Raw genomic sequence first — 57671 nt, 5'->3', positions numbered from 1 at the left:
TGGACGGGTCGATCGACAGGACACGATTATAGGCCTGTCGCGCCAGGTCGTTGCGGCCTTTTGATTGCCAGTAGCGGGCCTGCTTGAGCAATGGCGCAACGCCCGGCACCTCGGCCTGGACGGTCATGGGTGCCATGGCGACCGCCAGCAGGGGCAGGCCGAAACAGAGTTGATGCTTCATCGTCATTTCACCGCTTCAAGGCGCTTGGCTTCCTGCCGTTTGAACAGCAGATAGACCGGAGCGGAGATCAGGAAGGCGACCAGAAGACCACCCAATGCGATCAGGATGGGCCTTTGGCTCATCCAGTAGGCGATCTTCATCCAGAACGGCAGCGATCCGACCCAATAGCCGTCGCCGACCGCAAAACTGGCCATGCCTTCGCCATCTACGACGGACAGATCACCCTGGACCTGTGCGTTGATCTTAGTGTCGCTCAGACCATTGACCAATGTCGGCAATGCTTCCGGATCGCTGGCGAGCAGCGCGACGACACTGCGATCGGTGTCGAAGGGCGACTGGAAGCCGACAATACCGCTGAAATTGTCCGATCCGTAGAGAAAGCCTTCGACAGAGGACGGGTCGCTGCGGTCATAAGGCGAGAAGAGGTCGAACACCCGCTCCACGGGCGTCCGTTCCGTCACCCGCAGATGGCCATTCTGATAGAAGACAGGCGCTCCGGAAAAGAGCGACTGTGACTGGGCGATCTGGAGCGGGCCGACGACCAATATGTCCTTGCCCTCCATACGCGACTGTTCGACCGATCGGGTGACGCTGAGGCGGATGGCCGGTGCCCCGGTCGCATCGCCGAACCGCCCCATGACGTTCAGAAACGCCTCGATCGCGCCCGGTGTCGGATCGCCGGGCAGCAGCACGATGGTTTCCGCCATGTCGGGACGCACGGTGAAGGGATAGCCACCGCCGGCGAACGTCGCGAGGTCGGGCATGTGCGCCGCATGATAGGCGTGGGTCAGGTCGATCGCGCTGTCGGGCAGGATCGCGACGCGGACATTGTCGGGCAGCATGCCCTCACACCGCTGCTTCGACTGGACCAGCAGGTTATAGTCGAACACCAGCGAGTTCTGACCGAACAGGTCATAGCGTGGTAGAACCACGTCGGCGCGTGACGTATAGGCCGTCGGCTTTCCGCCGCCGAACCATTTATCCCACCAATGTTCGCCGGTCAGCGGCAGCGTCGTCAAATACTGGCCGTTCATCGACAGGTCGAGCCGGGACTTGGACTTGTCCAGCCAGGGCGCGGAAGGATAGCGATAGCGCAGATCCAGATTCGGCCCCTGGCGCGGCCAGAAGAAGAGGTCCGGAGCGACATGGAAACCGGCGCTGAGCGGGCCGGGCGGCAGGCCGATGCCCTGCAATGAATAACGCTGCACGATCTCGCCCAGACGAACGGGCCGGTCGGTCCGCAGCCAGCGCGGCGCGGAATAGCGTGGATAGGCTGGCAGGCGCACGCCATCCAGTGTTGCGCTCGATCCGCCCAGCACACCGCGCCCGATGGCGAGCGCTGCGGCGGCCTGCTTTAATTCCTTTTCGTCGTTGCCGCTGATGACCAGCAACTGCCCCTCGCTGTCCGAAGGGTTGGCAACGATCGTGACGGCAGGCCCGGATGCCGGAATGGCGATGCCTGCGAACCTCCGACCCGGCGTCATGAACACCACCGCATTGCCGGTCGGGATCTGGCCATAGCTTGGGCGGAAGGAATAACCGCGATAGCTGGCCATAGCGCCGAACCAGCTTGCCGTGCCGGCGGCCGCCTCCAGTTCGCCGTTGGTCGGTTTGCCGGCAAAGACGAAGGGCAGCTTCAACGCGACATTGTCGTTTCGATCGAAGAAAGGCGCCGGCAGTCGGGCGAGATCGGGCCGCAACGGCAGGGACTGCGTCGTCAGGTTGAGCGCCGACCGCAAATTGCTGACATTGGCCCAGAGCGAACTGTGGAAGGGATCCTCGCAATCGCGGGTATAATGGCCGATGAATCGCAGGTTGAGTTGATTGTCCCCCGGCAGGAACAGGGCCGGGTTGATCGGGACATTGACCGTCTGCGTCGTGCCGTCGGACGTCCGCAGCGGCAGGGCAGACACGACCTCGCCATTCAGCAGCACGACGATCTGGCTGAGATCACCCAGAAGGGAAGGCGAAAAGTTGAAGGCCAGCGTCAGCGACGCATTGGTGACGACCTGGTTGCTGCGCAGACCGAAAGGAATGCCATATTCGCCGCGCGTGCCGGCAAGGCGGATCGGATCCTTGACCTGAAGATCCTTGAGCAGCAGGCGCTGCGCCTTGCCGCTCGACGCCGGGATGGTCGCCTGAGCAGTAGGTGCGGCCGCCGGAACGACGGGGGCGGCGGGCGCAGACGTGGAAGCGAGCGCCCCCGCAGCGGCCGCTGTGGCCACGGCTCGCATAGCCTTCTTGCGGCGGCGCGGCAGGCGCCAGATGTCGAGAATGGTAGCAATATCCACGGCGAAAATATCCTTGATGGATTTAAGCCCGGCGACAGGCTCCAAAGGCTTGTCGGGTTGCCAGGCGTCCGCACGCCCCATGACGGCTCGCACCAGATGGCGGGCGTGGACCATATCGAGCGGCTGGAAGCGCATCTTTGCCCGACCTTCGTCCATCCGCACGGTATCGACGGGGATGGTCAACGTTTCATCGCCCATGGGCAGCGATACGTCCGTCACGGCACGGCCGTTGAGGACGAAATTCTCCGGCATCTCGGCGGAAAGGCCGCCGAGGGAGATATCCACCGTCGTCCCATCGACCACATAGCCGTCGTCGAAATAGAGCGTGACGGGCATGCGTGCGGCAATGCGGATGTCCTTGCGAACCTGTCGGCTTTCGCGCGCTACCGAAATGACCGCGATGAGGATGAGCAGGCTGAAGGTCGCCCACGCCGTATTGAGCATCAGCGTATCGAGTTGCACCTCGAACAGATGCGGAAACAGCATCTTGGTGAAGCCGAACGCCACACCGAAGATCAGCAACAGTGCGGTGATGACGTGCGGCCGAACCGTCGTCGCGTCGAAATAGGTCTGGTCCAGCAACCCGCCCTTGTCGGTCACGTTGAACTTGCCCTTGCGCGGATTGAGTAACGTCAGGACTGTCGGCTTCACCAGATGGAAGGCGAGCAAAGTTTCGTAGATTTCACCCCAGAAGGGACGCCGGTCGCCGCCCTGTATACGCTCGCTCGACACGGTCGAAACGAACAGGTGCGGCAAAGCGTAGGCAAAGATCAGCGCGGCCGACGCGTGGATGATGTTCTGCCCCGCGATCAGATAGGCCAGCGGCGAGGTGAGAAACACGATGCGCGGCAGCGGAAACTGGAAATGCAGCATCGCATTCAGGTAACAGAGCCGCTGATGCCAATTGAGGCCGCGTCCGAATAGCGGATTGTCGATCCGCATGATCTGCGTCATGCCACGGGCCCAGCGAATGCGCTGGCCGACATGGAGAACCAGTCGCTCCGTCGCCAGGCCGGCGGACAGGCGGATGCCGATATAGGCGGTGTTCCAGCCCATCCGTTGAAGCTTGAGCGCGGTATGTGCGTCCTCCGTCACCGTCTCGCCGGCAAAGCCGTTGGTCTGCTCCAGCGCTGCGCGACGAATGACGGCGCAGGAACCGCAGAAGAAGGTCGCATTCCAGAGATCATTGCCCTTCTGCACGGCGCCGTAGAACAGGTCGCCTTCACCGGGCAGTTCCTTCACATTGCCCAGATTGCGCTGTACCGGATCGGGCGAATAGAAATGGTGCGGTGTCTGCATCAGCGCCAGCCTGGCGTCCTTCTGGAACCAGCCCACCGTCATTTGCAGGAAGGCGCGCGTGGGAACATGGTCGCAGTCGAAGATCGCGATCAGTTCGCCGTCGGTCCGCTTCATCGCAGCATTGAGATTACCTGCCTTGGCATGAAGATTGTCCGGCCGGGTCAGATAACCGCATCCGGCCTGACGCGCGAAAGCGCGAAATTCGGGCCGCCGGCCATCATCCAATATGTAAACGTGGAAGCGATCCTTGGGATAGTCCATGTCCATCGCCGCGAATACGGTGTTCTGGACGATCGCCATGCTTTCATTATAGGTGGGGATATAGACGTCGATGACTGGCCAGCTTTCCGGATCGCCTTCGATTTCCACGACCGGACGTTCCAGCGGCCAACTGGTCTGCAAAAGGCCCAGGATCAGGATGATCCAGGCATAAAGCTCTGCGAGGTACAGGCCACTGCCCAGCAGGGCCGCGGGGAAGCTGTCAAATTCCAGCGTGTGCGTGGTACGCCAGAACAGATATCGTGTGGAAACCAGCAGCGACAGCAGGCCGATGGCGACGGTTGCCCGCTGGCTGCGCGATCGATTGAACAGCATGACGCCGGCCATGGTGGTCAGCGCGAAGAGCCATTGCGATCCGAGGTCCAGTGGAACGGTGACGACGACGATTGCCACGGACAGCACGAAGAGACCCACCGCAAGGCTCAGCAGACCCTGCGGCGTGAGATATTTGCGGTCGGCCATTACACCTCTCCTATGCTCTTGGCTTCGACCGCTTCGGGAAGACGTGTCAGACCGATCCGCTCTTCCACCCTGGCGGCAAAGTGACGCAGATCCTGCAAGGCAGCGCTTGTCGACGCATATTTGGGAAGCGGTTCGAACCGCGCCAGCGCTTCGTTCACGGCCTCGTCGCGGCGGATGGTCGCCAGCAGCTGATCGCCGAACAGGTCACGGATGAAGCTGTGGCTGTGCCGGGACAGGCGCTGCCTGTCATCCAGTTGGTTGAGGACGAACACCGTCCGCTCCAGCTTCATCGTCGGCACGGTCGGATTCAGCTTGTTCAGCGTTGCCAGCGATGCGGCCGTCGGCAATAGCGGGCAGATATGCAGCGCGCAGTGCGGCATCAGCATATCGATCAAATGCCTGTCTTCCGACGCGACATCCACGATCCAGACATGCTCCCGGTCGAACAATTTTTCGAGCGCCCGTACGGCATCCGTCCGCGTGGCAAGAGCGCGCGTGAACGTATACCCCTGCAAAAGCTTGACTCCGAATCCGACCAGCGCTTCGTCATCTACAGAATTCACCTCCGGCACGGCCTGAGTTGGGGTAAAGCCGAAATGCATCTTGAGTGAATTCTGGTAAGTGCAATCGAGGGCGTTGACCTCATACCCCTTACTGGCGAGATGAAGGGAAAGCTGGGCGGCAAGAAATGTCGAGCCGACGCCGCCTTTTGGCGACTGGACCATGATAAGGGCCATCAGTCCTTCTCCGAAAAGCGTTTGAAGAAGGTACCCAGATCAACGTCCTTGGCCCGTGGCCGCCCAGGCGCACCATATTGCCCGAAGATATGATTCGAGACTGTCGGTGCCTCTGTGGTGACTGGCTGCGTAAGACCGTCTGTGGCGGCCAAACCGCCTTGCGAAGACGAAACAGCGACAGGAATTTCACCAACAATCGCAGAATCGCGTAGAACCGCTTCAAATATCGGCCATAATTCTGTCTCGGAAAACGAGTCATCGAACATCTTGTAGCTGAAATCGTTACGATTCAGCTTTTCCAACAACTTACGAGCATCACGACGCATAAGCCCCCCGGCGTTAGCGATAGATTCTCCTCTCCTTTTCGTCCGAATCACTAAATGATTTTTATAATAAGTACATAGAGATGCGATAAAGCGTTATTATTAACATAAATCAAATGCATGTAGGATGCGTCTCAACTGGCTGATTTTCGTGTTTTAATACAAATCGGGAGGAGAGTATTTTGCCGGTCCTTTCCATGGAACCGGAGCTCCGAGAAGATGGAAGCAGAGGCAGTCCAAGCCCGGTCGAGTCATCACGATATATTGGTGGAATGAAAAAAAATCTGAATATATTACAGAAAAAAGAGGTCTTATGAGCGTTGAAATTTCAGCTCGTTTGCCGTGGCAACCCTCATTGCGCCGGCCACGTTAACACGCTCGTTGGTTATGCCTTGGCTCAGGTGATCAACGTCCTTTACATCGATCCCCTTATACAGATATTCGGAACGGATCATGATCCGCACTTGCTGATAGCTTAGCTCACTATGGGATCCCTCGACGAACATCCGGCAGCCAATATTTGACGACCCGGCGAACAGCCGTCAGTCCAGGAACGATTTTATCGCTTCTGAAGCCTTCGGCCAAGCAGGCTCATGTTCAAGAAGAAGATGATTGCGACTTTCCAGTTGAACGAATCGCGCGTCGGGAATTGTCGCGGCCAATGTCCTGCCACAGGCGAACGGCACAACGGCGTCCAAGTTACTGTGAAGGACCAGTGTTGGTGCGCGCACCTGGTCCAGATAGCCCCGCACATCGACCATGCCAAAGGCTAGCTGGAGCCGGACGGCGTTCTCTGGTGAAGCCGAAACGCGTTGGAGTTCGTTGAACCATTCCACTTCGGCCGGCAGCGCATCGGGGAAGAACAAAGAAGAAAAGAGCTGACGAAAGGCGGGGTTATTTCGTCCCCATCCTGTTCGAGTCAGGGTGATCATGGCTTCGCGCGTTTCGATTTCCTCACTTGAACCCCGTATTTTCCAGCCGCTCGCGTAACCGCCATATAAGATCAGCTTGCGCACCCGTTGGGGATTGCGGACGGCATATGCGATGGCCACACTGCATCCCTGCGAAATGCCAAGAAGGTCGAAACGATCGAGATGGGCTGCGTCGACGACGCACGCCAGATCGTCGACAAAAGCCTCAAAACTGATTTCCGCTGTATCCCAGTCGGACAGGCCGTTTCCCCGTTCGTCATAGCGGATCAGCTTGCGATATGCGCCGAAATGCCTGATCCAATGGCGCCATACTGGGCTGTCCCAATCATGTTCGAGATGATTGAGCCAATTGGCGGTCTTTACCAATGGCGGCCCATCACCCAACACGGAATAGGCAAGGCCAGTGCCATCCCGAGCCGTGCAGAAGCGTATCTGCTGCAAGGGCAAGTCACACTCGCCCTCTGATAGCGCAAGCTGGCCTGCCTGTTTACGTTGGGGCAGGTCGAACACGGCCGGCGGATTTAATCCTTCCATCGTACGACGCGCGGCCGCACGCTGTTCGTCCGCCTCATTACGTCGACCGGCACGTTCTAGCCGGTCGATCAGACTCGTCCATGCAATGGGATCATAGGGATCGAGTTTGCACCAGCGGCGAGCGAATGCCAGCGCTCGCGGTTCGGCAAGGTCGCGCCCCACCAGTTCACGCAGCAGCACAACTTGCGACCGTCGCGAATCCTCGCGCATGGCGATCAGCCAGCCGTGAAAGGTTTCGCAATCGGGAAGGTCCAACCCTTCCATGAACTCGCCTTCTGCAAGGGCTTCGGTCATTGTCTCCACCGACTGGTTGGGTACATCGCTCGCCGCCAGGTCACGCAGGACAAACCAGTCGACCTGAAGTTCGGAGCAATTCAGACGGACGCTATCGCGGTCGGCCTCCAGCCGGCATCGACCCTGCTCATCGACCAGTGGGCGTAGTTTCGAGAGGCTCCAGCGCAATGCACCTCGCGGATCGTCGGGTACTTCCCAGAATAGACTGGTTAATTGCTCGCGTCGCACCGGCTTGTCCATTGCAGCGAGATAGCCAAGCAGCGCGCGCGTTTTGCGCGACGCTGGGAGCTGCACGACCGCCGCATCCCGCCTGAGCGTGATCGGCCCCAACAAGTTGAGGTTCAATTCCTGATGCTCTGACCTTGTCACCGGGGAAATTTACCATAAGCGAATTTCCACGCCAATTTCCACGCGCAGTTCCACCGCTGCTTCCACGATGAACCGTCAGAAGCAGTGCACCGGCCCAACGGGGGCCTTGCAATACAGGGAATGATAACATGAAGACCACGCATAAAGGAGCATTATGGGCACTCACCATCCTCGGCCTGACGCTAATGAGCAGTTCGCTGACCATCGCCTCGGCAGTCGCACCTTTCGCGCTCGCCTGACCAGCGTCAGCGGATTTTCGAAAGGAACAACATGCATACCTACTTCGGTGGCTTGAACATGTAAGCCATAGCCTCGGCCACATGGCTGTTCTTCAAGAGCTTCGACCGGTTCTCGCGCATCCATTTTTCAGACCGGCTACCAGCGGTGTGCTGAGTTCGACAGAAGGCAAAACACTCATGGACCCATCTGCCGTTGGTGGCGATGCCGGTATGAAAGCGTCACCAACGGCACCGATTGCGCCAGTAGCCGGCATTGTGCAGGGTGATGACGGTGATGATCGGACCGTCATGACCAACACATCGGAGAATATCGCGATATCGGTCACAGCCGCTCTGACCCACTGACTGTTCAGGGCAACGACGTTTGCGCACGAAATATTTGCCGCTCCATCGCTGCGCAATCGACAGTGGGAGGTGCGTTTTGTTCACCCTGATTGCGCTTTTTCGCAAGCCCGAGCGCGCTGCCGATCGATTTGCCGACGGCCTTGAGGATGGAGCCGGCGCCGACCTTGTTGCCCGGAGGATCGCCGGCGGCGCTCAGTGTTGGTGCAGAGAAACTGCCGCTTACCAAAATCGGATCGACAAGGCGAAGGCGGCTGGGATCCCTTGAACGACCTGTGATGGTGAGCGCGATGCGTTCTGTTGCGAGTGACATGCTCCCTTGGCCGATGCCCGATGATATCTGCGTATCCACCAAAAAAGGGGATGGGGTAAGGATGCCGCCCCTCGCCACGAAGTCGATGGCGAGGCAGCGCAACGGCACCTCAGCTTCCTTGTCGCGCAGCGCAGCGCCGATTGCCTTGCCAAGATCCTGCCCTAGTACGGCCGCCAATGTGCGTTTAACATGTCCGTTTCGCACCACCATTCCGGCGTGACCATCAGATTTGGCGAGTGCTTCCCTAATTGTGTCTCCTTCACCCGACAAGGCGACCCGGCCGCCAAGCGGCCCGGATGCCCCCTCGGTTCCGATAAGGGTTTCAAGACGACCATTTGTAAAGACAAGGTCCATCGCGAAATGCGGCTTGGCGATGCCGCCGCGCTGGTCGATACGGGCACTGCCAGTCATCCGTCCGCTCGCCATGTTCGCTCGGATGTTTTCAATAGTGAGCAGTTTACCTGTTAAGCGGATTGTGCCGGCCAGCGACCGGAACACCGAATTTGTAAGCAAGAGGCGATCCGCGCGAAAGTGGATTGTACCATCGGTCGGCCCTACCTTGGATATATTGATACGTGTGCCGGGGAGAATCCGCGGGCCGATCTTTGCTTCGATCGCATCGGCCTGGGCTTTGCCCTGTGCATCGGATAGGTCATCGAAATCGAACGCGCTGAAATGTACATCTGCATTGATCTTGGTGCGTCCTTCGCGTTTGCGTATATCGGCTTTCGCAATAAGCGGAGAGCGACCGATACGCCCTGTCATGCGCTCGACGAGCCAATTCTGCCCAGCATGGCGGACCTTGGCGCGCAAATCAATTGGTGCGGTACCGAACAGGCCTGCTTCGATGACATCGTCAAGATATTTGAGGTTTGGCGACCTTGCATGGATGTCGAGCGTCATTGACCGCAGGTTGAGCGGCCCGCGCGTTCTACCCGAAGCAGTGAGATCTAGCAGAGGCGAATGGAGGCTTAATGCTAGCGGATAGTCGGCATCAGGCTTGCTCCCCGCAATTCTCCCGCCTCTCACTACCAGATGGGCGGCCGCATCATGAAAGCGCCCGATTGCGTCGACGCGGAAGCCGTTTCGGTCCGAAATGAGGGTACCGGCGACCGCTAGGGCACGCTTTGAATCCCTTAGCGATATGTGGCCGTCGGGAACGAGCAGGGTCTTGAGGTCAGTGCCTTCCTTGTCGCTGCCTTGGCGATTTTTGTTTCCTTTCCAATTCGCCCGGCCGGATGCATCGCGCACCAGTGCAAGCGATAGCCCACGAACTAAGACGCTGTCCGGCCGTCCGCCGCTGCCGGTGATGAGCGACAGGATCGAGATACGGACTTCCACCGATCGGGCCTGAACCATATCACCGGTGCCTGCCCATCGCGGTTGCCGGATCTTCAGATCCCGGATCAGAATCGTTGGCGTGAATGAGAAAGCCTCGCGCCGTTCGATAGAGCCTATAGAAACATCGGTTGTGAGCCGAGAGCCGATGTGACGGGCTATCCTGTCCTTGAAGATCGCGACAGGAAATGTCGCAAGGACGACAAGGCACGTCAGTGCCGCCAGGCATAGCCCAATCAAGACTGCCGCGGTCGGCCGCGTGCGCGCCCCTCTCGTCATTATTACCATGGCGCGCCAACGCGCAGGCGGTCTGGCAGGTCCATGCTTCCAAAATTCGGCCATGGATATTGCTTCGTGGAGCCAGAGAAGCCCGTCACCCTACTCCCCGGACGAAGCTGGAGCACGCCATCGCAATTGGTTCAGGGCCGCCCGCTATAAGATGGTCCGGTATGTTCGGTCGCAACATTGTTGCCAGTAGCTTGGTCCTGCTCCAGTTCCTCGCCGTGCCAGACATTTCTGGCTACAAATATGACGATGAAGAGGGCGAGGACGATGCCGCAGATCAGTGCGGCGGCCGTTCCCAGCCGGCGCGGCGACGGCTTCTCGTCGGAAGCCATTATCGTGACCCATCCAACATAACTTTGCTTTCCTCCTCACTGTCCCAATACCGCTATCGTACGCCCTAACGCATGAATGAGAATTTGGGGTCACACTGCGGCAAAGTGCAGACGAGGTTGAGGGAGACCGTTCGGTGAAGGTTGACGCCGCAAGCGGCATCGCACTTGCGGCAGGATTCCATTAAACTCGGATAAAATTGCGAGAAGGGGCGCTTCCAGCATGTGAAGTATCATCGAAATTGGGAGCGATGGCGTGCATGAGCGAGTGCCGCCGACGCTGTGCTTTCATTAATGTTCGATCCCATCGCCGACACGGGCACCGCCGGCCGATGTCAACCAAGAAGAAGTGCGGTTGACGTATGAAATGATGAAGCTGCAATTGCGGTCGATAGGAGAGGGCAGCGCTGATCGAGGAAGATGTCAGGACCGTTCCTGAAATTTGCGCCACCAGGGCATTTCGCCGCGCAAATGGCCTTCATCGCCCGCGAAATGATCCATGATCTCCTGCATATGGTCGGCGCAAGCTCGCACCAAAATCCAGCTCGGATCGCCTATATTCTGGGTAGCAAGATCGCGAAGGAGCGAAATCTCGCCAGCCATAAGTGTCAGCACTTCGACGTTATCACGCATTTGTGATTCATGACCTTTCCTGGCTCCTCTCAGTCCATTCAACTCGACGGCACAGAGAAATATCCGTGATGGCTTTCAGAGCGGCGCGTGCAAAATGGGGATCATTTACCCCGTACATCCATTTTTCGGAAAAGGAGCTGTGGGATGCAGCAGATGCATTGACCGGGGAAATTGACGATCGTTCGGCATGGACAGAGAGAGCAATGTAGCGCGTGATGCCGCTATGGAGGCCAATGTCGATCGGATGGACTTGTCCCAAATAGATGCCGACGTGCGAAGTGGAAACCGATCCTTCAGCGGTTGCGCTCGACACGGCTTCTCGATGGAATGCAGTCGTTCTCAAGAGGGAGAATAGTTATCTGGCGCTGCCGCATGGAGGCTGCCTTGTCTACAACGGCGGTTGTGTCGAGCCGGGATCTGGCGGGTCTGACGACGTGTTAGCCGGAAACAGATACGTCGCCTTGCGGGCTCGCAAATCGGGCAGACAAGAGGTCGCTCCATACGGAAAATCCCACCAAGCGAAAATGTGGTGTGCGCAATGGAGTAATCATTCGATTTCATATCGCTAAAATAAACATTTATGAGCTTTTCTCTCCGGCCGAATATAAGAGGGCATGAGCAGTTTCTGCGACCTTTTGGATTTGGGCCGCCCAGCGATTCTGCCCGGCTCTATCGCTGATGAGGTCCTGCCTCACTTCGAGCTCAGCATATGGAAGATGAATCGGAAATGCATGGAAGGGAATTGTATAGTCGGTCGCATCCATCCGGTAGGGGAGGTTGTTACCCACACAGGGCGTTATGTCTTCTTCGAAAAGCCGCAGCATTGTTCTGGCGAAATCGGTTTGCCCCAGCCAATGTAAAATTCCCACGTCCCAAGGACGAGAATAGCCATCAAGGACGGGCGTAAAGCTGTGGAGCGCGAGGAGTATCGTGGCGCGCCCATCAGCCAGCCTGCGGTTGATCTCCGCGCTGATTACTTGATGATACGGGGAATGAATATAACGCAATCGAGCCTCATGAGCCTCGTCGTTCAAATCCTCATTCCCCGCTATTCGGCTGCCATCTGAAACGGCTGGCACGGCGTCCCCGCGCGTTGGATCGCGATTGCAGTCAATGACGAGACGCGAATAAGGTTGATGGATAAAAGGGGCATCGAGCAGGTGCGCCAGCGCTCGTCCCAAACCCCGTACGCCGATATCGACTGCGATGTGCCGTGTCCGGTCGATCTCGGAAAGGCCCAAATTTCCCAGGGTCGCGGGGATAGCCGATCCGGCATGGTCCCCTATCAGCAGGAACGGCGAGCGGCCTTCCGCGTTATCGATTACGAACGGCGCCGGATCGTCCGGCCCCAATAAGTTCGCTGCCTCTCCGGCCATCGGGATCATCCTTTCATGCCGCTGCTGACGATCCATCACGTCACGACCTATCACTACCAGCAGCCAGTGTCGCTCGGCGAGCATCGCATCATGATGCGCCCGCGCGAGGCTTTCGACCAACGACTGCTGTCCGCTCGGCTCGACATCGATCCCGAACCCGGCGAACTGCGCTGGCTGCACGATGTGTTTGGAAACTCCGTAGCCATCGCCTTGTTCAAAAAAAGCGCCTCGCACCTGGTCGTCACCAGTGAGGCGACGCTTGAACATGCGCCGCTGGCGCAACAGCAGGTCGATGTAGAACCCTATGCTCGGCTCTTCCCCTTCACCTATTCGTCGGAGGACATGCCTGACCTGCTACGGTCGATCGAGCGGCAATATCTGGACCCGGAACGGGTGATCGACAATTGGGCGCGGAACTTTATCAGCAATGACGGCTCCACGGGCACGGTCGACCTGTTGACGCGGATCGCGACCGGCATCCAGCGCGACTTCACCTATGTTTCGCGGCATGAGAAAGGCACCCAGTCGCCGATCGAGACACTGCACAGGCGGCAGGGCACCTGTCGCGATTTCGCTGTGCTGATGATCGAGGCGGTGCGAGCGCTGGGCTTTGCCGCGCGCTTTGTGTCGGGCTATGTCTATAACCCCTCGCGGCGCGAAGGCGTAGTCGGCGGCGGCAACACACATGCCTGGGTGCGCATCTTCCTGCCCGGATCGGGGTGGGTCGAATTTGATCCAACCAATGGCATCATTGGCAATCGCGGCCTCATTCGTGTGGCGATCGCGCGGGATCCCTATCAGGCCTTGCCGCTGTCGGGCACCTGGTTCGGCCTGCCCGCCAGCTTCCTTGGCATGGAAGTGAGCGTCGACGTGCAACGCGCTGATCCGGACCAGTTTCCTATCATAGGCCATGGCGCCATCAACAGCCGCATCGGCGGCGTTTCAGGAAAGACCACCATATGTTGATCCGCTGCGGTTATGATATCGAATTCTGCGCCGAAAAAAGAACGGCGATGATGGCGATGCTGAGCCTGCATCCGTCACGCCATCAGGATTTGCGCACGCCCCAGCGACTGATGGCCAGCCCCGACATCCCGCTTTATCATTTCGAGGACGGGTTCGGAAATGTAGCGACCCGGCTGACCATTCCGCCCGGCAATGTCATTCTGTCCTGTGACTTCGTGATCGAGGATAGTGGCGAACCGGACCGGCGTGCGCCCGATAGCCCGCAGATGGCTGTGGAGGAACTGCCTGACGCGGTAATGCCTTTCCTGCTTGGCAGCCGCTATTGCGAGACTGACCGGCTGATGGACGTCGCCTGGGCCAATTTCAGTCATCTGGCCACTGCGCGCGACCGGGTGGATGCGATCGTTGACTTTGTCCACGATCATATCGAGTTTGGCTATCATCATGCCCGGTCTGACAAGACCGCCTGGAACGGCTATCAGGAACGGCAGGGCGTGTGCCGGGATTTCGCCCATCTTGCCATTACCCTCTGTCGCTGCATGAACATTCCCGCGCGCTACTGCACCGGCTATCTGGGTGATATCGGCGTGCCTCCGGTGGACGCGCCGATGGATTTCAGCGCCTGGTTCGACGTCTATATAGATGGCGAATGGTACACCCATGACGCTAGGCACAACCAGCCGCGGATTGGTCGCATTCTGATGGCGCGCGGCCGCGATGCTACCGATGTTGCCTTGACGACCGCCTTTGGCAAAGCAAATCTGGTGCGGTTCCAGGTCCATACCGACGAGGTTGCCTCCCTTGACTGATCCGCTCGCGAACCCGTTGCTGCAACCTTGGGATGGGCCACTTGGCGCGCCGCCCTTCGCGCAGGTGCAGGAGGAGGATTTTCTGCCGGCGCTGACGACTGCGATTAGCTGGCACCAGGCGGAGATTGCATCGATCGCCGGGCAGGATGTGTCCGCGACTTTCGACAACACGATAGCAGCGCTGGAGCGGTCGGGTGCGGCGCTGGCCCGACTGCGGCGGTTGTTCTGGACGCTGTCATCTGCGCAGGGAACGTCGGGCATCCGGGCGATTGAGGGGGACATGTCGGCGTTGCTCAGCGCCCATTCGGTCGCGATCAGCCACAATGCAGTGCTGGCCGCGCGCATCTTCGCGGTGCATGCCGCCCGGCATGAGAGCGGCCTTACCCCGGAACAAATCCGGCTGGTGGAAAGCAGCCATGCCGGCTTTCTGCGGGGCGGCGCTGCGCTGCCGCCGACCGACAAGGAACGTTTCGCCGCCATCGACGCGCGATTGTCGGCTTTGTCGGTGCAATTTGGGCAGAATGTGCTAGCCGCCACGGCAGCTTGTGTACTGGATTTGGGATCGGAGGATCTGGTAGGATTGCCTCCCGCTATGTGTGACGCTGCGGCGGCGCGTGCCGCGGCGAGAGGGCATGTTGGCCGCTATCATGTCACGCTCGACCGCACCGATTATGAGGGCTTCCTTACCTTTTCGCAGCGACGCGACCTGCGCGAGATGCTTTGGCGGGCCTTCACCGACCGCTGCGACGGCGGGGCGTACGACAATTGGCCGATCATCGCCGAAACGCTGGCGCTGCGGCAGGAACGGGCGGTGCTGCTTGGCTATGCCGACCACGCCCATTATGCGTTGGAAGATAGTATGGCGCATGATCCTGCAGCAGCGGCAGACTTGATGCGCCAACTCTGGGAACCGGGAAAGCGACGCGCGGCGGAGGAAGCGGCGGAGTTGCAGGCGCTGATCGATGCGGAGGGCGGCGATTTCATCCTCGCGCCGTGGGATTGGCGTTTCTACGCTGAACAGGTACGCCGCGCCCGTTATGCGCTGGACGGCGCGGCAGTGGCGGCGTATCTGCGGCTCGACTCAGTGCGGCAGGCGGCGTTCGATACTGCCGCGCGCCTCTATGGTCTAGTCTTCACCCGGCGTGCCGACATTGCCGGCTATCATCCCGACGTCTCTGCCTGGGAGGTCACGGACAAGGACGGCGGCGCGGTTGGCCTGCTCTTTACCGACTATCTGGCGCGGCCGGAAAAACATGGCGGCGCCTGGATGGGCAGTCTGCGGGTGCAGGAAGCGATGGACGGAGACGTCCGTCCGGTCGTCTATTTGGTCGCCAATTTCGCGGCTGCGCCGCCGCCTGATCGCGGTGCGACCCGCCTGTCGATCGACGAGGCGCGTACCCTGTTCCATGAGTTCGGCCATGCACTGCACGGCTTGCTATCCCGCGTTACCTATCCCAGCCAGTCAGGCACAGCGGTCGCGCGCGATTTCGTGGAGTTCCCCAGCAAGTTCATGGAAAACTGGATCGTCAGCCGGGAAGTGCTGGCTGGCTTGGGTGTGCCCGAAGATCTGATCATCGCGATCCGCAAGGCGGAAGCCTATGGCCAGGGTTTTGCCACTGTCGAACTGATCGGCTGTTCACTGGTCGATCTCGCCGTCCACCAGCAGCCGGCGGCGGCGGCGGACCCGCGCGCGTTTGTCGAAGCTGAACTGGGTGGACTAGACTTGCCGCCCGCAGTCGGCTTACGCCACCGCTTCCCTTATTTCACCCATATCTTCGACGGTGGCTATTCTGCCGCCTACTACAGCTATGCCTGGTCCGAGGCACTCGATGCTGATGCGTTTGAGACCTTTGTCGAGAAAGGCGATATTTTCGATCCGCAGCTCGCCGCAAGCTTCCGCGACGAAATTTTGGCCGCAGGCGACAGTCGCGATCCAATGGAGTCTTTTCGCGCCTTTCTGGGGCGCGCGCCCGATGCGGAAGCGCTGATGCGGGCCCGGCATCTGGATAGTGGTTGATCAAAACCGTGTCGTCGGTGGCCACTTCAAAGTCGGATAGATGCCGTAGGGCTTTCCGATCGCGATGATATTCAACGCTTCATTGGGCGTTGCTCGAATAGCACCGATTTTCTTGCGCCAGTATCAGCCCTTCGTTTCACTAGCCCAAACATGTGTGTCGATCGTCTTACTTGGGCGGAGAGAACTCGCCCGGCATAAGACGTCGGGTGATAGTGGCAATGCTCGGTCGTCGCGCCTGTTCCGACGAAAGCTTTGGTCCGGGTCATCCCGCACAGACCCTAATTCGTCCCCCTGACCGACATCAGCCTTTTCACGGAAATCCTGGCCTGGTCGTCATCTGGCCTCAAAGAACAGAACTCTTCTGCGCGGTGAGTGTTGTGTGAGCGAGAAGGAGATATGCGATGGCAGAGCATGATCAGATGATTAACGAAGACCAATTGCCAGGCCATGAGAGCATGCTGGACCCGAAACCGGAGTGGAAGCCCCGCTACAAGGGGTCGGATCGCCTCGCAGGCAAAACTGCGGTCATTACGGGTGCGGATAGCGGGATCGGCCGTGCGGTCGCGGCGTTGTTCGCGCGCGAAGGCGCTGACATTGCGATTGTGTATCTTCTCGAAGATGATGATGCCGCCGAAACCAAGCGCATCGTTGAAGCCGAGGGCCGCAAGGCGATCACAATCCGAGGCGATATCGGGATCAAGGATTTCAGCGAGGAAATCGTGCGCAAGACGCTGAGCGTGTTTGGGCGCATTGACCTGGTCATAAACAATGCCGGTGAGCAACATCCCGATAAGGACATTGCTGACATCACGGAGGAGCAATTGCGAAGAACCTTCCAGACCAACATCTTCGGCATGTTTTTCCTGGTCCAGGCCGCACGTCCGCATCTCAAATCCGGTGCAGCGATCATCAACTGCACCAGCGTAACCATGTATCAGGGCAGCAAGGAACTGCTTGATTACAGCTCGACCAAGGGCGCAATCACAGCCTTCACCCGTTCCCTGTCGGAAAACCTCGTTGGCGATGGCATTCGCGTAAACGCGGTGGCACCCGGTCCAATTTGGACCCCGCTTAACCCCTGCGGCGGCGCGAGCCCCGACAAGCTCGATCATTTCGGCGAAAACACGCCGATGGGTCGCCCCGGACAACCTAATGAAGTCGCACCTTCTTTCCTGTTCCTGGCTTGCGACGACAGCAGCTACATGTCGGGACAGGTACTTCACCCCAATGGTGGAACGATTATCAACGGATGAGGGATTCAGACATGACCAAATCCTTGAAGCAAGGTGACAAGGTGAACTGGAAGAGCCATGTGGCGAGGCGCATGGCGAAATAGTCAGGAAGTTGATGGAATCCACGACCATAAAGACGTACAAGATTGCCGCGTCCAAGGAAAATCCCCAATATCTGGTTGAAACCAAGGCAAGCGCGCCGTTCACTCCGTGGCCTAACGATCTACAGGTCGCCGGCTTGCTCGAAGGGTTATGACACAGACAGGCTGCGATACATTCTATTGCAACGGCGCCGCGAAAAGCCGCTGGCGGGCTTTCCCGCTATTTTGCCGAACCTCAACGGCCGCTTGAGTCAGCACTTCCCGTTGCGAAGCTCCAGAATTATCTGTTCCGTCAGTTTCGTGCGTCCAGAAATAAATAGGAAGGATCAAATTCACCGAGCTGAGCGAGGCCAATAGGATCCTTTATGTATATGTGATTGCGACTAATTTCCATGAGGCCCCGATCTTTTAGCTCACGTAGCATCCTGTTCATGTGTACGGGCGTGATGCCACAAGCCTCGCCTAGATCCGCCTGTGTCATGGGTAGTTGAAAATGCGCCCCGTCGCTCTGCCCGACAGCGCGCAGTTTCGCTTCGATTTCGCAGAAGAAATGGCTGACGCGCGCGATGGCGTCGAGACGACCGAGTCGAAAAATCCACTCTCGATGCATGGCTGCATCCAATAACGTGCTGAACCAGAGCAATTTGGCCAGGTGCGGGCGCGTGACCATAAGGTTGTCCAGCGCGCTATGTGGCACAAGCGCCACCTTGCAAGGGGTCAATGTGGCAAGATCATGATCGAGATGGCCCAGAGGGAAACCATGAAGGTCGACAAAATCCCCCGCGACATGGACAGCGACAAGTTGCCGCGCGCCTTGCCGGTCGTCCATATAGCGGCACATGAAACCTTCGATCAGATAGGTGCTCATCCTGACAGGATCGTTGCGGGCTATCATCGTCCTGCGTGCAGGCAGGGATCGGATGTCGGACACGGTCATCTCCAGCGCGTCGAGGTCATCGGCCGTCAAACGGTCCCGCCTGCGATTACGGAGCAAATCTGCAAAAACCATCGCGGTGTCCAAGGTTAGAGCCTATCGGCCTGCACGGTCATGGCGTGGAGCCTTTTCAGAAGCAGACAATGAAGATCGTGCATCGGTCGTTCCAGACTGGTTCCAGCGACATATGGATATCAGGCAGCTGAACTTGATCCTTTTTAATGTGATTTTCAGGAACGTGCAGCGGCCTGCGGCATTTTTTTGATATACCCAAAATTGGAAGGCTTATCTGTGGCTACTCAGCTTGAATATGACGGCTCGCAATTCCTTCGACAGGATTTTCAGGAAGAACTGAGCCGTTGGAACCGACGGAGACTGGCGCCGGCCTTTCCTGCGGAAGCGACTGCGTCGCAGTTCGACCGCGATCGTAGCATGTTACGACTGGAGCTTGGCTTTATTGAAGAATTGCGTGGTCAGGTGTCCGGGGAGGCCGCTGAAGCGCCGAGTGATCCCGATGGCTTCATTATTTGGTTCGAGGATTTGAGAGCCAAGGGGCCGGGGCAGCATGATCGGCTTTTCCCATGGCTGGCCGAAGAAGCCGACCGAAATGATCTACGCTGGTTTCTTTCGCAAGAGGCTGCTGGCGAGGCGGGTTTCGACGATTTGGTGGCGATGACGCAGGTAAAGCTGCCGCCACGCGCCAAGCTGGAAATGGCGCGCAATTATTGGGACGAAATGGGTCGCGGTAATGCCAAGGGGATGCACGGTCCCATGCTCGGCCAATTGGTTGACGTTCTCCAACTCGATACGCGGATCGAACATACTGTTTGGGAAAGCCTGGCTTTGGCGAATGCGATGACGGCGATGGCCTCCTCGCGTCATTATGCGTGGCATAGTGTTGGCGCCCTTGGTGTGATCGAACTTACCGCGCCGGATCGATCTGCGTACACCGCCCAAGGTTTGCGACGCATCGGCCTGTCAGGTTCGGAGCGTCGCTATTTCGATCTGCACGCGGTGCTCGACATCAAGCATAGCCGGGATTGGAATGATGAGGCGATCCGCCCGTTGATTGCGGAAGACCCGCGCCGCGCGAAGGCCATGGCAGAAGGCGCGCTCATCCGGCTCCACTGTGGCGCGCGCTGTTTTGAGCGCTATCGCGCTCATTTCGGGTTGGAGTAAGGTGATGGGCCCCCGGATATTGCTGGTGGAGGCCGATCCTGTTGTCGCGGCGGCGATCGCCGACATGCTGGAGCAGGCTGATTATGCCGTGGATGGTCCCTATGCTTCTCTGGTTGACGGGATGGAGGCGCTCGCCCGGCAAATGCCGGCGGGAGCCGTTTTGGACATTCGCCTGGGGCAGGGGGAGGTTGGCCTCCTTGCCGATGATCTCGATCTCTATGGCATTCCTTACTTGTTTTGCTCGGGAGCCTTTTATGACTCCGCAGTCCGAGAGCATCCTGCAGCGCCCCTTATTCCGAAGCCAGCGCTTGAGTTGAGATTGATCCCTACGTTACGGCGGATGCTGCACTGAAGTACCGGCCTGTAAACATCGTTTTCACAAAAAGTGACCGAGGCAATCGACATTGCGGGATGTGCAGGGGCGAAGATCGTCCGCCTCCCCGCTGCACCTTGATCGCCAACACCGGATCGGCTGGCGTCGCGCAGCCTACGTGTCGGTGTCCACTTCATTGCATTGTGGCATCGCAAGCGTGCCGTGTCGGCATAGCTTGCGGTGATGCGGCGGATTGCATGATCGACCTCTCTGCTGTTCCGCCAGTTGGCCCGTTTTCGGCTCGGTCGCGCACGGGCAAAAGCGAAGAAGGTATCAATCGTGGATGCCGCAAACGTCGTTCAACCTCTCATGGAAAGCCTGTACCCGTTTTTCCTGATTAGCGAGAATGCCGCCCCGAAACCCGCGCGAATGGAGGCCTAACTGCTGGCCGATCGCGACCGACATATCCTGGTCGGCCACCTCGCCCAGCGTCTTTTCGCCGAAGACGATATGCTCCCGGTCCGTCGGTTCGAAGGCGGTGGGACCATTGGGACCGACCACCACATCACTGTCGCCGATCTGATGTGCCAAAAACCAGTGATCGAAGATGCAGCGTTCCGGATCGGTCGGATGCGGTTCCGATCGCAGCAACTGGACGCCGTCGGGCCACATGGTGAAGGTGATGTTGGGCCAGAGGGTGAAGTGGAAATAATCCACCATCTCCTCGTCCCCCATCTTCGCATAATGGCTATAGCCCTTTGCATCGCCCAGCGCGCGCTTCTGTCCGATGATGGCCTCGCGTGCGGCCATGGCGTTGTCGCCGTAGTCCGCAGGGTCCAGCTCCCAATATTCCAGCGCCTGCGCCAGCGGCACGTCCAACTGGTTGTGGGTGGGATAGCGGGCAGACGGCTGCAACCCCTTCATCCGCATCATGTTATGGCCGACATCGGCATGGATGCGGAAATCGCAGTCGGTATGATCGTCATTGATGACCGTCGAAATCTGCGGGTGAAGCGTCGGCAGGTGATAGCTTTCGTTGAAATTGTCGCGGATGATCTTCCAGTTGCACGGCACGTCGGAGGTGACGGCATAGACGCGCGTCATTTTCTCCATCTGCCATTGCTCCAGATGGCTGGCGACCGTCTCGCCCAGCCATTCTCGCAGCGGCGGCGCGTCCCTGTCCATGTTGAACCATACGAACCCGCCCCACACCTCGCAGGCGATCTCGGTCAGCCGATGCTTGCCGCAGGGTGATCCGCCGGCAAAATCCTCGGGATCCTGCACATGCGCCAGCATCCCGTCCGGATTGTAGCGCCATCCATGATAGCCGCACACCAGTTGAGGCGCGCCACCGACTTCGGTCCAGGCCAGGCGATAGCCGCGATGCAGGCAGGCATTGTAGAAGGCCCGGACTGATCCGTCCTCCTGCATCAGCATGACCACGGACTCCCGGCCGATATTGTGGGTCAGGAAATCTCCCGGATCGAGCAGGTCGGCCACCATTCCGCCCACATGCCAGACATTGGTCCACACCTTGTCCCACTCGGCATCGGCCCAGCGCTTGGAATAATAGCGTTCGCCCGTAATCGGATCGCCCCGAACCAGCGGGTCATGATCCTCCACTTCGGGGCTTATCAGAGTCTCTATCGTCATTGCCCTCTCCCGGCGATTTTACTTGAACGATCGACTAAATGTTGCGCTCTACTTGTGGAGAGTCAATAACTGGCCCACACAGGATGGCGTAATGGACGGAAACCTATCGCAAGTCACAGGGCGCAAGCGTCGAGCGCCGGCCAAGGTCGATCGCCGCCGTGCGCCTGAAACGGCGACGCGCATACTCGACGCAGCGGAGATGCTCTTCTCGTGGCGCGGTTTCTATGGCGTCAGCCTGCGGGAAATCGCGGCGGAAGCAGGTGTGCAACTGGCGCTGTCGCATTATCATTTCGGATCGAAGGAAAGCTTGTTCGGCGCGGTGATAGAGCGGCGGGCGGAGGAACATGCCGCCGGCATCGCGGCCGCGCTGGCGCAGGCGCTGGAGGCGAGGGGCAGCCGCCGCGACCGCCGCGAAGCGATCATCCGCGCGCTCATCGCACCGATCGCGGAGCGTTCCATGCGGGGCGGCGCGGGATGGAAAAACTATATCCGCCTACTCGCCTTCGTCGCCAACCATCCGCAGGAGGAGGATTATGTCTCTCCCTTCCGTCAGCATTATGACAGCCTGATCCACGATTTCGTTTCGGCACTGTCGGCGCTGCATCCGGAAATGACGCCGCCCGATCTGCAATGGGGATTCTTCTTCTACCAGGCGGCGACCACGCATATATTGGTCGAAAGCGGCATGCTGGACCGCCAGTCCGGCGGTCTTATCCGGTCCGGCGATCTCGACGCCATCGTCGATCGCATGGTGCCCTTCTTTGCCGCTGGCTTTTTGGGGCTGGGCGCCCACGACTGACCTTCCGCGACTGACCTCTCACAAAACCGAGTTCGGGATGACGCTTCAAAGCTCTACCATCCTTATCTGAAGCAGGATTGAGGAGAGGGATATGGCTCGTCTGGATGGAAAGGTCGCTGTTATATTGGGCGCGTCCAATGCGCAAAGCATGGGCGCTGCCACTGCCCAGCGGTTCACCGCGGAAGGGGCGCAGGTGATCGTCGCCGCCCGTCGGATGGAGGCGGTCGAGGAGGTGGCCGGGCAAATCGGCGCGATCGCCATGGCCTGCGATATCACGTCGGAGCAGCAACTGGCGGCACTCGCCAAGTCGGCAGTCGATCGGTTTGGCCGGCTCGACATAGCGATCAATTTTGCCGGCGTGGAGGTGGGCGGATCGGTCCTCGAAACCAGCGCGGAGACCTATCGGCAGGCGTCGGATGTGCATCTGGTCGGAACGGCCCTCTTCATCAAGCAAATGGCGCTGGCGATGGTGCAGGGCGGGTCGATCATCACCGCTTCCTCGCTGACGGTGCTGGTGCAGGCACCGGGCCTTGGCGCCTATGTGGCGTCAAAGGCAGGGGCTGACGCGCTCGTCCGCGTCGCCGCCAATGAACTGGGAGAGAAGGGCATCCGCGTCAACAGCCTCGCCCCCGGTTTTACTGAAAGCGCAATGACGGCCGGCTATTTCGCCATCGATGCGGTGAAACGCGCCTTCCTCAAGGAAATCCCGCTCGGCCGTTTCTCGACCGTCGAGGATATCGCCAACGCCGCGCTCTGGCTGGCGAGCGACGAGGCATTCGTCACCGGCCAGTGCATCGACGTAACCGCCGGCCAGTCGCTGCGACGCACGCCGCGACCCGACGAATTTGTCTGACGGTACGCGGGGGGCGTGAAGCGGAGGCGCCGCCGTCAGGGCATCAGCCGCCGCCGTCCTTCCCACAGATGCCAGCGCATGGCGAGCGCTGCGCCTTCCGGATCCTGCGCGCGGATCGCGTCGACGATCTGCTCATGCTCACGCAACATGGTCGCGATCACCTCCGGTGGGCGGGAGCGGCTGATGTCGACGCCCGCGCGCATGATCTTGTCGACATCGGCGTGGAGCGCATCGAACGCGATCAGAAAGGCGGGATTGCCCGTTGCCTCGGCAATGCGGCGGTGTAGTTCCATATCCTCGGCATGGGCCGGTTCGCTTGACAGCAGGGCGGCGCGCAGCATTTCCATGCCTTCCTCGACATGCGCCATTTCCTGCGCGGTGCGGCGGGTCGCAGCCAGCCGCGCCGCCTCCGCCTCCAGCACGAAGCGCACCTCATAGCTGCCCAGGGTCGTCGGCAGTTCGGTCGACGACATGAACACCGCCAGCCGTTCGGACGGCCGGCTCTTGACGAAGGATCCTGCGCCCCGACGCGCCTCGGTGATGCCGTCCGAAGCCAGCCGCATCAGCGCCTCGCGCACGATCGCGCGGGACACGCCGAACATCTCCGCCAGTCGTGCCTCCGACGGCAGGCGCGCACCGACCTCCAGCCCTTCGGACTTGATGATATCGACGATCGCCGCATAGGCATGGTCTGAAAGCCGCGCCTGGCTCATCGGGCCACCTGTCTGTCTAACGGAGTCATCACTACTCCCTAGCTAGAAGATGCTGCTTGCGACAAGGACCAGCAGCAGGCCGACGATGGCGACCACCGTCTCCATGATCGACCAGGTCTTGAACGTGCCGGGCATGTCGGTGCCCAGATAGCTCTTCACCAGCCAGAAGCCGGGATCGTTGACGTGGGAGAAGAACAGCGATCCCGCGCCGATGGCCAGCACCATCCATTCCGGCTCCACGCCGGACGCGGCAACCAGTCCCTCCATCACGCCGGCCGTAGTGATCGTCGCCACCGTCGCGGACCCGGTCGCCAGACGGATGCAGACCGACACGCCCCAGGCGAGCAGCAGCGGCGAGATCGCCCCGCCGTCCGCGATCCGCACCAGCATGTCGGACAGGCCCGCCGTCACCAGCACCTGCTTGAGCGCGCCGCCCGCGCCGATCGCCAGGATGATGCCGCCCGCCGGCGTCATCGCCTCGGTCCAGATCGCATTCTGGATGCTGCGATCGGTAATGCGGCGGCCGAACAGCAGGGGCAGGGCGACCAGCACTGCGACCAGAAGCGCCACCACCGGATCGCTGACCCAGCCTAGCCAGTGGAAATGCGCTGCCACACCCGGCGGCATCAGCGCCACGGCCTGCCCGGCGGCGATCAGCGCCACCGGCAGCAACACGGCGGTGAGCGCCCGGCCTACCGAAGGCACAGGCACATCGACCTTCACCGGATCGAGCAGAGGCGGACTGAGCTTGACCCCGGGCGCGGTGAAGCGCGCCAGCAGCGGACCCGCGATGATGGCGGTCGGGATACCGACGATCAGGCCGTAGACCAGCGTCAGCCCCAGATTGGCGCCCAGCGCGTTGACCGCCAGCAGCGGACCCGGATGCGGCGGCACCAGCGCATGGACCACCGACAGGCCCGAAAGCGCCGGCAGCATCAGTCGCAGCTTGGCCGTGTCGCCATTCTGCCCGGCGGGCAGGGCGGCGGCGGCGGACGCGACGATCGGCAGCAGCAGGACGAGACCGGTCTCGAAGAAGAGCGGCAGGCCGATGACGATCGCGGTGAAGAGGCTGGCCCAGGGCGCGCCGCGCACGCCCGACACGCGCAACGCTGCGCGGGCAAGGCCGCCGGCGCCGTCGGACAATTGCAGCATTGCGCCAAGGCCAAGGCCCAGTGCCACGACCAGGCCGGTACCGCCCAATATCGCGCCCGCGCCCTTTTCCACCGCCTTGGCGGTTTCCTCCATCGGCAGGCCGGCGAGCAGCCCAACGGTGAAGGCGCCACATAGCAGCCCGACAAAGGGATGGAGCCGGCCCCGGATGATGAGCGCGATGGAAAGGGCGATGCCGATGACGGCAGACAGGACGAGCCGATAGTCCGCTGGGGTCATCGGGAACTGATCCCATGCCGCAAGCGCTTGCCCGGATTGAGCACGAACGAAGTCGATCGACGAGCTGGTAACGTCATCCTCTCCCCTTTCTCATTCTGCGCAAATCCGGCGATTCGATCGACGGGATCGCAAAATCTGTTAGACAGGTTATAGCCAGAAAATTGCGTTTCACTAGAAAAATTAGGTGATATGCCCAAATTGTGCTTGAACCTGTCTGACTGATTCTACTATCGTTAGCGCTACCGAGTCCGATGTAGCCGGCGGGCCAATATGCTGGCGCACTCCAGATCGGATCGAACAGGGAGAGGACGGATGCACTTCGCAACGGATTTGCACGATATTCTCGATCATCAGGATCGCCGCGCACCGCAACAGCCGCAATTGACGCCCACCCAGATGAAGGTGTTGCGCTGCGTCCATTCGGGGCTGCTCAACAAGCAGATCGCTTATGAACTGGGCATGGCCGAAGCCACAGTGAAGGTTCACATGACCGCGCTGATGCGCAAGCTGAACGTGCGCAACCGCACCCAGGCCGCCATCGCGGCGCGTAATCTGGGGTGGCTGCGGCCCGCGCTCGGCCGGGCGGCCGACTGATCATCCGGCTTTGGAGCGCGCTGCGTAAAATCTGACGCAGGCCGCACGCTCCAAGTTTTTGTTGTCGCATCGTTTAAGCGGAAAACCGGTTCCCACTTTTCCGCACGATGCTTTAACTGGGGAGGTTCGCATGGCGACAGGTTCCCGTCGTGAACTGCTGGGCGGCCTTGGTGCCGGCATGATGCTGGCCGGAATGGCAGCGCGTGCGGCGACCGCGCCCTCGCGAAAGATCGGCTATGCGGTGGTCGGCCTCGGCTCCTATGCCACGCGCCAGATCATGCCCAATTTCGCCGGCTGCGACCATGCCCGGCTGGTTGCTCTGGTCAGCGGCACGCCCGCCAAGCTGGAACAATATGGCGCGCAATATGGCATCCCGGCGACCCATCGCTACAGCTATGCCGATTATGACCGCATCCGCGATAACCCGGATATCGACGCGGTCTATGTCGTGCTGCCCAACAGCATGCACGCCGAATACAGCATCCGCGCCGCGCAGGCGGGTAAGCATGTGATGTGCGAAAAGCCGATGGCGGTTTCGGTGGCGGAGTGCGAGGCGATGATCGCCGCCTGCCGCAAGGCCGGAAAGAAGCTGATGATCGGCTATCGCTCCCGGTTCGAGCCTTATAATCGGCTGGCCATCGATCTGGCGCGCGGGGGGCATGTCGGCCCCACCCGGTTCATAACGGCAGAGCATGGCTTTCCGATCCGGCCCAACCAGTGGCGGCTCGATCGGCCCTTGTCGGGCGGCGGATCGATGATGGACATTGGCATCTACAGCCTCAATGCCGCGCGTTATTTGACCGGCGAGGAACCGGTCGAGGTTAGCGCGATCGAGTCCACCGACCGCAACGATCCCCGCTTCCGCACGGTGGAGGATCGCCTGAGCTTCACGCTCCGCTTCCCATCGGGCATCGTCGCCAACTGCATTTCCAGCTATAGCTCGCCGCATAATGGCTATCGCGTCATCGGCACGGAGGGCTGGATCGATATGGAACCGGCGACGCCCTACAGCGGGCAGACGATGACGATCCGCAAGGATGGCGTCACCGCGCCTCGAACCTTGCCGTCGCCGGCCAAGAACCAGTTTGCCGGCCAACTCGACCATCTGGCCGAATGTGTCCTGGGCGGCAGCACGCCGATCGTGACGGGGGAAGAGGGGCTGGCCGACCTGCGCGTGATCGAGGCGATCTATCGCTCCGCTGCCGAGCGGACCTTTGTCAGGATCGGCGCTTGACCGATCGGCGGACCGTCCTCGCCGGGCTTGTGAGCCTGCCACTGCTGTCGACCCGCGGCATGGCTGTGCCCGTCGCTCGGATCGAGCGGATCGATTCGGCGCTGGACCGCATCGTCGACCCATCGTCCCCGATCGAGATATTGGCGAACGGCTTTCGCTGGGCGGAAGGGCCGGTCTGGGTGCCGGGGCAGGACTGCCTGATCTTCACCGACCCGCCCGCCAATATCGCCTGGCGCTGGAAGCAGGGGGAAGGGGCAAAACCTTTCCTGTCGCCCGCCGGTTATCAGGGTAAAGTCCCGCCCGGCGTGCGTGAAGCCGGTCTCAACGGGCTGGCGATCGACGCAAAGGGCACGCTGGTCGCGGCGGACAGCGGGACGCGGGCGATCGTGCGCATCGACCTGCACACCCGTCGCCGCACCATCCTGGCCGATCGCTTCCAGGGCAAGAGGTTCAACAGCCCCAACGACCTGTGCATCGCGCCGTCGGGCACCATATATTTCACCGATCCACCCTATGGCCTGACCGATGGCGATACGTCGCCGCTACGCGAACTCGATCATAATGGCCTGTACCGGCTGACATCCGATGGAGACGTCACGCTGCTCGATGGCCAGCATCGCCGACCCAATGGTGTGGCGCTGTCGCCGGACGGGCGCACTCTCTATCTCGCCCTCTCCGACGAGGAACGGCCGGAAGTGGTCGCTTATGATCTGGATGCGAACGGCCTGCCCGTCGGTCAGAGGCAATTCCGTGATATGCGCCCGCAACATGTAGAAGGGCGCCCAGGCCTGCCCGACGGGATCAAGGTCGCACCGGATGGCCACGTCTTTGCGACAGGGCCGGGCGGGGTACATGTCTGCTCAGCGCAAGGCGCGCTGCTCGGCATAATCGCCACCGGCAAGGCGATCGCCAATTGCTGCATCGATGCAAAAGGCGGTTATCTCTACCTGACATCGTCGGCCATGCTGGCGCGCGTGGCGTTGAAGCCGGCAGGCTGACGCTCCAGAGCGATCCGCCCCGGCCGCCTTCAGGGCATTCGCCACGCATAAAGGCCATGATGCGCCAGGATGAACAGCGTCTTGCGGTCCGCGCCGCCGAACAGGATCTGGAGCGGGCGTTCGGGCACGTCGATCCGGCCGATTGCCTTGCCATCGGGGGCGTGGACGAAGACCTGCCCGTTGGCGATATAGACCCGGCCCTGTACATCGCTGGTCACGCCCTCGCCGCCTCGCTCGGCGAAGGGCTTCAGGTCGGTCATCGCGCCACCCGCTCCAACGATCCCGCTATAAGTCCGGTTTTCCGATCCATTGGTCACATAGACGCGCTCGCCCGGCTTGCCCTGGATGAAACCATAACTGTCCAGCGAGTCCGAAAAACGCAGGCCGCGATGATCGGCCGGTCCCTGTGCAAAGACACGCCAGGCGGGCAGGGCGACGCTGCCGTCGGGTGAGACATATTCCCTCGCCTTGGGCAGCGCCATGTCGCGCGCGAACATCTCCGCAAGCGTGGTGAACGCATAGGTCTTCGGATCGATCTGGTCCCTGAACTCGCCATTATTCCACCAGTTGACCGGTAACACGGTGGCGGCGTCTGGATGGGACGTTACGGAGGTTGCCGCAATGACGCTGATCTCGCTGTCGGGCGCATCGGGTTTGACGCTGTAGACGGTGCCGTTGCGCCCATAGGATGACAGAACCAGCAGGTTGCCCGACCGATCGACCGTCAGGTTCACCGGATCGAGCGTCGCATCGCGCACCATTTCCAGCTTTCCCGCATTCGACCAGCGCCAGATGCGCTGGAATTTGCGGTCTATGAAATAGAGCCGCCCTTGCGCATCGACCGCCCCGCCGCCGATGGAGTGGAAGCCGTCCGCCAGCTTCTCGACCTGACCGCCGAGGAAAGTGGAGGGCGTGACCGGATCGGGCGTGGCTGGTACGTCGAGCACGGCAAATTCCCGATCGCGCACATCCAGTCCATGGGTGACGTCGCTTATGCTGTTCTCGAACGGAAACTTGGTCAGGCGCAGGAAAGTGGCGCAACCATTCTCGTCGCAAGTGCCAAGCCCGCTTTCCGCGTTCACATGGACATTGCGGAACCGGATGTCGTGCGAATTATAGAGCGTCACGGCGGCCGGCGCGGGTTCGCGGGTGCGAGTAACGCGATAGCCATGGAAGTTGGCGACAAGGATATTGCGCGAATTGCGGATTTCCAGCGCGACGGCGTCGCCGCTCTCGCCCGCTTCCCCTTCGGTCTGCGGCGCCAGCAATTCCCAGTTGGCTACGCGATTCAGCCCGATTTCGGTGCGGACATGATGCTCGACCGACGCCTGGATCAGGCGACCGGGCGTGTCCGTATCGGAAATCAGGATGCCCGGATGGCCGAATGTGCTGGGGCTCCAGATATTGGCGAAGGTGCCGCCGCCGCCCTGCGTCACCCAAAGGCTGGCATATTGGCCGGCCCAGCGCCGCGCTGCGTCGGGATCGCCGGTGGCGTTATTATTGTAGGGAGTGACGCGACTGCCGTCGAAGCGGTCGGTACCATGGCCGCCCTGGAACTTGACATCGTTGACCATCGAGTTGGCGCCGGCCTTCCATAGCAAGCCGGTCGCACGCGGATTGGCGCCGTTGGTGTTGAGGCCAAGGCCCGCGACGATCGCATCGCCGCCCTGCGCGCTTTCGACCAGAGCCTTGGGTGCGCCCACGCCGGCCCAGGCCGGCGTGCCGTCGGGCAGCGCGATCTGGGTCAGGCTGGGGTGCAGGCCCAGCAGCACCGTGTCGGGACGCAGGCGGAGCGTGTCGCTGACCCGGTAGAAACCGGCGGGAAGATAGACGACCCGATGGCTGTCGATCGCCTTCTGGATTGCGGCGGTATCGTCCGTGCTGTCGTCGCCCTTCGCGCCGAGCGTCCGCACGCTCACCCATTCGGACACGAGCGGCAGCGCACGAATTGCCGGCCCGGCGGGCGCGGGAAGGCTGGCGATGCTCTCCGCCTGCATGTCGGTCCGATATTCGCCGACGCGGCCAAGGCCCGGCAAGGTCAGCCCGTGGGTGAAGGATGTCACCTTGTAGGTCACGCCCTTGCCTGCCACAGTCCGGCCGCTTTCGCGGAAACGCGCAAAGGTGGGGGTGTTGCTCGCCACCACATTCTGGAAGCCGACCTGCGTGTAGACATTCTTCTCGTTGGAGATGATCACGCCCGCCTTCGAGACATTCTCGAACCGCACATCCTGTCCCCACAGCCAGTCGCCATAGCCCCGGTCGATCTCGATCCCGACCGGCGTGTCGCGGATCGCGACGTTGACCAAGGTCAGTCCCGCTTCATGCTCGCGGATGGCGGCGTCGCGCTGCCCCTCGAAGGTCGCATCGACCAGCGCGAAGGGCCAGGCAGGGGAGGGCTTTTCCGCAAGGATGCCATAACGGCCGCCCTTGAAATGCAGGTCTTCGGCCTCATTGGCGACATGGTAGAGGCCGGCCAGCCCAGACCCGATATCGAAATCGACATGGCTGACGAAACTATGCTGGGCCGAATGGAATCGGATGGCGGTAGCCGCCGGATTGCCGTCCATGATGCGAAAATCGATATTGCCGAGCGCGGAATAGAATGTGCCGGGATTGGCGTCGGCAATATCCTTGTTGAACGGCACGCTTCCCGCCGGGGGGAAGGCCGCTGGCCGGGTGTCCTTGTCGGTCTGGCGCGTGCTGCCGGTGAACATCAGCATATGGGCGACCCCGCGCTGGAAACCGGGTGTACTCCTGCCCAGCAGGATGACGGGCCGCTGTTCGCCGATGCCGAAGATGCGCACGCCCGGCCAGAGGAAGAGCGTGCGGCTGATGCGATATGTGCCTGCGGGGAGGAAGACGATCCCGCCGCCGCCTTTTTCCGCTGCCTTGTCGATCGCCTGCTGAATCGCGCTGCTGTCGTCGGCACGGCCGTTCCCGACGCCCTTTACCGTTATCGCGCGTGGCTCATCCGGCGCGGTCTTGTAGACGGAGGGGGAGGCAAGGGCCGGTTGCGCCGCTGCCAGACATAACAGGACGGTGGCACAGGCTCCGCTCAATCCGCGATACATTCGGCATGCTCCGAAAAAGAAGATGTCCCGGCCGTGCAGGACCGGGACGAGGTTGGGGAGATTAGTGGCGATTGTCAGAAGTTGAAGCGGACACCTGCGCGGTAGATGCGGCCCAGAGTGTCGTAGAGCGCCGGATTGATGTCCAGGCCGGTATTGGTCTGCGGCGAGGCAACCGGATCCTTGTCGAACAGATTATCGACCTTGCCGTAGATGGAGAAGCGCTCGCCGAACTTGAAGGTCGCGCCGAGGTCGACGTAGAAGGCGCCTTTCATCTTGTTGAAATCGATGGTCGGGTGGTTTGTGGTCGAAACCGGGCAGGACGATTGGCAGACCACATATTGATTGCCGAACGTGCCGTCGCTGAACCAGCGTTCCTGCACCGTGAAGCTGAACCGGCCGCTGTCATAGGTCTGCACGGCCAGCCATTTCCAGTCGGGGGTATTGCCATTGTTCGCACCGGCCTGATCGATCGGGTCGACGCCCGCAATGCCCGCATCGACGACGAACTTGCGGATATGCGTGCCCAGCGCGCGGACGGTGAAGCTGCCCGGCAGGCCTAGCGGTTCCTGCCACTGATAGCTTGCCTCGATGTCGAAGCCACTGGTCTTCCAGGATGCCAGGTTGAAGGGCTGGACGTTGACGAAATTGCTGCCCTGCGGCCCGTCAAGCTGGAAGCCCCCGCAGAAGGCCTGATTGCCGTCGAAACAGAAACGCACGATCTGGTCCGCGGACAGGGACGAAACGACACCACTCAGCTTGATATTATAATAGTCGAACGACAGGCTAAGCCCCGGCAACCATTCCGGCCGCGCCAGCACGATGCCCAGTTCGGTGTTGCGGGCCACTTCCGGTTTCAGATCGGGGTTGCCGACGACGTTCTGGAACACCTGCACCGCCTGGTTACGGAACGGATCGTTGAAGTTGGGCAGGGTCGTGACGGTGGGGGCGGCGAAGAGTTCCGACAGGTTCGGCGCCCGGACGTCGCGCGACGTGACGGCGCGCAGGCGCACGCCGCTGAGCGGCGTATCCCAGGTTCCGCCGACCTTCCATGTCCAGACGGTTCCGGATGTGCTGTAGTGCGTGGCGCGGGCCGCGCCGTTGAGATTGGCGCGACCCAAGGAGTCGCTGTCGAGCAGCGGCAGGTCGACTTCCAGATAGCCTTCATAGACTTCATATTTGCCGCGACCATTCTTGTAGTTGCCTGCGGCCCAGTTGCTGCCTTGTGCAGAATTGAGCAGCGGGTCCGCCGGATAGTCCGGGCTGTTGGGGCTGAGTGGGCTCACGCCGGCGCCATAGGGATCGGCGTTCACACGGTAGAATTCGCGGCGATATTCGCCACCGAAAGCGATCGAGACCGGACCTGCCCACAGGTCGAACGGATTACCGGAGAAGTTGAGGCTGGCGACGTCCTGCGTCAGCTTGGTGTGCTGGAATGGACCATTTTCGTGCGGGGCGACATAGGCGAGGGCCGATGCCGACGGCGCGAAATTGCCGAAGATGTTGATGGGCACGCAGCCATTGGCGCGCGCCACCGGATCGCGGCACACGATGGCGCCGTCGAGCGTGATCGCATCGGTGGCGGCGACATAGCGGTTCTGGAGAACGATATCGCGGACATTAATGTCCGAAATGGTGATGCCATGTTCATAATAGGCGTCATAATTCCAGTCGGTCCCGCCCAGGTCGAACTTGCCCTTGGCCCCGCCGACGAAGCGATATTGCTTGCGGTCGGTGTAGACCTGCGGATCGGGGAAGGAGGCGTTGGACGATCCGAAGCCGAAGCTGGTAATCCCCGCACTGGCGCAACGGTCGCGGACCAGTTGCGGCAGATAGGGGTTCGAACATTGCACCGTCAGGCTGGCGCGACCATAGCCGGGACTGGGCTGGTTGTTGGTCTTTACCTGCGCGACATTGACTGTGACATAGACTTCATTGTCCTCGGCAAAGTCGAAGCCGATCCGACCATAGCCGTTGATGCGCTCCAGCTTGGATTTGAGCGATGCGCCCGATCCCGGCGCGCCCGACAAGTCGCCGCCTTCGCAGAAGCTGTTGCCCGGATAGCAGTTGCTGACGCGACCGTTGCCGAGCGGCTGGCCGTTGGAGCCATATTGGAAATTATAAGGTGTGCCGTCCGGAGCGAAGGCGATGCCCTGCAACGGACCATTGTTGATCAGTCCGTAGCGGGCATATTGATAGGGTTGCGCATAGTCGCGGTAATTGAACTGCGGCAGTCCGTTATTGGTGATACCGGTATTCATCAGCGTCGTCGCGCGATACCAGTCGCGGCTGCCGGCCAGGTCCGTGCCGAAATCGCCCGCGCCGACACCGCCTTCATGGTCATATTCACCGCTCAGGACAACATGCAGTCGATTGTCCATGAAGGACTTGCCATAGGCGGCCTGCACCAGTGCGGTTTCGTCATCGCCATATTTGGTGATGCTGCCCAGAATATTGCCCTTGAAGCCTTCGAAATGCGTGTCGGTGATGAAGTTGACGACACCGCCGACCGCGTCCGATCCGTAGGAAGCCGAAGCGCCGCCGGTCACGACGTCGACGCGCTTAACCAGCAGCTGCGGAAACATGCTGATGTCGGGCACGCCGGTGACGTTGGCGCCGACCACGCGCTGGCCGTCGAGCAGGGTCAGGGTACGGATCGGGCCAAGGCCACGCAGCGAGAAGGAACTCAGGCCCTGCTGGCCGCTCGACGTGCTGAACGTGCCGGTCGCCGCGCCGGTCGATCCCTGAAGCGACGGCAATTGCGCGATGGTGTTGAAGATGTTAGGCTGCGCATTGTTGGCGATCTGCTCCTCGCCGATCACGGTGGTCGGCGTCGGCGCGTTGAAGCCGCTGGTGGTGATGCGCGATCCCGTCACGACGATGTCGGCGGCACGCGGCGCTTCGTCCGTGTCCTGCGGCGCGATGGTCTGGGCAGCCGGCGCAGGCTCGCTCTGCGCCTGCGCCGCGCCGGCCAGCGCCACCGATGCCATGGCGGCGATGCTGACGCTGGTCAGGTGCCGGTGGATTGCGATCTGCACGTTCATTCATCCTTCCCCTTTTTATACCCGACTGCCCTCCCGGCACCGGGACGCCCATGGCGGGCGATTGTCCCTTGTCTATCCTTCGGCCCGTTCCGCCGCACTTACGACATAGGTCGTAGGTGCGGCGGAATGGCGCGTTTCTTACGGTTTTGCGGTGTAGAGCGCATGATGCGTCAGGATGAAGAGCGTCCGCTTGTCCGGCCCGCCGAACAGGATCTGCAACGGCCGATCGGGCACGTCGATACGTCCCGTCTCCCTGCCATCGGGGCCGTAGATGAAGACCTGTCCGTTCGCGACATAGACGCGACCCTGCCCATCGACCGCGACGCTTTCGCCACCACGATTGGTGAAGCGCTTGAGGTCGGTCAGCGTCCCGCCAGCGCCCACGGTGCCGCTATAGGTGACATTCTCCGACCCGTTGGTGACGAACAGGCGCTCGCCCGGCTTGCCGCCGATCAGGCCATTGGCGTTCAGGCTATCGGACCAGCGCCAGCCGGTGTGATCAATCGGCCCCTGTTGCCAGGTGCGGAAGGCAGGCAGGGACAGGCTGCCGTCGGGCGATACATATTCCTTCGCCTTGGGCGTACCGACATCGCGGGCGAACATTTCGGCGAGCGTCGTGAATTCATAGGTCTTGTGATCGAGCTGGTCGCGGAATTCCCCATTATTCCACCAGTTGACCGGCAGCAGCGTTTCCGTCGCGCCGCCCGCCCGCACCGGCGTCGGCTGGATCAAAGTCATCTGGTCCTTCGGTCCTTCCGGGTCGACCGAATAGACGCCGCCCTTCGGGCCCAGCGAGGACAGTATCAGCAGATGGCCCGATCCGTCGATCGCCAGATTGACCGGGTCGAGCGCATTGTCGCGGACGATTTCCAGCCCCTTGGCTTCGGTCCAGCGATGGATGCGCTGGAAACGGCGGTCGATGAAGTAGAGCGCACCCTTGGCATCCACAGCCGCGCCGGAGATCGACCAGAAACCGTCTTCCAGCTTCTCGACCTTCGCGCTGCTGGGCGAATCCGGCGCGATCTTGCGATCGGGCGCACCGATGTCGAGCTTGGCGAATTCGCGCTCGCGGACGAACAGTTTGCGGCTCACATCCTCGATCGCATTGTCGAACGGATATTTGCTCGCCCGCAGGAACGTGCCGCACCCTTTGTCGTCGCAGGTCGCGAAGCCGCTCTCGGCGTTGATATGGACGTTGCGGAAGCGGATGTCGCTCGAATTGGTCAGCTTCACCGCGCTTTCTTCCGGCGCATAGGTGCGCGTCACGCGATAGCCATGATAGTTGGCGAACAGCAGATTGCTCGAATTGCGGATGTCGAGCGAGATGGCGTCCGGGCCGTCATCCACTTCCTGTTCGGTCTGCGGCGCCAGAAACTCCCAATTCTGCACATTGTCGAGGACGATCTCGTTCCGGGCATGATGTTCGACCGACATTTCATAGACATGGCCGGGCGTGCTGGTGTTGGTGATATGCAGGCCCGACTGGGCGAAGCTGTTGGGGCTCCATACGTCGGCGAAGGTGCCGCCGCCGCCGTCCGTCACCCAGATGCTGGGATATTGGGCGTCGAGCCGTCCGTCCGTGACCGGATCGCCGGTGTTCACCCGCAATGCGCCCAGCATCTTGCCATCGGCGGTCGGGGTACCGCCGCCGCCCATGATCTTGACGTCCTCGACCAGGCTTTTCTCACCGGACCGCCACAGCAGCGCGGACGCGCGTGGGTTGATCCGGCCGGTGAAAAGGCCAAGGCCCGAAAGGATATTATCGCCGCCCTTGGGGCTTTCCAGGATCGGCAGCACCGGACCCAATCCGGCATGGGCCGGGTTGCTGTCGGGAATATAGAGCTGCGTGATCGCAGGGTGCAGGCCGATCAGCACGCTGTCGGGGCGTAGCGTCAGTCTGTCCGTCACCTTGTAGAAGCCGACCGGAAAATAGAGGATGCGGTGGCTGTCGATCGCCTTCTGGATCGCGGCAGTGTCGTCGGCCTTGCCGTCGCCCATTGCGCCTAGAGTACGCACATTCACCCATTCGCTCATCGGCGGCAGGTCGCGGATCGCGCCTTCGCGCGCGGCGGGCAGGGCGGTCAGGGACTGGATGTCCGCCTCCGTCTTATATTCTCCGGTGTGGCCCAGGTCCGGGATGGCGAGGCCGTAGGAGAAATTGGCGACCCTGTAGGCCTTGCCCTTGCCGTCAACCGTCTTGCCGCTGTCGCGGAAACGGACGAAGACGGGGCTGTTGATCGCCAGCGCATTGTCGAAGCCGACCTGGGTGAAGACATTCTTCTCGTTCGAGATGACGACGCCCGCCTTCGACACATTTTCGAAGCGGACATCCTTGCCCCAGAGGCTGTCGCTGTAGCCGCGGTCGATCTCTATCCCGACCGGCGTGTTGCGGATCGCGACGTTGACCAGCGTCAGGTCGACCTCATGCTCGCGGATCGCCGCGTCGCGCTGTCCGTCGAAGGTCGAATCCAGCAGCGTGAACTGCCAGGCGGGGGAGGTCTTTTCCGTGACGATGCCATAGCGACCGCCTTGGAAATGGACATTCTCGATGACGTTGCCCGCCTGATAGACGCCGGCAAAGGCTGTCCCGAGGCGGAACTCCATATGGCTGAGGAAAGCATGTTGGGCCATGCGGAAGCGCACGCCCGCCGCCGCCGGATTGCCTGCCCCGATCTCTATGTCGACATTGCTCATCGACGAATAGAAGGTGCCCGAATTGGCGTCGCGGACGATCTTGTCGCGCGGTACGACGGTCGGCACCGGCACCGGCACCTTGCCGACCTGATACTGGTCGCCACCCGCAAAGATGACCATGGTCGACACGCCCTGCTGGAAGCCCGGCGTATTGGCGCCCAGCAGCAGGACCGGGCGGGTCGGCCCGACGCCATAGACGCGCACGCCCGCCGGCACGATGAGCGATCGGGTGATACGATAGGTTCCCGACGGCAGGAAGACGATGCCATGGCCAGTCTTGTCGCGGGCCTGATCGAGCGCCTGCTGGATCGCCGCGCTGTCGTCCGCCTTGCCGTCGCCCTTCGCCTTGACCGTAACGGCATGGGGTTCGTCCGGCGCGACGGGGAAAACCGATGTGCCGGCGGCCCAGGCCGGCGCTCCAAGGGTGGTCGCCGCCAGCAAAGCCGCGATCATGCTGCGTCCGATCATAGCTGCCTCTCCATGCAGTTATCGCCTTGAGTCGCATGGCTAAAGGCGGGGGCGGGTCTTGGCACTTGCGACAAAGGTCGTAGTTTTCATGGACCTGCATCGGTCGGTATAGCCGGGGGACTTCATCGCGATGCCCATGTGCGTCGCCTGCCTGCAAGGGATGCTGTTTTGCCGCCATCTGTCGACCCCGCCCCGACATCGCCTCTGGCGGTCATCGTCATGGGCGTCAGCGGCTGCGGCAAGTCCACGCTGGGAGCGCTACTGGCCGAGGCGTTCGACTGTCCCTTTCTGGAAGGCGACAGCTTCCATTCGGGCGAAGCGGTGGAAAAGATGCGCAGCGGTTGCCCACTGACTGACGATGATCGCTGGCCATGGCTCGACCGTCTGGGGCAGGCTGTGGCGACGAGCGTTGAAGACCATGGCGTCGCCGTTGCAGCCTGCTCGGCGCTGCGCCACGTCTATCGCGATCGGCTGCGCGCTGCGATCGGCGTTCCAGTGCGCTTCATCCTGCTGGAAAACAGCCGGGAACAGTTGCTGGCGCGGCTCAACAATCGTCCCGGCCATTATATGCCCGCCAGCCTGCTCGACAGCCAGCTGGCGACGCTGGAGCCGCCCTTGCCGCAGGAGGGGGCGATGATCCTGACCACGGACGCTTCGCCGATCGACCTGCGCGACCGTTCGCTCGCCTGGTTGCGCTGAAAAGCGCGGTTTTCCGCCGAAGGCCACAGTAGGCGCGCCTGCCTGATGGGAGGCGGTTCGCGTCTATGTGCTGCGCCTGCTACGCTGGATCACCTCGCCCGCACGCCAGCCCAGCGCCATGGCAGGGCCGTTGGTATTGCCGGAAATGAGGCCCGGCATGGCGGAACAGTCCACCACGCGCAGCCCTTCGACACCGCGAACCCGCAGGTCCGCGTCGAGTACGGAATCGTTCGATCCGCCCATGGCGCAGGTGCCGACCGCATGCGTGCCGCACCGGCCGTAGAGGCGCAGCGCCTTGTCGATCTCCGCATCCGTTTCGAAGGCGCGGCCGGGCAGCAATTCCTCGCCGACATAAGGCGCGATCGCGCCCTGTTGCAGGATGCGGCGCATATATCGGATGGACGCGATGCCGGTCTTCACGTCCTCCGGCGTCGTCAGCCAGTTGGGATTGATGATCGGTGGCGCGGCCGGATCGGCGCTGCTGATCTCTACCGAGCCCTCGGACGTCAGGCCCACCAGCTGGCCATAGAGCGTCATGCCGGGTTCGTCCTCCACGGCGGCGAGCTGGACGGGGGCGTTGGCATTGGTGACCCGCTTGAAGGTGAAGGCGCTCCAGAAAAGCTGGAGGTCGGGCCGCGACGCATCGGCATGGCTGCGCACGAAGGCGCCCACCTCATAGGGGCCAGTCGCCATCGGGCCATCATGCTTCAGATAATAGCGCAGCACATTGCCGACCAGCCGCAGCCCCTGAAACTCGCGATTATTGCCCTTTGCGCCGCGCAGCCGATGCGGCAGCGATATGCCGAGATGTTCAAGCAGCCGGTGTCCGACCGCCGGGCTGTCCGCGACGATGTCGATGCCAAGCGAAGCGAGCCGCTGCGCCGCCCCCACGCCGGAGCGTTGCAGGATCAGCGGCGATACGACGGCCCCGGTGGACAGGATGACTTCGCCTGCTGCGGCGAAGAAGGTGGGCTGGCCATGGACGACGGCGTCCACCCCCACGGCGCGCCTGCCATCGAAACGGATGCGGTCGACCTGCGCGCCGGTCACGACCTTGACATTGGGGCGCCTGCTCGCGGGTTTGAGGAATATCAGTGCGGCGCTCTGGCGGCGGCCATCCTTGATATTGTGGGAATAATAGCCGATCCCTTCCTGATCCTCGCCATTGAGGTCGTCTTTGCGCCGAAGGCCCATCTGCTCGCCCGCGCGGATCATCGCCTCGGCCAGCGGATAGCGATATTTGCCGGTGCTGATGTGCAGAGGCCCGCCCACGCCTCGGCCGTCGCCCGCGCCCAGTTCATGATCCTCGATCGCCTGATAGGCGCGCTTCATTTTGTCCCAGCCCCAGCCGGTAGCGCCGCGCCGGACCCATTGCTCATAATCTTCCGGCTGGCCGCGGACATAGATCATGCCGTTGATTGAGGAAGAACCGCCCAGCCCCTTGCCGCGTACCCAGCTTTCGGTTGACGGCACGTCAGGCAGGCGGCGCTGGTCCACCTGATAATGCCAAGCATAGCGGGGGTTCGCGGCAACCTTGCCGATCCCTTTGGGCATGTGGATCATAGGACTGTCGTCAGTGCCGCCTGCCTCCAGCATCAGCACACTATAGCGTCCATCAGCGGAAAGTCGGTCAGCCAGCACGCAACCTGACGATCCCGCACCGACGATGATATAGTCCCAACTTTCGGACACTCGCTACTCTCCTGACATGTGATTACATAAAAAGTAGAACATGATATCATTTTCTGCAACCGGATTTAGAGCGGGCGACCAGAAAGGGAGGAGCCGGAGTCTAAATCGCGATGTCCAGCAGACGCCGCTGTTCGGGTGTCAGCTTCACATTGGTCCCCACGATCAGCGCATCCATTTGCGCGGCGTTGGTTGCGCTGGCGATCGGCGCGAGGATGCCGGGCTTTCCCCGTACCCATGCCATCGCGATTTCGGGCAGGCTGAAGCCGGTGTCGGCCGCGATGGCATCCATCGCCGCGAGTATGGCCGGCCCGTTTTCGTCGACATAGGGACGCAGCCATGTTTCGCGCGGCGTGCCGAGAATATCGGCGGCATCGCGATATTTGCCGGTCAGATAGCCGCCGCCCAGGCCGTAGAAAGGGACGACCGCCAGTTTTTCCGCCAAAGCCAGTTGCTCCAGCGGACCTTCATAGCTGTCGCGAACAGCCAGATTATATTTGGGCTGAATCATCTTGAACCGATGGAATCCATTCGCATCGGCAATGTATAGAGCCTCCGCCAGCCGTTTGGCGGTGAAGTTGGAAGCGGCCAGCATCCGGACCTTGCCCTGCCGGACCAGCGCGTCGAATGCGGCCAGCGTTTCCTCCAATGGTGTGGCCTGGTCGTCGATATGGGCAAAATAAATGTCGATGACGTCGGTCCGGAGCCGTCGCAGCGACGCATCGGCCGCTTCCCTTATCCGGGCGGCGCTGAGGCCGTTGCCCGCCGGCCCCTCCAGCAGCCCGACCTTGGTGGCGATCGTCATATCATTGCGCCGTCCACTGGTCGCCAGCCATTCGCCGATCATCCGTTCGGATTCTCCGCCCTTGTTACCCGGCACCCAGGCCGCATAATAGTCGGCGGTATCGATCAAGGTGCCGCCCGCGTCGGCAAAACGGTCGAGGACGGCGAAGCTGGCGGCACGATCGGCTGTCCAGCCGAACACATTGCCGCCCAGCATCAGCGAAAGCGCTGGGCGATCGCCGATGGTCCATGCGGGCTTGCTGACGGTCACAGGCTATTCTCCATCAATATATAACGAGTATTATTTTTATTGACTGGAGCATGAATCGCTCTGGCGCAATACCCCTTTTATCGCTTATAGAGAAAGGCGGACGCGTTGCGTAATTTTAACGAGAGAGGATCATGATGGTCGCTACCGATCGCACTTGGGAGGCCGTCCTTGTCTGACGTTGCTAAAGATCCTGCCGCGCCACTTTTCACCTCCCTTGCGGACATGATCGATGCGCAGGAACAGCGTTACGGCGACAAGGTGGCGTTGCGTTTCCAGGCGCGCGAAAGCAGCTATGCAGACCTGGCACGCGGCAGTCGTGAAGCGGCTGGCGCGCTACGGGCATCCGGGTGCGAGGTGGGGGATCGCATCGGCTATTTCGGCAAGAATAGCGATATATATTATGAGTTGCTGCTGGGTGCCGCGCGCGCCGGCGTGACGCTCGTGCCCATCAACTGGCGGCTCGCCATGCAAGAAGCGGGCTGGATCCTGGAGGATGCCGGTTGCTGCCTGCTGTTCGTGACCCCGGATCATGCCGAAGACATGACGCAGCTGGCAGCAGGCCTGCCACACCCGCCCCATGTCATCGTTGTCGACGGCGACGATCCGTCCAGCGCCTATACATCTTGGCGGACATCGGGCATCGGGTCGGAGATGCAGGATGTGCGCGATCCTGAAGCGATCGCCGTCCAGATCTACACGTCGGGCACGACGGGGCGCCCCAAAGGCGCGCTGCTCAGCCAACGCGCACTCCTGGCCTTCCGGTCCCTGCCGGAGGAGGCGCAACCAGAATGGAATCGCTGGACGCAGGAGGATGTCAGCCTGATCGTCATGCCGCAATTCCATATCGGCGGCACCGGCTTTGGCCTGCAGACGCTGTGCGCGGGCGCGACCGGGCTGGTGGCGGAGGAGTTCAGCGCCGGCCTTGTGCTTGACGCGATCGAGCATCAGCGCCTCAGCAAGCTGTTCACCGTGCCGTCCGCGCTGCAATTCATCATGCGCCATCCGCGTGCGCGGCAGGTGGATTATGGCCGCATCCGGACTATCGTCTATGGCGCATCCCCCATGCCGCTGGAGGTGCTGCGCGAGGCGATCGACATCTTCCAGTGCGGCTTCGTGCAGCAATATGGCATGACCGAGATGTGCGGCACCATTTCAGTACTTCCGCCCGAAGATCATGAGGCGCAGGGCAATGCGCGCATGGCATCGGCCGGGCGGCCGCTGGACGGGGTGGAGATCGCGATCATCGATCCCGAAGGTCGCCGGCTGGGTCCGGGCGAGAGCGGGGAAGTCGTCATCCGCTCGCCCACCGCCATGAGCGGTTATTGGAACCTGCCCGAAGCGACGGCGGAGGCCTTTGACGCGCAAGGCTATTTCCGGTCGGGCGACGCTGGCTTCCTCGACGCGGACGGCTACCTCCATCTGCGCGACCGCATCAAGGACATGATCGTCAGCGGCGGCGAGAATGTCTTCCCCGCCGAGGTCGAGAATGCGATCAGGGGGCATGCCGATGTCGCGGATGTGGCGGTAATCGGTGTGCCCGATCCGCTCTGGGGCGAGGCGGTGAAGGCCATCGTCGTCCTGCACGCGGGCACGACCGTCGACGCGGAGGCGATCCGCGCGTGGGCGCGTCTTTCGATCGCGGGGTACAAGGTGCCCAAAACCGTCGATTTCATGGATGTCCTGCCGCGCAACGCATCGGGCAAGGTTCTGCGGCGGGAATTGCGCGCGCCCTATTGGGTCGGGCGGGACCGGTCGGTGGCGTGAGGAGAAACTGGCATGAATGACACGCTGAAGGGCAAGACGGGCCTCATCATCGGCGCGGGCACGCGCGACAATATGGCGCAGGTCATCGCGCGCCGCCTCGCCCATGATGGCGCGCGAATGATCCTCGCGGGGCGAGATGCGGCGGAACTGGAGCGTCTGGCGCAGGATATCGACGGCGTTCCCACGACCTGCGACATCACCAGCCAGGAGTCGCTGGCCGTCCTCGCGGAGACGGCGCGGGCACAGGTCGGGGGGCTGGACATCGTCATCAATGCGACCGGTTGGGGCCTGCTGAAACCTTTCGCACTCACCACCGATGCCGAATTGCGGCGGATGACCGACCTCCAGTTCATCGGTCCCTTCCAGTTCTTCCAGGCGATGCTACCGCTGATGCGCCGGGGCAGTTCGCTGATCCAGATCAGCTCGGCCACGGCGACGATTATGCTGGACGACCATAGCGCCTATATGGGGACGAAGGCGGGCATCGACCATGTCGTGCGCTGCATCGCCAATGAATATGGGCCGTGTGGTATTCGCGCCAATTCGGTGTCGCCGGGCATTACTGCTACACCCATGGCGGCGGGGGCGAAGCTGGTGCCGGGCGTCTGGGAAACCTATGAAAAACACTATCCGCTCGGCCGGGCCGGGACCGCGGACGACATTGCCGACGCCGTCGCCTGGCTGGCGAGCGACGGCTGCTTCATGAGCGGCCAGAATCTCCAGGTGAATGGCGGCCTGACCCTGCGCGGTAATCCGACGAGCGAAGAGGTCGACGCCGCTGTCATCGCCGCGACGGGCAAGCCACGTCCGCGTCCATGGCAAAAGCAGGAAGGCTGAAGGCGCGTGGCGATCTACGAAACCGACGAACCCATCCTCTACGAGCGGCGCGCAGCCACCGCGTGGATCAAGCTCAACCGACCGGACTTCGCCAATTCGCAGAATGGGCAGATGCTCTATGCGCTGGACGCTGCCTTTGCGCGGGCTGTCGATGACCCGGATGTGAGGGCGATCATCCTCACCGGCAAGGGCCGGCATTTCTCCTCAGGCCATGACATCGGCACGCCGGGGCGAGATGCCGATCAACCAGCCGAGGCGCGCCGGTCGCTCTGGGGCGATCATAGCCAATTGGATGGCGCTGCCTGGGCCTATGTGCGCGAGCAGGAACTTTATCTCGGTCTCTGCCGACGCTGGCGGGAGATACCCAAGCCAACGATCGCCGCGGTGCATGGAGCCTGTATTGCGGGCGGATTGATGCTCGCCTGGGTATGCGATCTCATCATCGCCTCGCGCGACGCCTTTTTCTCCGATCCCGTGCTGCGCATGGGCATTCCGGGCGTCGAATATTGCGCCCATGCGTTCGAGATGCACCCGCGTGTCGCGCGCGAATTTCTGTTTCTGGGCGACCGGATGAGCGCGGAGCGCGCCTATTCGCTCGGCATGGTCAACCGTCTGGTGGAACGCGATGCGCTGGAGGCGGAGGCGGCCGCCGTCGCGGAACGGCTGGCGGCGGTGCCTCCCTTCGGCCTGACCCTGGCCAAGCAGGTGCTGAACCAGACCGAGGATGCGATGGGCAAGCGGACGGCGATGGACCTCGCCTTCAACGCGCATCATCTGGCCCACGCCCATGCGAAGATGACCACGGGCAGCGCGATCAGCGGACAGACCGCCCGGACGATCGCCGCTGGACCGGATGAGGCTGCGGATCGATCCGGCAAGCCGGCCGAATAAGAACTGATCGTGACCAGACGAAGACATGGATATCAAGGGCGTAGCTGCGATCGCGACCGGCGTTTCCTTCGACCTTGGTAAGGCAATGGCGACTGAACTGTGCGGCCTTCGCGTCAATGTCAAACTGGCGGACGACGCCAGCGTCAGGGTCGGGCTGGACGCGGCCGAGGCGTTGCATGATGTGCTCGCATTCGGCGTCGAGGGGCGGGATGGTCGGCATGACCCTGCCGATCGCCTGTGGTCTGGCTCAGCACAGGATCCGCGCCATGACGATCGCGCCGGGCATTTTCCTGACCCCTATGCTGGCGGCTGTCCCCCAGCATGTGCAGGACGCATTGGGCGCGCAGGTGCGCTTCCCAGCCGGCTTGGCCGACCAGAAGAATATGCGCAGCTATCATCCGTAATCCGATGTTGAACGGCGAAGTGATCCGCCTCGACGGCGCCATCTGCATGGTGCCGCGCTGATGCAGGGCGGCCGCCTCGACCGGCCCGGCGCGTACAATGAAAGCGGCCCAGACATCGCGCAAGGCATTCAGCGCTCCGCAAGCCTCATGGGGCCATAGCGTCCCTGTGCAAAAAGGGAGACGCGCCATGGATCAATCGATTGACCTTCTCGACAGACGCCGGCTGATCGCGGCGATGGCGCTGCTGCCGCTGGCGGCCTGCGCCACGCCGATGGGGCGCTACACGGTCGAGGATGCCGTGCGGCGGTTGCTCGAATTGTCGAGCGAGCGCGCCTTCGCCCGGCTGACCGGACCAGGCGGCTTCTATGATGATCAGTTGACGCGGATCGTGCCGCCCGATCTGGGGGGTGGAAAGGGTGGTGCGGTGCTGGGCGCGCTGCTGCGCACACGGGCGGTGCGGGATCGCGTGGCGATGGGATTGAACGATGTGGCAGTCGACATGGCCGACAATGCCGCGCCGATCGTGATGGACGCGGTGCGTCGCATGACGCTGACGGACGCGGTGGCGGTGCTGCGCGGCGGGCCGACGGCGGCGACCGACTTGCTGGCGCGGGAAGCGCGCGGATCGGTGGTGGAGATGCTGTTGCCCGGCACCTCCAGCGCCTTGGATTCGGACATGTTCGAAATGCTGACCGCCGCGCTGTCGGCGACCGGCGGCAAGGATTATGCCGCGCTGGCCGACAATGTGTCGGGCCAGATTGGCGACGCCATCTTCCGCGCCATCGGGCGCGAGGAAGCGGAAATTCGCCGCGATCCGCGTGCGACCGGCGACCCGATCCTGATGGCGCTGCTCGGATAGTTTCTGATCGCGCGATTTTCGAGTAGATCGCTTTGGTCTTGATTTCGGCGCCGGAGCGTGGTGACGCAGGCCCATGGAACAGAAATTTCCCGGTGTCGCCAGCATCCCCTGGGATCAGCCCGCGACCATGATAGATCTGGACGGCAAGGCGCCGCTGATCGGCACGATCCGCGATTGCGCCGTCCATTTCGGCCTCTACAAACCCCATGCCAAGGCGCAGGCGCGCATATTGCTGACCCAACCCGTCCATCGGGAAGGGCGCAAGACGCGCACCTGGCTGCTGGAGCCGGAGGAGATTGACGCGCTGGCGGAGAGGCTGAAGCGCGAGACAAATTGACATCGGCCTGCGGGTCAACCGGCGGGACAGAAGATGACGGGCAGGGCAAGCCCGCGTCTTTTACGCTATCAAAAGCACAAATGAACTTATTGTAATATCGCGCCCATCTGCCGGTCAGATGCCCCGCTCTATTGTCCGTCTTGGCCCTAACAGCAGGCCAAATGGGTGAGAGGCGGCACGTCCCCCTGTCGTGCCGCCTCTCCAAGCCATCGAACGGAACGATGCAAAGGCCGATTTTTTACGATGCGAGCGGCCGGCGACGGCGTCTGACGCTTCCTGCACTCTCCCTTGCACTTATCGCCATGCTGGTCGCGGCGATCGCCTTTGCCGTGACGATCGTCGATGTGCCGGTGCCGCCTGCGGTCCCCCTGCGCATGGAACGGCCTCAGCCGGAAAGTATCGGGCAGCGGCTAAATCATCTGGGCGCTTCGCTTCGCAAGCTGGCCGGATGGTTGCCGACCGCATCCCATGGCGGCGCGATCCACCCCGTCAACGTCGCCTTCTATGTGCCATGGGACGATGCCAGCCGCGCCTCGCTGCGACAGCATGTCGCCGATATCGACTGGGTCGCGCCCGCCCTGATTTCTGTCACCGGACCCACGCACGCGCTGCATCTGACGGCCGATCCAGCCTTTACCGCCATCATCAAGGCCGCGCGCCATCGCCCCCAGATCATGCCGGTAGTGCAGAACGTCGCGGACGGGGACTGGGACGGCAGGGGGACCGCCGCACTGCTGCATGACCGCGCCGCCCGCACCCGCTGGCTGGAACAGCTTCTCCCCTACCTCAAGAAACTGCGCGCATCGGGCGTCGTCTTCGATCTGGAGGCGCTGCCCGCCAGCGCCCAGCATGACTATCCGGCCTTCCTGCGACAGGCGTCATCGCTGCTCCACCGGCGGCATTTGCAGGTCATGCTGACCGTGCCGGTGGACGATGCCGGCTGGAACCTTCGCGCTTATGGCCGGGTCGCGGATCGGCTGTTCCTGATGGATTACGACCAGCATTATGTCGGACAGAGCGCCGGTCCGATCGCGGCGCAGCCCTGGTTCGTGGAGCGCCTGCGCGCCGCGCTGGGGAATGTGCCTGCGTCGAAAACGATCGTCGCCGTCGGCAACTATGCCTATGACTGGACCGAAGGCGGCGGCCGGGCCGATACGCTCTCGATCGAGGATGCCTGGCTGTCGGCTCATTATTCGGGCGCGCCGATCCGGTTCGATCCGGCCAGCGGCAATCCGACCTTCGACTATCAGCAGGATGGCCGGGTCCATCACGTCTGGATGCTCGACGCGGCCAGTGCCTGGAACCAGATCCGCGCAGCGCAATTGTCGGGTGTCGGCGGCGTCGCACTCTGGCGTCTGGGTTCGGAAGATCCGGGCTTCTGGTCGGCGCTCGGCGTGCAGAAGGATGTGCCTCCCGGCGCGATGAACCGGCTGACCAGCTTCAACTCCGTCGATGTGGAGGGGCAGGGCGAGATATTGCGGATCGACGACGTCCCCACCATTGGCCATCGGGCCATTCAGATGGGATCGGGCGCGAGCAAGGGGCTGGTCGTCGACGAACGCTATGTCAGCCTGCCCACGCCCTATGTCATCCGCCGGACGGGCTACAGGCCGCACATGGTCGCGCTGACCTTCGACGATGGGCCGGACGCGGTGTGGACGCCGCCGATCCTCGACATATTGAAGGCGGCCCATGTTCCCGCGACCTTCTTCGTCATCGGCGAGAATGCGATCATGCATCCGGGCCTGCTGCGGCGGATCATCGCGCAGGGCAGCGAGATCGGCAGCCACAGCTACACGCATCCCAATCTGGCGCAGGTGTCGCCGCGCGGCGTGTCGCTGGAACTCAACAGTACGCAGCGGTTGATCGAGGCCTATACCGGCCATGCGGTCCGGCTGTTTCGCGCGCCCTATTTCGGCGATGCCGAGCCGACCACGGCGGATGAAATCGGGCCGGCGCTGGAGGCGCAGAAGGCCGGATATTTCAATGTTGGCCTGCATGTCGATCCGGGCGACTGGACGCGGCCGGGCGTGGACGCCATCGTCGCGCGCACTATCCGGCAGGTGGAGGAGGGCAATGCCGACCGGTCGGCGCAGATCGTGCTCCTGCATGACAGCGGCGGCGACCGGGCGCAGACCGTCGCGGCGCTGCCCCGCATCATCCGCGCGCTCCGGGCCAAGGGCTATCAGTTCGTCACCGTATCGACGCTGGCGCGCCTGACTCCGGCTCAGGTCATGCCGCCGATCCGCGGCGCGGACCTCGTGGCGGTGCGGATCGACGTCGCCATCTTCCTGATCGTCGCGTCGGTCGTAACAGTCCTCAAATGGCTGTTCTTCGCCGTTATCCTGTTCGGCATGGGCCGTGCGGTGATGCTGGCCGGGCTGGCTCTGGGCAGCCGGCTGCGCTCCAACCGGGTCGATCCGCCGGCGCCGCGTCCGGGCGAGCATGTGTCCGTCATCATCCCCGCCTATAATGAGGCAAAAGTGATCGAGGCGTCAGTGCGGCGCGTGCTCGCCAGCCGCGACGTGGTGCTGGACGTCATCGTCGTCGACGACGGATCGACCGACGCGACCAACGCGATCGTGGCACGGGCCTTTGCCGATGATGCGCGGGTCCGGCTGCTCACTCTGTCTAACGGCGGCAAGGCGGCGGCGCTCAACCGCGCGCTGGAAATGGCGCGGGCGCCGATCATCGTCGCGCTGGACGCCGATACCCAGTTCGAGGAAATGACGATCGCCCGGCTCGCGCGCTGGTTCGCCGATCCGCAGGTGGGCGCGGTCGCCGGCAACGCCATGGTCGGCAATCGCGTGAACCTCGTCACCCGCTGGCAGGCGGTGGAATATGTGACGGCGCAGAATCTGGAGCGGCGCGCGCTCGCCCGCTTCGGCGCGATCACGGTCGTGCCGGGCGCGGTCGGGGCATGGCGGCGCGCGGCGCTGGACGCCGTGGGCGGCTATCCGCTCGACACGCTGGCCGAGGATCAGGATCTGACGATCGCGGTGCAGCGCGCGGGCTGGCGCATCGCCTATGATACCGAAGCCGTCGCCTGGACCGAAGCGCCCGAAAGCTTCCGCGCCCTTTCGCGCCAGCGTTTCCGCTGGGCCTATGGCACACTGCAATGCCTGTGGAAGCATCGCAGCATCTGGCGCGATGGCAATCCCGCAGGCCTGGCATGGGTCGGCCTGCCCCAGGCCTGGCTGTTCCAGATCGGTTTCGCCATCGTGTCGCCCATCATCGATCTCGCCCTTGTCGTCAGCATGATCGACACGGCGGTGCGGGTGCATCAGCATGGCTGGGCGCAGACCGAAAGCGACGTGCTGCGCATGGGCTTTTACTGGCTGGTCTTCACGGCGGTCGACATTCTCTGCGGCGCGGTCGCCTATCGGCTGGAACCGCGTGAGCGGCACTATCCCGCGCTTCTGCTGGTCGCGCAGCGCATCCTCTACCGCCAGATCATGTATGGCGTCGTCATCCGCGCGGTGGGCACGGCTATATTGGGACCATGGGTCGGCTGGGGTAAGCTGGAACGCACCGGGCGCGTCCAGTCGGGCGAAGGCGCGATCGGAACAGCCGCTCCGATCGGTCGGGAACTTGCGGCATGAAGGCGCTCGGCCGCCCGATCCTGATCGTGGCGGGCATGGTGCTGCTCGGCTTCTGGTATATCGGCTACATCGGCGGCACGCTGTTCGGCATCATGCCGGCCACGGCGCAGGCATCGCCACATCCCCGCGCGGTGGCGCTCTATCTGTCGGGTGACATGGGTTTCCATGCCGGGCTGGGACCGGATATCGTCGAACGACTGAACCGGCACGGCATCAGCGTCGTCACCGTCAACAGCCTGCATTTCTTCCGCACGCGGCGAACGCCCGAGCAGGCGGGCGCGATGATCGCGGACGGGTTGCGCCGCGCGATCTCGATCGATCCGGTCGCGCCCCTGCTGCTGCTCGGCCAGTCGTTCGGCGCGGATGTGATCGCCCCGTCGCTGCCCTATGTGCCGACGCGGCTGCGCGCGCGCATCGCTTTTGTCGGCCTGGTCGTGCCGGGTGCGACGCGGCAATGGCGCGCCTCCCCGACCGAGATATTCTCGATGGGCGAGCCGGAGGAGGATGCGGCCGTCGCGGCGCAGCGTCTCAGTTGGGTGCCGCTGCTCTGCGTTCATGGGCGGGAGGAGGCGGCAAGCCTCTGCCCCGCGCTCCATCAGCGCAACGCCACCCGGATCGCGCTGCCCGGCGGGCATCCGCTGGCGCATGATCCGGACGCGGTGAGCGCCGTCCTGCTGCGCGCCATCGACCAAAGCCTCCCCGCGCCGGAGCGTCTCGCACGATCGGGACAGGCGCGATCGGAACTGGCACGATGACCGCCGCCGCCCTCGAACCTTGGATGCATCGTCGACGGACGCTGCTGGCGATCGGCGGCATGATGCTCGTGACCGCGCTGGGCTTCGCCGCGCTGCATCATCTGCTGGCCGACATGCATGTCCGGGATTTCCGGTCGGCCTTCCATGCGATGCCGGCGCGGGCGATCGTCCTGTCGGCGGGCATGACCATCCTCAGCTATCTGGCGCTCACCTTCTACGATGATATTGCCCTGCTCGGCATGGGGCGGCGCCTGCGCTGGCGGACGGTCGCGCTCGCCTCGTTTTGCAGCTACACGCTCAGCCATAATCTGGGGCTGTCGCTGCTGACAGGCGGATCGGCGCGGCTGCGCATCTATGGCGCGGCCGGTCTGCGGCCCAGCGAAACCGCCCGGATCATCCTGTCGGCCGGTCTGGCCTTCTGGGGCGGCGTGCTGACCATGGCGGCGCTTCTGATGTCCTTCCATCCCATTCCGATGGCGCTGGATGGCCTGTCCGTCGCCCAGCCGATCCAGCGGGCCATCGGTGTCGTCCTGCTGGTCGGCGCGGCGCTGCTGATTCTGGCGCTGGGACAAAGCCCCCGGTCCATCCGCCTGTTCCACTGGACGCTGGCTCTGCCGACGCGGGGTCAGGCGATGGCGCAGATCGGCGTCGCCTGCATCGACCTCACGGCCGCAAGCGCTGCCCTGTTCGTGCTGGTGCCGCATGCCAGCCTCAGCCTCTTCCCGGCCTTCTTCCTTGGCTATGCGTTGGCGATCATCCTCGCGCTCGTCACCCATGTGCCGGGCGGGGTCGGGCTGTTCGAAGCCGTCATGCTGGCCGCCCTGCCGCAGATCGACCGGCCCAGCCTGCTGGCCGCGCTGCTCGCCTATCGCGCCATCTATTATGTCATACCGCTGATCGTCGCGGTCCTGCTGATCGCCGTGCATGAAGCCCGGTCCTGGCGGCAACCGGCCAGCCGGATGCTGGACGGCGCGGAAATGCTGCTGCGCGAAATCGCGCCGGCCTTGCTGGCCGTGCTGGTGGCGGTCGGGGGCATCGTACTGCTGGTGTCGGGATCGCTGCCGGCGGAACCGGGTCGGCTTCGTGCGCTCAACGCCTTCGTCCCCATGCCCTTTCTGGAGGCATCGCATCTGGCGGCCAGCGTGGTCGGCGCGGTGCTGATCCTGTTGGCGTCCGGCCTCTATCGCCGGCTCGACGGCGCCTTCTGGCTCACCCGCCTGCTGCTGGTGTCCGGCGCCGTCTTCTCGCTCATGAAGGGGCTGGATTATGAGGAAGCCACCGTCCTCGTCATCATCGCCGCCCTGTTGCAGGCGAGCCGCTCCGCCTTCTATCGCCGGACCAGCTTCACCACCGCCATCCTTTCACCCGAATGGATCGCCGCGCTGGCGGTGGCGGTCGGCATTTCGATCTGGATCGGCTTCTTCGCCTATCGCCATGTCGATTATCAGAATGACCTTTGGTGGCAGTTCGGCCGTCATCATGATGCCTCGCGCTTCCTGCGTGCCGCGCTGGCGACCGGGGTGGTGGCGATCGGCGCCGCGATCTGGAGCATGCTCCGCCCGGCAACCACCCGCGCGCTGATCGCTACCGAAGCTGCCGCGCCCAGCCCCGCTGCGCTCGCGCTCGCCAGCCGGACGGACGCCTGCCTCGCGCTGACCGGCGACAAGCATTTCCTGGTCTCGCCAACGGGCCGCGCCTTCCTCATGTATCAGGTGCAGGGGCATAGCTGGATCGTCATGGGGGATCCGGTCGGCGATCCCGCCGAATGGTCCGACCTGCTCTGGCAGATACGCGAACGGGCCGATGCGGCGCAGGCCCGGCTGCTCATATATCAGCTCAGCATGGACAGCCTGTCGCTTGCGATCGACCTTGGCCTGTCGATCGTCAAATATGGCGAGGATGCGCGCGTCGACCTGACGCGTTTCATGCTGGACGGTCCCGCTGCGCGCCCGCTGCGCCATGCCGTTCGCCGGGCCGAACGGGAAGGCGCCACGTTCGAAATCGTCCGCGCGGCCGATGTGCCGGCGCTGCTTCCTCGCTTGCGGGCGATTTCGGACCGTTGGCTGGAAGGCAAGGGCGCGACGGAAAAGGGGTTCAGCGTCGGCCGGTTCGACCCGGCCTATCTCTGCCAGTTCGACTGCGCCCTCGTGCGCTGCCATGGCGAGATCGTCGCTTTCGCCAATATCTGGACGACGCCGAACAGGCGCGAAATATCCGTCGATCTGATGCGCCATGACCGGACCATTCCCTATGGTGCGATGGATTTCATGTTCGCCCGGCTGATGCAGTGGGGTGCGGCACAGGGCTATCGCTGGTTCGCGCTCGGCCTTGCGCCCCTTTCCGGCCTTGAAGCGCGCCGGCTGGCATCGCCCTGGGCGAAGGCCGGCGCCTTTCTCTATCGCCATGGCGGCGCCTTCTATGGATTTGAAGGGCTTCGTGCCTATAAGGCGAAGTTCGCGCCGATATGGGAACCGCGCTTCATCGCCGGTCCGCAGGGGCTGTCGATGGCACGCGCCATGGTGGACCTGCAACGGCTGGTCGGCGGTGGCCGGGCGAGCGCGACATCGCATATGCGTGCGCCCGCAAGGGAGCATGCCATGGAAGGGGCAGGCGGATCATGAGCCACAAGGTGCTGCTGATCGAGGATGACGCGACGACGGCAGACTATATCGCCAAGGGTCTGGCCGAGGAGGGCTTCGTCGTCGATCGCGCGGACAATGGCCGCGACGGTCTGTTCATGGCGACCGAACAGGGACATGACGCGATCATCCTCGACCGGATGCTGCCGGGCATGGATGGCATGGCGGTGCTGGCCGCGATGCGGGCGGCGTCGATCACGACGCCGGTCATCATCCTGTCCGCCCTTGCCGAAGCCGACGACCGGGTCGCGGGCCTCACGAGCGGGTCGGACGATTATCTGGCCAAACCCTTCGCCTTCGCCGAACTGCTCGCGCGCCTGCGCATCGTCATACGCCGGCGGACGGGCGCGGAGGAGCGGGAAACGCGGCTGAGTTGCAGCGACCTGGAGGTCGACCTGCTCGCCCGCAAGGTGCGACGGGGCAGGCGCAGCATCGACTTGCAGCCGCGGGAGTTCCGCCTGCTCGACTATCTGCTCCGCCACAAGGGGGAGGTGGTGACACGGACCATGTTGCTGGAAGGCGTGTGGGACTATCATTTCGATCCAGGCACCAATGTCATCGACGTGCATATCAGCCGGCTGCGGCGCAAGATCGATGAGGAGGGGGAAGCGCCGCTGATCCACACCGTCCGGGGCGCGGGCTATCGCCTGAGCGACCGGAGCTGACCCGCACCATGCGCTGGCGCCATTCCGTCATATGGCGTTTTGCCGCCCTCATCTTCCTGATGCAGATCGCCTGCGTGCTCGCGGCTTTGTGGGCGGTGCATCAGTTCACCGCGCGGTCGGTCAACCATGCCAGCCGGGAAGTGGCAGTGGGCCTGCGCGACGATATCGCCGCCACCTATGCCGCCGCTGGCCTGGGCGCGGCAGGGGCGACCGTCCGCAACCGCATCGCCAACGACCGCACCGGGCAGACGGTGATCCTGCTGCTGTCTCCGCGCGGTGAGACGGTCGCGGGCAATCTGGACCGCTGGCCCGCCGGCGTGGGCGTTTCGGAGGAATGGCACCTTGCCAACCTGCTGCGCAACGACCGGCGCGGGCGGGAACCGGAGGTGATCGGCCTCGTCAGCACGCGCTTCCCCGACGGGACGCGGCTGCTGACCGGCCATGTCGTCGAAAATGACCTGCGCTTCGGCGGCTTTCTGGAGACGGCGCTGGTGAGCGCCATCCTGCTCGCCGTGCCGCTCGCGGGTGGAGCCGCCTGGCTTTCGGCGGCGATCATCCGCCGCCGGCTGCGATCGGTGATCGACACCGCGACCGAGATCGGCACGGGCGACATGGGGCGACGGATCGCGCTCACGGGCAGCGACGACATGTTCGATGCGCTGGCACGCGCGATCAACGGAATGCTCGACAGGATCACGGGGCTGGTCGGCGAATTGCGGCTGGTGACGGACGGGCTGGCCCATGATCTGCGCTCCCCGCTTACGCGCCAGCGGGCGGTGATCGAAAATGCGCTCAGCCAGAGCCGCGACGAAGCCGCCATCGGAGCGATGGAACGCGCGCTGGAGGAGAGCGATACGCTGGTCAGGATGCTGAACACCGCGCTCGCCATCAGCCGCGCGGAAGCGGGCATCGGTCGCGGCAGTTTCGCGCCGTTCGATATCGCCGCAATGCTGGATGATTTTCAGGACATGTATGGCGCGGTCGCCGAGGACAAGGGCGTGACGATCGCCGTGGACGCGCCGCCCAGCCTTGTCATCCGCGCCCATCGCGAACTGGTCGCCCAGCTTCTGTCCAACCTGATCGACAATGCCCTGAAATATGGCGGCGACAGGATTCTGCTGTCGGCGCGGCCGGACGCAACAAGCCTGCGCGTGAGCGTCGCGGACAATGGGCCGGGCATCGCCGAAGCGCGCCGGGCGGAGGCGCTCAAGCGGTTCGCGCGGCTGGACGCATCGCGCCATATCACCGGGGCCGGCCTTGGGCTGTCGCTGGCAACGGCGGCAGCGCGGCTGCATGGCGGCGAACTTATCCTGGACGATGCGAAACCGGGCCTGCTGGTGACGGTGATCCTGGCCCCATGACGGTTCGAGTCCTGGCAGCGCGGCACCGGCCATTGCGGCGTGACTTGAGTGATCTCTTTGGCTACCACCGGCGGCTTCTGAACGGGGCGGTTGCGATGGATTGGATAATGGCGTCTCCTGCTGGGGCCGGTGCTTGCCCGACAATATGGCTCGGCGCTGTTCCGGCATCGAGGCAGAACCTTGATGCCGGGAGCCGCCGGTTCTGAGGATGGCCGATCCCGCTTCCGAAACGTCCGGCCTGCCCGCCTATCGCGCCTTTCTCAGCTACAGCCATGCCGACGAGCGCATGGCCGCCCGGCTGCATCGCTGGCTGGAGGCCTATCGCCTTCCGGCACGACTGGCCGGCACCTCCACGCCGCTCGGAACCGTGCCCCGGCGACTGGCGCCGATTTTTCGCGATCGCGCTGAACTTCCGGCGGCGTCCAGCCTCGACCGGGAAGTCCGGCAGGCATTGTCCCGATCGGATGCGCTGATCATCCTCTGCTCCCCGGCGGCCAAGGCATCACGCTGGGTCGACGCCGAAATCAGCCTGTTTCGCGAATTGCGCCCCGACCGGCCCGTCATAGCAGCGCTAATCGAGGGCGAGCCGGCGGACAGTTTTCCCACCGCCCTGTTCGCGCTCGACGCAGATGGAGTCCGGCATGAGCCGATCGCTGCGGACTTTCGACCAAATCAGGACGGCCAAAAGCTCGCTCGTCTCAAGATCGTAGCCGCGCTTACGGGCGTAGGTCTTGACCGGATCATCGAACGCGATGCGCAACGGCAGATCCGACGCGTGATCGGCATCACATTCCTGTCCATTATTCTTGCTCTATTCATGGCGGCGATGCTCATATTTGTCGCGAAGGCGAGAAGTGAGGCGGAAAATCAGAGGCAGCAGGCGGAAGGACTGATCGAATTCATGCTGACAGACCTGCGGGAAAAGTTGAGGGGCGTGGGCCGGCTCGACATTCTCCAGACGGTGAACGAGCGTGCGCTCGACTATTATGCCGACCAGCCTGACCTCTCGGCGCTTCCGCGGGATTCGCTCGAACGGCGCGCGCGTATCCTTCAAGCCATGGGAGAGGATGATTTCAGGCGGCGCGACAAGGCGGGCGCTCTGGCCAAGTTTCGCGAGGCTTATCGTGTGACGAAGGCGCTGATGTCTGCGGAACCGCATAACCCCGAACGGATATTCGCCCACGCGCAGAGCGAGTTCTGGCTCGGCTATGTCGAATATATGCAGGGTCATAATGAGGCAGCGCTTCCCCGCTTCCGAGCCTATGGTGCGCTGGCGCGGCAAATGGTCGACCTTCAGCCGAAGAATGAGAAATATTGGCGGGAACTGAGCTATGCTCAGGGCAATATCTGCACGATCGCCATTGATGATGCCGGCCGTCGGACGCAGGATCTGGACAGTTGTCGCGAAGCACTGGGAACGATGCAGCGCGTGCATCACATGCTGCCGGAAGATCAGGCCGTCGCCGCTGACCTGGCCAATCGGCATGCATGGATGGCGGATGCGCTGCGTCTGAAGGGGGATAATGACGGAGCGCTGGTCCAGCGCAACCGACAGAGCGCCATATTGCGGGGGCTGATCGATAAGGATCCGAAGAATGCGGGCTATATACAGGACTGGATGCTTGCCCGCTATTCGATGTCCCAATTGCTCTACCAAATGGGCCAGCGGCCGCGCGCGGAAGCGCTCCGGGCGGAGGCGCGCCGGGACGTGGACCGGCTCGTCGCGTCCGATCCGGTAAACAAGGACTGGCGGTCCTGGCAGGCCAAATTGTCGCGACCTTTTGAAAATGGCGGGGAACGAAACATGTCGACGTTGAACTATACGCAATATGGGCTTGCGCCGCTGGCGCCGGTCGAACTGTGCGACGATGCCGAACCGATCCGTTTCAACGTCATTCTGAAGGTGGAATGCGACCGGATCGTGCTGCGGTACGAGCAGCCTGCCGCGCCGGGCCGCCGTTATATCGCGATCACGGAGGATTCCCTCGTGGAGATCGCGCTGGTCGGCGATCAACTCTATTTTTCGAAGGCTCTTGAGGGCATCACCACCAAGGAATCCCTGGCCTCCTTCTATGGAGGGGTGGAATATGATGATTATGACGAGAAACTCGATCGATACAAGATTCTCCGCTTCCGCGCGCGCTACAATCAGGGCGGCAAATATGGCACGCGGCACGGATTCAATATCAATATCGACTTCCTTCAGGACATCGATGCCGGGGAGCCGAGATGGATCGGCCTGTCGATCGATCCGGACATCAAGAACCCGCCACCCAAGGATGATTGAGCAGCGCGACAGAGGATATAAGGCGGCATGACTTTTGCGCTTCTGGCCCGGATACGCACGATCGCGCGCGGCGGCGATACGATCCGTGCCTGGCGGGTGTTCAGCGAGGCTGGGCTGCTGGAGGCCCACTATTCCGAGGCGCTGAGCCTGAAGGGGCGCCTGCTCAAGGACAGGGGACTGCGCAGCGAGGGAGAGGATCGCGCTACGCTGTTGT

Annotated in this window: 43 protein-coding genes and 2 pseudogenes (1 of these 45 running past the window's edge); 27 read left to right on the top strand and 18 right to left on the bottom strand. The window is 62.4% G+C overall.

Features of this window, described 5'->3' with window-relative positions; all coding sequences use genetic code 11:
* From VMR39_RS05975 to VMR39_RS05955, 5 genes are all read right to left on the bottom strand, one after another.
* Positions 1-181, bottom strand: part of the annotated coding region (locus VMR39_RS05975) for a tetratricopeptide repeat protein (RefSeq protein WP_325415083.1) (this coding region is incomplete at its 3' end). 1585 nt of the annotated region lie to the left of the window's left edge; 181 of its 1766 annotated nt are in view.
* A 2-nt stretch (positions 182-183) separates the two neighbouring features.
* Entirely contained in the window at positions 184-4512 is a 4329-nt protein-coding gene (gene bcsA, locus VMR39_RS05970) for a UDP-forming cellulose synthase catalytic subunit (RefSeq protein ID WP_325415082.1), read from the bottom strand.
* The gene (locus tag VMR39_RS05965) at positions 4512-5249 is read right to left on the bottom strand and encodes a cellulose synthase operon protein YhjQ/BcsQ (RefSeq protein ID WP_325415081.1); all 738 of its coding nucleotides are present in this window, start codon (positions 5247-5249) and stop codon (positions 4512-4514) included. Before VMR39_RS05965 ends, bcsA begins: the two co-directional genes overlap by 1 nt.
* The gene (locus VMR39_RS05960; RefSeq protein WP_325415080.1) at positions 5249-5575 is read right to left on the bottom strand and encodes a hypothetical protein; all 327 of its coding nucleotides are present in this window, start codon (positions 5573-5575) and stop codon (positions 5249-5251) included. The genes VMR39_RS05965 and VMR39_RS05960 overlap by 1 nt, the downstream gene beginning before the upstream one ends.
* Before the next feature lie 539 nt (positions 5576-6114).
* Positions 6115-7677 carry an alpha/beta fold hydrolase gene (locus VMR39_RS05955; RefSeq protein WP_325415079.1) on the bottom strand — a complete coding sequence of 521 codons (1563 nt, stop codon included), beginning with the start codon at positions 7675-7677 and terminating at the stop codon, positions 6115-6117.
* A 344-nt stretch (positions 7678-8021) separates the two neighbouring features.
* Between VMR39_RS05955 and VMR39_RS05950 the strand changes: the two genes are divergently transcribed.
* On the top strand, positions 8022-8285 hold the full coding sequence (locus tag VMR39_RS05950) for a hypothetical protein (protein WP_325415078.1): 264 nt from the start codon (positions 8022-8024) through the stop codon (positions 8283-8285).
* A 4-nt stretch (positions 8286-8289) separates the two neighbouring features.
* Here the strand turns inward: VMR39_RS05950 and VMR39_RS05945 are convergent, their stop codons facing one another.
* The 4 genes from VMR39_RS05945 to VMR39_RS05930 form a co-directional block, all read right to left on the bottom strand.
* The gene (locus VMR39_RS05945; RefSeq protein WP_325415077.1) at positions 8290-10275 is read right to left on the bottom strand and encodes an AsmA family protein; all 1986 of its coding nucleotides are present in this window, start codon (positions 10273-10275) and stop codon (positions 8290-8292) included.
* A 77-nt stretch (positions 10276-10352) separates the two neighbouring features.
* Entirely contained in the window at positions 10353-10550 is a 198-nt protein-coding gene (locus tag VMR39_RS05940) for a hypothetical protein (RefSeq protein ID WP_325415076.1), read from the bottom strand.
* 420 nt (positions 10551-10970) lie between these two features.
* On the bottom strand, positions 10971-11180 hold the full coding sequence (locus VMR39_RS05935; RefSeq protein ID WP_325415075.1) for a hypothetical protein: 210 nt from the start codon (positions 11178-11180) through the stop codon (positions 10971-10973).
* Between the two features lie 578 nt (positions 11181-11758).
* Positions 11759-12556, bottom strand: a complete 798-nt coding sequence (locus tag VMR39_RS05930; RefSeq protein ID WP_325415074.1) for an N-formylglutamate amidohydrolase — start codon at positions 12554-12556, stop codon at positions 11759-11761.
* 15 nt (positions 12557-12571) lie between these two features.
* On the opposite strand from VMR39_RS05930, the gene VMR39_RS05925 reads away from it, so the two are divergent.
* The 5 genes from VMR39_RS05925 (at position 12572) to VMR39_RS05905 (ending at position 17836) form a co-directional block, all read left to right on the top strand.
* The gene (locus tag VMR39_RS05925) at positions 12572-13522 is read left to right on the top strand and encodes a transglutaminase family protein (RefSeq protein ID WP_325415073.1); all 951 of its coding nucleotides are present in this window, start codon (positions 12572-12574) and stop codon (positions 13520-13522) included.
* On the top strand, positions 13516-14331 hold the full coding sequence (locus VMR39_RS05920) for a transglutaminase family protein (protein ID WP_325415072.1): 816 nt from the start codon (positions 13516-13518) through the stop codon (positions 14329-14331). Before VMR39_RS05925 ends, VMR39_RS05920 begins: the two co-directional genes overlap by 7 nt.
* The gene (locus VMR39_RS05915) at positions 14324-16348 is read left to right on the top strand and encodes a M3 family metallopeptidase (RefSeq protein WP_325415071.1); all 2025 of its coding nucleotides are present in this window, start codon (positions 14324-14326) and stop codon (positions 16346-16348) included. The genes VMR39_RS05920 and VMR39_RS05915 overlap by 8 nt, the downstream gene beginning before the upstream one ends.
* 401 nt (positions 16349-16749) lie before the next feature.
* Complete coding sequence (locus VMR39_RS05910) at positions 16750-17601, top strand: SDR family oxidoreductase (RefSeq protein WP_325415070.1); 852 nt, start codon at positions 16750-16752, stop codon at positions 17599-17601.
* A 94-nt stretch (positions 17602-17695) separates the two neighbouring features.
* Positions 17696-17836, top strand: a complete 141-nt coding sequence (locus tag VMR39_RS05905; protein WP_325415069.1) for a hypothetical protein — start codon at positions 17696-17698, stop codon at positions 17834-17836.
* A 137-nt stretch (positions 17837-17973) separates the two neighbouring features.
* Here the strand turns inward: VMR39_RS05905 and VMR39_RS05900 are convergent, their stop codons facing one another.
* Entirely contained in the window at positions 17974-18690 is a 717-nt protein-coding gene (locus VMR39_RS05900) for a Crp/Fnr family transcriptional regulator (protein WP_325415085.1), read from the bottom strand.
* 216 nt (positions 18691-18906) lie between these two features.
* Between VMR39_RS05900 and VMR39_RS05895 the strand changes: the two genes are divergently transcribed.
* Together VMR39_RS05895 and VMR39_RS05890 are read left to right on the top strand one after the other, a co-directional pair.
* Entirely contained in the window at positions 18907-19794 is an 888-nt protein-coding gene (locus VMR39_RS05895; protein ID WP_325415084.1) for an iron-containing redox enzyme family protein, read from the top strand.
* Between the two features lie 4 nt (positions 19795-19798).
* Positions 19799-20146 carry a hypothetical protein gene (locus VMR39_RS05890; protein ID WP_325415068.1) on the top strand — a complete coding sequence of 116 codons (348 nt, stop codon included), beginning with the start codon at positions 19799-19801 and terminating at the stop codon, positions 20144-20146.
* A gap of 294 nt (positions 20147-20440) precedes the next feature.
* Here the strand turns inward: VMR39_RS05890 and VMR39_RS05885 are convergent, their stop codons facing one another.
* Positions 20441-21760 carry an aromatic ring-hydroxylating dioxygenase subunit alpha gene (locus VMR39_RS05885; protein ID WP_325415067.1) on the bottom strand — a complete coding sequence of 440 codons (1320 nt, stop codon included), beginning with the start codon at positions 21758-21760 and terminating at the stop codon, positions 20441-20443.
* 91 nt (positions 21761-21851) lie between these two features.
* Between VMR39_RS05885 and VMR39_RS05880 the strand changes: the two genes are divergently transcribed.
* Both VMR39_RS05880 and VMR39_RS05875 read left to right on the top strand, forming a co-directional pair.
* Positions 21852-22559, top strand: a complete 708-nt coding sequence (locus tag VMR39_RS05880) for a TetR/AcrR family transcriptional regulator (protein ID WP_325415066.1) — start codon at positions 21852-21854, stop codon at positions 22557-22559.
* Between the two features lie 91 nt (positions 22560-22650).
* On the top strand, positions 22651-23412 hold the full coding sequence (locus tag VMR39_RS05875) for an SDR family oxidoreductase (protein ID WP_325415065.1): 762 nt from the start codon (positions 22651-22653) through the stop codon (positions 23410-23412).
* A gap of 35 nt (positions 23413-23447) precedes the next feature.
* On the opposite strand, the gene VMR39_RS05870 is transcribed toward VMR39_RS05875, so the two are convergent.
* Complete coding sequence (locus VMR39_RS05870) at positions 23448-24125, bottom strand: FadR/GntR family transcriptional regulator (RefSeq protein WP_325415064.1); 678 nt, start codon at positions 24123-24125, stop codon at positions 23448-23450.
* Between the two features lie 42 nt (positions 24126-24167).
* Positions 24168-25514 carry a gluconate:H+ symporter gene (locus tag VMR39_RS05865; RefSeq protein ID WP_325415063.1) on the bottom strand — a complete coding sequence of 449 codons (1347 nt, stop codon included), beginning with the start codon at positions 25512-25514 and terminating at the stop codon, positions 24168-24170.
* 312 nt (positions 25515-25826) lie between these two features.
* Between VMR39_RS05865 and VMR39_RS05860 the strand changes: the two genes are divergently transcribed.
* From VMR39_RS05860 to VMR39_RS05850, 3 genes are all read left to right on the top strand, one after another.
* Positions 25827-26108, top strand: coding sequence for a response regulator transcription factor (locus tag VMR39_RS05860; RefSeq protein ID WP_325415062.1), 282 nt, complete (start codon positions 25827-25829; stop codon positions 26106-26108).
* Between the two features lie 130 nt (positions 26109-26238).
* Positions 26239-27342 (top strand): Gfo/Idh/MocA family oxidoreductase, encoded by a 1104-nt coding sequence (locus VMR39_RS05855; protein WP_325415061.1) that lies wholly within the window; start codon positions 26239-26241, stop codon positions 27340-27342.
* Complete coding sequence (locus tag VMR39_RS05850; protein WP_325415060.1) at positions 27339-28340, top strand: SMP-30/gluconolactonase/LRE family protein; 1002 nt, start codon at positions 27339-27341, stop codon at positions 28338-28340. Before VMR39_RS05855 ends, VMR39_RS05850 begins: the two co-directional genes overlap by 4 nt.
* A gap of 29 nt (positions 28341-28369) precedes the next feature.
* Here the strand turns inward: VMR39_RS05850 and VMR39_RS05845 are convergent, their stop codons facing one another.
* The 3 genes from VMR39_RS05845 to VMR39_RS05835 all read right to left on the bottom strand — a co-directional run bounded on the left by VMR39_RS05845 (position 28370) and on the right by VMR39_RS05835 (position 37614).
* Positions 28370-31411 (bottom strand): glycosyl hydrolase family 28-related protein, encoded by a 3042-nt coding sequence (locus VMR39_RS05845; RefSeq protein WP_325415059.1) that lies wholly within the window; start codon positions 31409-31411, stop codon positions 28370-28372.
* A 74-nt stretch (positions 31412-31485) separates the two neighbouring features.
* Entirely contained in the window at positions 31486-34452 is a 2967-nt protein-coding gene (locus VMR39_RS05840) for a TonB-dependent receptor plug domain-containing protein (protein ID WP_325415058.1), read from the bottom strand.
* 138 nt (positions 34453-34590) lie between these two features.
* Positions 34591-37614 carry a glycosyl hydrolase family 28-related protein gene (locus tag VMR39_RS05835; RefSeq protein WP_325415057.1) on the bottom strand — a complete coding sequence of 1008 codons (3024 nt, stop codon included), beginning with the start codon at positions 37612-37614 and terminating at the stop codon, positions 34591-34593.
* Positions 37615-37782: 168 nt separating this feature from the next.
* Here VMR39_RS05835 and VMR39_RS05830 point away from each other — a divergent pair, with 168 nt between their 5' ends.
* The gene (locus VMR39_RS05830; protein WP_325415056.1) at positions 37783-38313 is read left to right on the top strand and encodes a gluconokinase; all 531 of its coding nucleotides are present in this window, start codon (positions 37783-37785) and stop codon (positions 38311-38313) included.
* Between the two features lie 63 nt (positions 38314-38376).
* On the opposite strand, the gene VMR39_RS05825 is transcribed toward VMR39_RS05830, so the two are convergent.
* A complete protein-coding gene (locus VMR39_RS05825; protein ID WP_325415055.1) occupies positions 38377-40005 on the bottom strand; it encodes a GMC family oxidoreductase in 1629 nt (542 codons plus the stop codon).
* Positions 40006-40105: 100 nt separating this feature from the next.
* Positions 40106-41056, bottom strand: coding sequence for an aldo/keto reductase (locus VMR39_RS05820; RefSeq protein WP_325415054.1), 951 nt, complete (start codon positions 41054-41056; stop codon positions 40106-40108).
* 168 nt (positions 41057-41224) lie between these two features.
* Between VMR39_RS05820 and VMR39_RS05815 the strand changes: the two genes are divergently transcribed.
* From VMR39_RS05815 to VMR39_RS05755, 13 genes and pseudogenes are all read left to right on the top strand, one after another.
* The gene (locus tag VMR39_RS05815) at positions 41225-42820 is read left to right on the top strand and encodes a long-chain-fatty-acid--CoA ligase (RefSeq protein ID WP_325415053.1); all 1596 of its coding nucleotides are present in this window, start codon (positions 41225-41227) and stop codon (positions 42818-42820) included.
* Between the two features lie 12 nt (positions 42821-42832).
* The gene (locus VMR39_RS05810) at positions 42833-43657 is read left to right on the top strand and encodes an SDR family oxidoreductase (protein WP_325415052.1); all 825 of its coding nucleotides are present in this window, start codon (positions 42833-42835) and stop codon (positions 43655-43657) included.
* A gap of 6 nt (positions 43658-43663) precedes the next feature.
* Positions 43664-44548, top strand: coding sequence for an enoyl-CoA hydratase (locus tag VMR39_RS05805; RefSeq protein WP_325415051.1), 885 nt, complete (start codon positions 43664-43666; stop codon positions 44546-44548).
* A 188-nt stretch (positions 44549-44736) separates the two neighbouring features.
* A pseudogene (locus VMR39_RS05800) lies at positions 44737-45013 on the top strand (SDR family NAD(P)-dependent oxidoreductase); the annotation flags it as partial.
* Between the two features lie 126 nt (positions 45014-45139).
* Positions 45140-45811 (top strand): DUF4197 domain-containing protein, encoded by a 672-nt coding sequence (locus VMR39_RS05795; RefSeq protein ID WP_325415050.1) that lies wholly within the window; start codon positions 45140-45142, stop codon positions 45809-45811.
* A 73-nt stretch (positions 45812-45884) separates the two neighbouring features.
* Entirely contained in the window at positions 45885-46148 is a 264-nt protein-coding gene (locus tag VMR39_RS05790) for a hypothetical protein (RefSeq protein WP_325415049.1), read from the top strand.
* 221 nt (positions 46149-46369) lie between these two features.
* Complete coding sequence (locus VMR39_RS05785; RefSeq protein WP_325415048.1) at positions 46370-49750, top strand: glycosyltransferase; 3381 nt, start codon at positions 46370-46372, stop codon at positions 49748-49750.
* A complete protein-coding gene (locus VMR39_RS05780) occupies positions 49747-50505 on the top strand; it encodes an AcvB/VirJ family lysyl-phosphatidylglycerol hydrolase (RefSeq protein ID WP_325415047.1) in 759 nt (252 codons plus the stop codon). The genes VMR39_RS05785 and VMR39_RS05780 overlap by 4 nt, the downstream gene beginning before the upstream one ends.
* Entirely contained in the window at positions 50502-53126 is a 2625-nt protein-coding gene (gene mprF / locus VMR39_RS05775; RefSeq protein WP_325415046.1) for a bifunctional lysylphosphatidylglycerol flippase/synthetase MprF, read from the top strand. Before VMR39_RS05780 ends, mprF begins: the two co-directional genes overlap by 4 nt.
* Entirely contained in the window at positions 53123-53809 is a 687-nt protein-coding gene (locus VMR39_RS05770) for a response regulator transcription factor (protein ID WP_325415045.1), read from the top strand. Before mprF ends, VMR39_RS05770 begins: the two co-directional genes overlap by 4 nt.
* A gap of 8 nt (positions 53810-53817) precedes the next feature.
* A complete protein-coding gene (locus VMR39_RS05765; protein ID WP_325415044.1) occupies positions 53818-55170 on the top strand; it encodes a HAMP domain-containing sensor histidine kinase in 1353 nt (450 codons plus the stop codon).
* A 208-nt stretch (positions 55171-55378) separates the two neighbouring features.
* A complete protein-coding gene (locus VMR39_RS05760; protein WP_325415043.1) occupies positions 55379-57457 on the top strand; it encodes a nucleotide synthetase in 2079 nt (692 codons plus the stop codon).
* 27 nt (positions 57458-57484) lie between these two features.
* A pseudogene (locus VMR39_RS05755) lies at positions 57485-57671 on the top strand (DUF4071 domain-containing protein); the annotation flags it as partial.

This window comes from Sphingobium sp., from assembly GCF_035511395.1.
Lineage (GTDB): Bacteria > Pseudomonadota > Alphaproteobacteria > Sphingomonadales > Sphingomonadaceae > Sphingobium.
Note: the sequence above shows the minus strand (reverse complement) of the source record. Positions and strands in the feature narration are given on the sequence as shown.

Bases quoted from the DNA above. Each gene is read 5' to 3' on its own strand.
- bcsA (WP_325415082.1), bottom strand. From the start codon at position 4,512: ATGGCCGACCGCAAATATCTCACGCCGCAGGGTCTGCTGAGCCTTGCG.
- VMR39_RS05965 (WP_325415081.1), bottom strand. From the start codon at position 5,249: ATGGCCCTTATCATGGTCCAGTCGCCAAAAGGCGGCGTCGGCTCGACA.
- VMR39_RS05960 (WP_325415080.1), bottom strand. From the start codon at position 5,575: ATGCGTCGTGATGCTCGTAAGTTGTTGGAAAAGCTGAATCGTAACGAT.
- VMR39_RS05950 (WP_325415078.1), top strand. From the start codon at position 8,022: ATGGCTGTTCTTCAAGAGCTTCGACCGGTTCTCGCGCATCCATTTTTC.
- VMR39_RS05945 (WP_325415077.1), bottom strand. From the start codon at position 10,275: ATGGCCGAATTTTGGAAGCATGGACCTGCCAGACCGCCTGCGCGTTGG.
- VMR39_RS05940 (WP_325415076.1), bottom strand. From the start codon at position 10,550: ATGGCTTCCGACGAGAAGCCGTCGCCGCGCCGGCTGGGAACGGCCGCC.
- VMR39_RS05935 (WP_325415075.1), bottom strand. From the start codon at position 11,180: ATGCGTGATAACGTCGAAGTGCTGACACTTATGGCTGGCGAGATTTCG.
- VMR39_RS05930 (WP_325415074.1), bottom strand. From the start codon at position 12,556: ATGGCCGGAGAGGCAGCGAACTTATTGGGGCCGGACGATCCGGCGCCG.
- VMR39_RS05925 (WP_325415073.1), top strand. From the start codon at position 12,572: ATGCCGCTGCTGACGATCCATCACGTCACGACCTATCACTACCAGCAG.
- VMR39_RS05920 (WP_325415072.1), top strand. From the start codon at position 13,516: ATGTTGATCCGCTGCGGTTATGATATCGAATTCTGCGCCGAAAAAAGA.
- VMR39_RS05910 (WP_325415070.1), top strand. From the start codon at position 16,750: ATGGCAGAGCATGATCAGATGATTAACGAAGACCAATTGCCAGGCCAT.
- VMR39_RS05905 (WP_325415069.1), top strand. From the start codon at position 17,696: ATGGAATCCACGACCATAAAGACGTACAAGATTGCCGCGTCCAAGGAA.
- VMR39_RS05900 (WP_325415085.1), bottom strand. From the start codon at position 18,690: ATGGTTTTTGCAGATTTGCTCCGTAATCGCAGGCGGGACCGTTTGACG.
- VMR39_RS05890 (WP_325415068.1), top strand. From the start codon at position 19,799: ATGGGCCCCCGGATATTGCTGGTGGAGGCCGATCCTGTTGTCGCGGCG.
- VMR39_RS05885 (WP_325415067.1), bottom strand. From the start codon at position 21,760: ATGACGATAGAGACTCTGATAAGCCCCGAAGTGGAGGATCATGACCCG.
- VMR39_RS05880 (WP_325415066.1), top strand. From the start codon at position 21,852: ATGGACGGAAACCTATCGCAAGTCACAGGGCGCAAGCGTCGAGCGCCG.
- VMR39_RS05875 (WP_325415065.1), top strand. From the start codon at position 22,651: ATGGCTCGTCTGGATGGAAAGGTCGCTGTTATATTGGGCGCGTCCAAT.
- VMR39_RS05870 (WP_325415064.1), bottom strand. From the start codon at position 24,125: ATGAGCCAGGCGCGGCTTTCAGACCATGCCTATGCGGCGATCGTCGAT.
- VMR39_RS05865 (WP_325415063.1), bottom strand. From the start codon at position 25,514: ATGACCCCAGCGGACTATCGGCTCGTCCTGTCTGCCGTCATCGGCATC.
- VMR39_RS05860 (WP_325415062.1), top strand. From the start codon at position 25,827: ATGCACTTCGCAACGGATTTGCACGATATTCTCGATCATCAGGATCGC.
- VMR39_RS05855 (WP_325415061.1), top strand. From the start codon at position 26,239: ATGGCGACAGGTTCCCGTCGTGAACTGCTGGGCGGCCTTGGTGCCGGC.
- VMR39_RS05845 (WP_325415059.1), bottom strand. From the start codon at position 31,411: ATGTATCGCGGATTGAGCGGAGCCTGTGCCACCGTCCTGTTATGTCTG.
- VMR39_RS05840 (WP_325415058.1), bottom strand. From the start codon at position 34,452: ATGAACGTGCAGATCGCAATCCACCGGCACCTGACCAGCGTCAGCATC.
- VMR39_RS05835 (WP_325415057.1), bottom strand. From the start codon at position 37,614: ATGATCGGACGCAGCATGATCGCGGCTTTGCTGGCGGCGACCACCCTT.
- VMR39_RS05810 (WP_325415052.1), top strand. From the start codon at position 42,833: ATGAATGACACGCTGAAGGGCAAGACGGGCCTCATCATCGGCGCGGGC.
- VMR39_RS05795 (WP_325415050.1), top strand. From the start codon at position 45,140: ATGGATCAATCGATTGACCTTCTCGACAGACGCCGGCTGATCGCGGCG.
- VMR39_RS05790 (WP_325415049.1), top strand. From the start codon at position 45,885: ATGGAACAGAAATTTCCCGGTGTCGCCAGCATCCCCTGGGATCAGCCC.
- VMR39_RS05785 (WP_325415048.1), top strand. From the start codon at position 46,370: ATGCAAAGGCCGATTTTTTACGATGCGAGCGGCCGGCGACGGCGTCTG.
- VMR39_RS05780 (WP_325415047.1), top strand. From the start codon at position 49,747: ATGAAGGCGCTCGGCCGCCCGATCCTGATCGTGGCGGGCATGGTGCTG.
- mprF (WP_325415046.1), top strand. From the start codon at position 50,502: ATGACCGCCGCCGCCCTCGAACCTTGGATGCATCGTCGACGGACGCTG.
- VMR39_RS05770 (WP_325415045.1), top strand. From the start codon at position 53,123: ATGAGCCACAAGGTGCTGCTGATCGAGGATGACGCGACGACGGCAGAC.
- VMR39_RS05765 (WP_325415044.1), top strand. From the start codon at position 53,818: ATGCGCTGGCGCCATTCCGTCATATGGCGTTTTGCCGCCCTCATCTTC.
- VMR39_RS05760 (WP_325415043.1), top strand. From the start codon at position 55,379: ATGGCCGATCCCGCTTCCGAAACGTCCGGCCTGCCCGCCTATCGCGCC.